The sequence below is a fragment of the Streptomyces sp. NPDC050704 genome (assembly GCF_040654355.1).
Classification (GTDB): Bacteria; Actinomycetota; Actinomycetes; order Streptomycetales; family Streptomycetaceae; genus Streptomyces.
In genome coordinates, this window is the sequence record NZ_JBFAHW010000079.1 from 1 (window position 1) to 48,671 (window position 48,671).

At 70.7% G+C, this 48,671-nt stretch carries 43 protein-coding genes and 1 pseudogene; 27 read left to right on the plus strand and 17 right to left on the minus strand.

The window, feature by feature from the left end; genetic code table 11:
• Positions 1–715 precede the first annotated feature (715 nt).
• A complete protein-coding gene (locus AB0I18_RS35165; protein ID WP_151477816.1) occupies positions 716–934 on the plus strand; it encodes a DUF397 domain-containing protein in 219 nt (72 codons plus the stop codon).
• Between the two features lie 132 nt (positions 935–1,066).
• Here the strand turns inward: AB0I18_RS35165 and AB0I18_RS35170 are convergent, their stop codons facing one another.
• On the minus strand, positions 1,067–1,543 hold the full coding sequence (locus tag AB0I18_RS35170; protein ID WP_363109732.1) for an ATP-binding protein: 477 nt from the start codon (positions 1,541–1,543) through the stop codon (positions 1,067–1,069).
• A 366-nt stretch (positions 1,544–1,909) separates the two neighbouring features.
• Between AB0I18_RS35170 and AB0I18_RS35175 the strand changes: the two genes are divergently transcribed.
• The 6 genes from AB0I18_RS35175 (at position 1,910) to AB0I18_RS35200 (ending at position 7,511) form a co-directional block, all read left to right on the plus strand.
• Positions 1,910–2,761: a helix-turn-helix transcriptional regulator gene (locus tag AB0I18_RS35175; protein WP_363109771.1), complete on the plus strand. Its 852-nt coding sequence runs from the start codon at positions 1,910–1,912 to the stop codon at positions 2,759–2,761.
• Positions 2,762–2,870: 109 nt separating this feature from the next.
• The gene (locus tag AB0I18_RS35180) at positions 2,871–4,331 is read left to right on the plus strand and encodes an aldehyde dehydrogenase family protein (protein WP_363109733.1); all 1,461 of its coding nucleotides are present in this window, start codon (positions 2,871–2,873) and stop codon (positions 4,329–4,331) included.
• Between the two features lie 124 nt (positions 4,332–4,455).
• A complete protein-coding gene (locus AB0I18_RS35185) occupies positions 4,456–5,007 on the plus strand; it encodes a DinB family protein (RefSeq protein ID WP_363109734.1) in 552 nt (183 codons plus the stop codon).
• Positions 5,008–5,049: 42 nt separating this feature from the next.
• On the plus strand, positions 5,050–5,691 hold the full coding sequence (locus AB0I18_RS35190; protein WP_363109735.1) for a PadR family transcriptional regulator: 642 nt from the start codon (positions 5,050–5,052) through the stop codon (positions 5,689–5,691).
• Positions 5,692–5,778: 87 nt separating this feature from the next.
• Entirely contained in the window at positions 5,779–6,723 is a 945-nt protein-coding gene (locus AB0I18_RS35195; RefSeq protein WP_363109737.1) for an ATP-binding cassette domain-containing protein, read from the plus strand.
• A 38-nt stretch (positions 6,724–6,761) separates the two neighbouring features.
• On the plus strand, positions 6,762–7,511 hold the full coding sequence (locus AB0I18_RS35200; RefSeq protein ID WP_363109772.1) for an ABC transporter permease: 750 nt from the start codon (positions 6,762–6,764) through the stop codon (positions 7,509–7,511).
• A gap of 48 nt (positions 7,512–7,559) precedes the next feature.
• Here AB0I18_RS35200 and AB0I18_RS35205 read toward each other — a convergent pair whose 3' ends face one another.
• The gene (locus AB0I18_RS35205) at positions 7,560–8,969 is read right to left on the minus strand and encodes a glutamate decarboxylase (protein ID WP_363109738.1); all 1,410 of its coding nucleotides are present in this window, start codon (positions 8,967–8,969) and stop codon (positions 7,560–7,562) included.
• Positions 8,970–9,165: 196 nt separating this feature from the next.
• On the opposite strand from AB0I18_RS35205, the gene AB0I18_RS35210 reads away from it, so the two are divergent.
• Both AB0I18_RS35210 and AB0I18_RS35215 read left to right on the plus strand, forming a co-directional pair.
• Positions 9,166–9,927: a MerR family transcriptional regulator gene (locus AB0I18_RS35210; protein WP_363109739.1), complete on the plus strand. Its 762-nt coding sequence runs from the start codon at positions 9,166–9,168 to the stop codon at positions 9,925–9,927.
• 220 nt (positions 9,928–10,147) lie between these two features.
• Complete coding sequence (locus AB0I18_RS35215) at positions 10,148–11,242, plus strand: VTT domain-containing protein (RefSeq protein WP_363109740.1); 1,095 nt, start codon at positions 10,148–10,150, stop codon at positions 11,240–11,242.
• A 76-nt stretch (positions 11,243–11,318) separates the two neighbouring features.
• Here AB0I18_RS35215 and AB0I18_RS35220 read toward each other — a convergent pair whose 3' ends face one another.
• Together AB0I18_RS35220 and AB0I18_RS35225 are read right to left on the minus strand one after the other, a co-directional pair.
• A complete protein-coding gene (locus AB0I18_RS35220; protein ID WP_363109741.1) occupies positions 11,319–12,956 on the minus strand; it encodes a threonine/serine exporter family protein in 1,638 nt (545 codons plus the stop codon).
• A gap of 168 nt (positions 12,957–13,124) precedes the next feature.
• Complete coding sequence (locus tag AB0I18_RS35225) at positions 13,125–13,616, minus strand: inorganic diphosphatase (RefSeq protein ID WP_033321679.1); 492 nt, start codon at positions 13,614–13,616, stop codon at positions 13,125–13,127.
• Between the two features lie 79 nt (positions 13,617–13,695).
• Here AB0I18_RS35225 and dacB point away from each other — a divergent pair, with 79 nt between their 5' ends.
• From dacB to folE, 6 genes are all read left to right on the plus strand, one after another.
• Positions 13,696–15,288 (plus strand): D-alanyl-D-alanine carboxypeptidase/D-alanyl-D-alanine-endopeptidase, encoded by a 1,593-nt coding sequence (gene dacB, locus AB0I18_RS35230; protein WP_363109742.1) that lies wholly within the window; start codon positions 13,696–13,698, stop codon positions 15,286–15,288.
• Positions 15,289–15,450: 162 nt separating this feature from the next.
• Positions 15,451–16,575, plus strand: coding sequence for a zinc-dependent metalloprotease (locus AB0I18_RS35235; protein WP_363109743.1), 1,125 nt, complete (start codon positions 15,451–15,453; stop codon positions 16,573–16,575).
• Positions 16,576–16,746: 171 nt separating this feature from the next.
• The gene (gene tilS / locus AB0I18_RS35240; RefSeq protein ID WP_363109744.1) at positions 16,747–17,781 is read left to right on the plus strand and encodes a tRNA lysidine(34) synthetase TilS; all 1,035 of its coding nucleotides are present in this window, start codon (positions 16,747–16,749) and stop codon (positions 17,779–17,781) included.
• 79 nt (positions 17,782–17,860) lie between these two features.
• Positions 17,861–18,421, plus strand: a complete 561-nt coding sequence (gene hpt / locus AB0I18_RS35245; protein ID WP_363109773.1) for a hypoxanthine phosphoribosyltransferase — start codon at positions 17,861–17,863, stop codon at positions 18,419–18,421.
• Between the two features lie 211 nt (positions 18,422–18,632).
• The gene (gene ftsH / locus AB0I18_RS35250; RefSeq protein ID WP_363109745.1) at positions 18,633–20,678 is read left to right on the plus strand and encodes an ATP-dependent zinc metalloprotease FtsH; all 2,046 of its coding nucleotides are present in this window, start codon (positions 18,633–18,635) and stop codon (positions 20,676–20,678) included.
• 133 nt (positions 20,679–20,811) lie between these two features.
• A complete protein-coding gene (gene folE, locus AB0I18_RS35255) occupies positions 20,812–21,417 on the plus strand; it encodes a GTP cyclohydrolase I FolE (RefSeq protein WP_363109746.1) in 606 nt (201 codons plus the stop codon).
• Between the two features lie 18 nt (positions 21,418–21,435).
• Here the strand turns inward: folE and AB0I18_RS35260 are convergent, their stop codons facing one another.
• The 8 genes from AB0I18_RS35260 to AB0I18_RS35295 form a co-directional block, all read right to left on the minus strand.
• Positions 21,436–21,924 (minus strand): DUF3180 domain-containing protein, encoded by a 489-nt coding sequence (locus tag AB0I18_RS35260; protein WP_363109747.1) that lies wholly within the window; start codon positions 21,922–21,924, stop codon positions 21,436–21,438.
• Positions 21,925–22,064: 140 nt separating this feature from the next.
• Positions 22,065–22,673, minus strand: a complete 609-nt coding sequence (gene folK / locus AB0I18_RS35265) for a 2-amino-4-hydroxy-6-hydroxymethyldihydropteridine diphosphokinase (protein WP_363109748.1) — start codon at positions 22,671–22,673, stop codon at positions 22,065–22,067.
• Positions 22,670–23,029 (minus strand): dihydroneopterin aldolase, encoded by a 360-nt coding sequence (gene folB, locus AB0I18_RS35270; protein WP_363109749.1) that lies wholly within the window; start codon positions 23,027–23,029, stop codon positions 22,670–22,672. Before folB ends, folK begins: the two co-directional genes overlap by 4 nt.
• Before the next feature lie 258 nt (positions 23,030–23,287).
• Positions 23,288–23,791 (minus strand): nuclear transport factor 2 family protein, encoded by a 504-nt coding sequence (locus AB0I18_RS35275; protein WP_363109750.1) that lies wholly within the window; start codon positions 23,789–23,791, stop codon positions 23,288–23,290.
• On the minus strand, positions 23,788–24,684 hold the full coding sequence (folP, locus tag AB0I18_RS35280; RefSeq protein ID WP_363109751.1) for a dihydropteroate synthase: 897 nt from the start codon (positions 24,682–24,684) through the stop codon (positions 23,788–23,790). Before folP ends, AB0I18_RS35275 begins: the two co-directional genes overlap by 4 nt.
• 79 nt (positions 24,685–24,763) lie before the next feature.
• On the minus strand, positions 24,764–26,155 hold the full coding sequence (locus AB0I18_RS35285) for a PQQ-binding-like beta-propeller repeat protein (protein ID WP_363109752.1): 1,392 nt from the start codon (positions 26,153–26,155) through the stop codon (positions 24,764–24,766).
• On the minus strand, positions 26,152–26,718 hold the full coding sequence (locus tag AB0I18_RS35290; RefSeq protein ID WP_363109753.1) for a SigE family RNA polymerase sigma factor: 567 nt from the start codon (positions 26,716–26,718) through the stop codon (positions 26,152–26,154). Before AB0I18_RS35290 ends, AB0I18_RS35285 begins: the two co-directional genes overlap by 4 nt.
• A gap of 356 nt (positions 26,719–27,074) precedes the next feature.
• On the minus strand, positions 27,075–28,880 hold the full coding sequence (locus AB0I18_RS35295) for a phosphatidylglycerol lysyltransferase domain-containing protein (protein WP_363109754.1): 1,806 nt from the start codon (positions 28,878–28,880) through the stop codon (positions 27,075–27,077).
• Positions 28,881–29,150: 270 nt separating this feature from the next.
• Between AB0I18_RS35295 and AB0I18_RS35300 the strand changes: the two genes are divergently transcribed.
• Entirely contained in the window at positions 29,151–30,275 is a 1,125-nt protein-coding gene (locus AB0I18_RS35300) for an alpha/beta hydrolase-fold protein (protein ID WP_363109755.1), read from the plus strand.
• Positions 30,276–30,568: 293 nt separating this feature from the next.
• Positions 30,569–31,048 (plus strand): annotated as a pseudogene (locus AB0I18_RS35305) (hypothetical protein); the annotation flags it as partial.
• A 1,641-nt stretch (positions 31,049–32,689) separates the two neighbouring features.
• Here AB0I18_RS35305 and AB0I18_RS35310 read toward each other — a convergent pair.
• Together AB0I18_RS35310 and AB0I18_RS35315 are read right to left on the minus strand one after the other, a co-directional pair.
• Positions 32,690–34,102: a PH domain-containing protein gene (locus tag AB0I18_RS35310; protein ID WP_363109756.1), complete on the minus strand. Its 1,413-nt coding sequence runs from the start codon at positions 34,100–34,102 to the stop codon at positions 32,690–32,692.
• Positions 34,103–34,149: 47 nt separating this feature from the next.
• Positions 34,150–34,653: a PH domain-containing protein gene (locus tag AB0I18_RS35315; protein ID WP_363109757.1), complete on the minus strand. Its 504-nt coding sequence runs from the start codon at positions 34,651–34,653 to the stop codon at positions 34,150–34,152.
• 31 nt (positions 34,654–34,684) lie between these two features.
• Between AB0I18_RS35315 and AB0I18_RS35320 the strand changes: the two genes are divergently transcribed.
• Positions 34,685–35,845 (plus strand): NADH-quinone oxidoreductase subunit D, encoded by a 1,161-nt coding sequence (locus AB0I18_RS35320; RefSeq protein WP_363109758.1) that lies wholly within the window; start codon positions 34,685–34,687, stop codon positions 35,843–35,845.
• Here AB0I18_RS35320 and AB0I18_RS35325 read toward each other — a convergent pair.
• Entirely contained in the window at positions 35,810–37,171 is a 1,362-nt protein-coding gene (locus tag AB0I18_RS35325; protein WP_363109759.1) for an SAM-dependent methyltransferase, read from the minus strand. The two genes, AB0I18_RS35320 and AB0I18_RS35325, sit on opposite strands and share 36 nt — an antisense overlap.
• Before the next feature lie 299 nt (positions 37,172–37,470).
• On the opposite strand from AB0I18_RS35325, the gene AB0I18_RS35330 reads away from it, so the two are divergent.
• The 3 genes from AB0I18_RS35330 to AB0I18_RS35340 all read left to right on the plus strand — a co-directional run bounded on the left by AB0I18_RS35330 (position 37,471) and on the right by AB0I18_RS35340 (position 40,106).
• Positions 37,471–38,673, plus strand: a complete 1,203-nt coding sequence (locus tag AB0I18_RS35330; protein ID WP_363109760.1) for a sensor histidine kinase — start codon at positions 37,471–37,473, stop codon at positions 38,671–38,673.
• A 38-nt stretch (positions 38,674–38,711) separates the two neighbouring features.
• Positions 38,712–39,383 carry a response regulator transcription factor gene (locus tag AB0I18_RS35335; protein WP_363109761.1) on the plus strand — a complete coding sequence of 224 codons (672 nt, stop codon included), beginning with the start codon at positions 38,712–38,714 and terminating at the stop codon, positions 39,381–39,383.
• Between the two features lie 90 nt (positions 39,384–39,473).
• Positions 39,474–40,106, plus strand: coding sequence for an AAA family ATPase (locus tag AB0I18_RS35340; RefSeq protein WP_363109762.1), 633 nt, complete (start codon positions 39,474–39,476; stop codon positions 40,104–40,106).
• Positions 40,107–40,167: 61 nt separating this feature from the next.
• Here the strand turns inward: AB0I18_RS35340 and AB0I18_RS35345 are convergent, their stop codons facing one another.
• A complete protein-coding gene (locus tag AB0I18_RS35345) occupies positions 40,168–41,271 on the minus strand; it encodes a DUF5937 family protein (RefSeq protein ID WP_363109763.1) in 1,104 nt (367 codons plus the stop codon).
• A 164-nt stretch (positions 41,272–41,435) separates the two neighbouring features.
• Between AB0I18_RS35345 and AB0I18_RS35350 the strand changes: the two genes are divergently transcribed.
• Positions 41,436–41,759 (plus strand): hypothetical protein, encoded by a 324-nt coding sequence (locus AB0I18_RS35350; RefSeq protein ID WP_363109764.1) that lies wholly within the window; start codon positions 41,436–41,438, stop codon positions 41,757–41,759.
• Here AB0I18_RS35350 and AB0I18_RS35355 read toward each other — a convergent pair.
• On the minus strand, positions 41,716–42,912 hold the full coding sequence (locus tag AB0I18_RS35355; RefSeq protein ID WP_363109765.1) for a beta-eliminating lyase-related protein: 1,197 nt from the start codon (positions 42,910–42,912) through the stop codon (positions 41,716–41,718). The genes AB0I18_RS35350 and AB0I18_RS35355 overlap by 44 nt on opposite strands.
• A 148-nt stretch (positions 42,913–43,060) precedes the next feature.
• On the opposite strand from AB0I18_RS35355, the gene AB0I18_RS35360 reads away from it, so the two are divergent.
• Genes AB0I18_RS35360 through AB0I18_RS35380 form a run of 5 tightly spaced genes read left to right on the plus strand, consistent with a single transcriptional unit; the run spans position 43,061 to position 48,561 of the window.
• A complete protein-coding gene (locus AB0I18_RS35360) occupies positions 43,061–43,999 on the plus strand; it encodes a DUF2520 domain-containing protein (RefSeq protein WP_363109766.1) in 939 nt (312 codons plus the stop codon).
• 31 nt (positions 44,000–44,030) lie between these two features.
• A complete protein-coding gene (gene panC, locus AB0I18_RS35365; protein ID WP_363109767.1) occupies positions 44,031–45,023 on the plus strand; it encodes a pantoate--beta-alanine ligase in 993 nt (330 codons plus the stop codon).
• Entirely contained in the window at positions 45,020–46,747 is a 1,728-nt protein-coding gene (locus tag AB0I18_RS35370) for an L-aspartate oxidase (protein ID WP_363109768.1), read from the plus strand. The genes panC and AB0I18_RS35370 overlap by 4 nt, the downstream gene beginning before the upstream one ends.
• Before the next feature lie 5 nt (positions 46,748–46,752).
• Complete coding sequence (nadC, locus tag AB0I18_RS35375; RefSeq protein ID WP_363109769.1) at positions 46,753–47,757, plus strand: carboxylating nicotinate-nucleotide diphosphorylase; 1,005 nt, start codon at positions 46,753–46,755, stop codon at positions 47,755–47,757.
• Between the two features lie 6 nt (positions 47,758–47,763).
• Positions 47,764–48,561, plus strand: a complete 798-nt coding sequence (locus AB0I18_RS35380) for a type III pantothenate kinase (protein WP_363109770.1) — start codon at positions 47,764–47,766, stop codon at positions 48,559–48,561.
• Positions 48,562–48,671: the final 110 nt, after the last annotated feature.

Genomic DNA, 48,671 nt, shown 5'->3' on the forward strand with positions numbered 1-48,671 from the left:
ACGGGATATCCGATCGCCGCTCTGGGATATCCAGTCATGGCACGTTGCCGCGGCGATCGGACACCCCGACACGACCCCTCACGCCGGAAGGCCGAGTGCGGCTGGGTGGGGCCTGCGCTGCAGACCCCGCCCGGCTCTTGGCTGTTGTCTTTTGTCTTTTAGGGGCGCGGGGAACTGCGCACCCAGCCCCCACCGGCCCGCAGTGATCACACCGTCCCAAGGCCCCCGGTCTTTGGTCTTTTCAGGGGCGCGGGGAACGGCGCGACCAGCCACAGCCGACCCGCACCCGACAAACCAACCCAGGGCACCCCAGATCTTTTAGGGGCGCGGGGAACTGCGCGACCGGCCCCCACCGGGCCCGCAGTCGTCAAACCACCTCAATCCCCCCGCCTTCATCCGGCCTCCCGTCACACCTCAAGGTGTGACGGGAGGCCGGACTCGTTTCAGGGCTCAGTCGGGCACCCCGCGGAGCGGACCGTCACGTGGACCCTGGAACATGAGGGACGCCGCAGCCGCCTGGTCAAGAGGAACCACTTCGGCTGTGAACCCGTCTGACCTGTAACCGCAGGACCACCCCCCGTGCACGTGCATCTGCCCATGCATCTGCATGTGAAGACAGCTATGATCCGGTGCAGTTGACCATCTGCACCACTGGCAACAGACACACCAATGCACCACCGGGGAGCGACCTGTGGACCACGACGTGTACAACGGCATGGCTGCCACGGAGCTGCGCGGAGCGGCCTGGCAGAAGAGCCGGCACAGCAACTCGCAGGGCTCCTGCGTGGAGTTCGCGCGGCTGCCCGGCGGCGAGGTCGCGGTGCGCAACTCGCGTTTCCCCGACGGACCCGCCCTCGTCTACACACGCGCCGAGATCGAGGCCATGCTCCTGGGCATCAAGGACGGCGAGTTCGACCACCTGATAGCGGGCTGACCGGCAGCGGGCCGAATCGCGGGGCCGGCCAGCGGTACGTGCGACGGTGACCGAGGGCGGTCACCCTCCGCTGCGATCACCGACGCACCGTAACGCGCGTAGAACCGCGGCCCGAAAAAGCGCCGCGGTCCCTCAGGCGGACGGCTGGAGCCGGAACAGCGCCCACACGACCTTGCCGTTGAGCGTGCCGGCGAGCGGGTGCCACCCCCAGCTGTCGGCGAACGAGTCGACCAGGAACAGACCGCGGCCCGACTCCGCCGAGAAGTCCTCGGAGTCGCCCGCCACCGGGCTGTCGTGACTGGGATCGCGCACCGCGCAGACCAGTCGCTCGGTCCACCGCATCAAGTGCAGCCGCACGGGCGGGTCCTGATCGGGCGAGCGCGGGGTGTCCGCGGGCAGCGCGTGCCGCAGTGCGTTGGTGACGAGTTCCGAGACCACCAGACAGACGTCGTCGAAGCGGTTGCCGATGTCCCACTGGTCCAGTGTGTGGCGGGTGAACTGCCGTGCGTCGCGCACCGCTTCGTAGCGGGGCGGCAGGGCGCAGGAGGCGGCGTTGGACACGGCCGCGGGGTCCAGCGGCGGAAGCCCCTGCCTTAACGGCTCGAGCATGGTCGATCCATTCGTCCCCATGCGAGGCACTCCCGGGGTTCGCGGTCGTGGCGATGCAGCGGTGGCGCGAGACCATCGTTCCGAATGCGTACGGCAGATGCAAGGGCAGATGCACGTGCACGCGCCCGAATTGGACCTTCCCATACCGCTTCTTGGTCATTTTTTCCGCCGTCTTTCTGCCGCCTTTCTGTCTCTGGCCGGTCTTCTCCTTGCCAGTTCCTGTGTGTCTTCCTCGAAACCTTGCCGTTTCTGTAACCGAACGAGTACTGCTTGGAGTGTTTTAGTGGCAGACTGCGGCCCTTGAAGAACGGGGCAGGGAGGCGGACGAACGTGAGCGCGCAGGAGTCGGGATCGGTGGTACGGCGCATGCTGCTCGGCTCGCACCTCAGGCGGCTACGGGAGTCGCGCGGCATCACCAGGGAGAAGGCCGGCTACTCGATCCGCGCCTCCGAATCGAAGATCAGCCGTATGGAGTTGGGCCGGGTGAGCTTCAAGACGAGGGATGTCGAGGATCTGCTGACCCTGTACGGGATCGCGGACGACGCGGAGCGCAACTCGCTGCTCTCACTCGCCAAGGAGGCCAACGTCGCGGGCTGGTGGCACAGTTACTCGGACGTCCTGCCCAGCTGGTTCCCGACGTACGTCGGCCTGGAAGGCGCCGCATCGCTGATCCGGTCGTACGAAGTCCAGTTCGTGCACGGCCTGTTGCAGACCGAGGCGTACGCGCACGCGGTCGTCGAGCGCGGCATGCGCAGCGCGAACCACGGCAAGGGTGCCAAGGCCGTGAGCGCCGCCGACATCGACCGGCGCGTGGCCCTGCGTCTGGAGCGCCAGAAGTACCTGGTGTCCGAGAACGCCCCCGACTTCCACGTCGTCCTCGACGAGGCCGCGCTGCGACGGCCGTACGGTGACCGGGAAGTGATGCGGGGTCAGCTCCAGCATCTGATCGACGTCTCCCAGCGTCCCAACGTACGGCTCCAGATCATGCCCTTCGGCTTCGGCGGGCACGCGGGCGAGAGCGGGGCCTTCACGGTGCTCAGCTTCCCCGAGTCCGATCTGTCCGACGTGGTCTATCTGGAGCAGCTCACCAGTGCGCTGTATCTGGACAAGCGCGAGGACGTCACCCAGTACGAGAAGGCGATGAAGCAGCTCCAGGACGACAGTCCAGGGCCGGACGAGAGCCGTGATCTGCTCCGGGGTCTGCTCCAACTCTCCTGAAACATCAGCACCTTCTCCAACTCCCTTTAAACACCAGTACGATGACGTGTGATCAGACCGTGAAGATGATCAGGCTGGCTGCTGCGGCAGCAAGGGATTGAGGGATCACATGTCGTCCTACTTCACCGACCTGGCTCAGCAGTACATCGACGGAGAGTGGCGTCCGGGCACGGGTTCCTGGGACATCATCGACTTCAATCCGTACGACGGTGAGAAGCTCGCGTCGATCACGATAGCCACGGTCGACGAGGTGGATCAGGCCTACCAGGCCGCCGCCCGCGCCCAGAAGGAATGGGCCGCGACGAACGCGTACGCGCGGCGCGCCGTGTTCGAGAAGGCCCTGCGCATCATCGAGGACCGCGAGCCGGAGATCACCGAGGCGATCATCGCGGAACTCGGCGGCACGCATCTGAAGGCCGGCTTCGAACTGCACCTCGCCAAGGAGTTCCTGCGCGAGTCGATCCACCTGTCGCTGCGGGCCGAGGGCCGGATCATCCCCTCGCCGGTCGTCGGCAAGGAGAACCGCGTCTACCGCGTCCCGGTCGGCGTCGTCGGTGTGATCAGCCCCTTCAACTTCCCCTTCCTGCTGTCGATCAAGTCCGTCGCCCCGGCGCTCGCGCTCGGCAACGGCGTGGTCCTCAAGCCGCACCAGAACACCCCGATCGTCGGTGGTTCGCTGGTCGCCAAGGTCTTCGAGGACGCGGGTCTGCCGGGCGGTCTGCTCAACGTCGTCATCACGGACATCGCGGAGATCGGCGACGCCTTCCTGGAGCACCCGGTCCCGAAGGTCATCTCCTTCACCGGCTCCGACAAGGTCGGCCGCCACGTCGGCACGGTCTGCGCCTCGCACTTCAAGCGCTCGATCCTCGAACTCGGCGGCAACAGCGCCCTGGTGGTCCTGGACGACGCGGACATCGACTACGCGGTCGACGCGGCGGTCTTCAGCCGGTACGTGCACCAGGGCCAGGTCTGCATGGCCGCGAACCGCATCCTCGTGGACCGCTCGGTCGAGACCGAGTTCACCGAGAAGTTCGTCGCCAAGGTGAAGACGCTGAAGACCGGCGACCCGAGCGACCCCCGGACCGTCATCGGCCCGGTCATCAACTCCTCGCAGGCGGACGCCATTTCGGGCACCGTGGAGCAGGCGATCGCCGAGGGCGCCACGGCCCTCGTGCGTGGCGCCACCACCGACAACCTCGTCGAGCCGTCCGTCCTGACCGGCCTGCCCGCCGACTCCGCCATCCTCCAGCAGGAGATCTTCGGCCCCGTCGCGCTCCTCGTCCCGTTCGACGGCGAGGAGGAGGCCGTACGGATCGTCAACGACACCCCGTACGGGCTGAGCGGCGCCGTGCACACCGCCGACGTCGAGCGCGGTGTCTCCTTCGCCAAGCAGATCGACACGGGCATGTTCCACGTGAACGACGGCACCGTGCACGACGAGCCGCCGGTCGCCTTCGGCGGCGAGAAGTCCTCCGGCATCGGCCGCCTGAACGGCGACGCGGTGGTCGACGCGTTCACCACCCAGAAGTGGATCTCGGTACAACACGGGCGCAGCTTCTTCCCGTTCTGAGCCGCTCGAAAGCGGATGGGGCATGGCTTGAATGTGGCGGGCCCTTGCGGACAGAAACTGACCGCAAGGGCCCGTAACTTCGTGGGTGTCGAGAAGGAAACGGCACCCACGAGAGGCGGCCCTCATGGTTATGCACGTGCACGCAGAGGCCCACGGCGACGAGCGCGGCGCATTGCTCGCCTTCCTGGACGAGCAGCGGGGCGGCATCCGCCGGACGTTGCTCGGCCTCACCGACGAGCAGGCGGCGACAAAGCCGAGCGCTAGCGAACTCTCGCTCTCCGGGCTGCTCAAGCACGTCGCCGAGACCGAGCAGGGCTGGCTGTCACGGGCCCGTCAGGTGGCGCCCGACACCCAGCGCTCCGAGGAGGACTGGGGCGACAGCTTCCGGCTGGTCGGCGACGAGACCGTCGAGTCCATGCTCGCCTACTGGGACAAGGTCACCCGGCAGACCGAGGACTTCATCCGGTCCGTGCCCAGCCTCAACGACACCTTCCCGCTGCCCGACCAGCCCTGGTTCCCGGACGACGAAGCCGTGTCGATGCGCTGGCTGATGCTCCGGCTGATCGCGGAGATGGCCCGGCACGCCGGCCACGCCGACGTCATCCGCGAGTCCCTGGACGGGAAGACGGCCTTCGAGCTGGTCGCACAGGCGCAGGGCGGCGGCGACTGGGGCTGAGTCGCCGTCGGAACCCGAGGAGGCGGGTCCTACGCTTGGCCCATGTCAGTGATCCGCCTCCTCGTCCTGAGTGCCGTACGTCAGCACGGCCGGGCCCACGGCTACCAGGTGCGCAACGACCTGGAGTTCTGGGGCGCGCACGAGTGGTCCAACGCCAAGCCCGGCTCGATCTACCACGCGCTCAAGCAGATGGCGAAGCAGGGCCTGCTGTACGCGCACGAGATCGCGCCCTCCACGGCCGGCGGCCCGCCGCGTACCGAGTACGAGATCACGGAGAAGGGCGCCAAGGAGTACTTCGCGATGGTCCGCGAATCCCTGACCTCGTACGACCAGAAGCCGGACGCGCTCTCGGCCGCGCTGGGTTCCATGGTCGACCTGGACCGCGAGGAGGTCGTCGAACTCCTGGAGGAGCGGGTGCGCGGCATCCAGGAGTGGCGCAAGGCGGTCACCGAGTACTACACGCCGGAGGAAGGCCCTGCCCAGCTCGGCCACATCGGCGAGATCATGAACTTCTGGGTCCACTCCGCCGACAGCGGCGCCGAGTGGACCCGCGGTCTGATCGCACGGATCAAGGGCGGCGCGTACACCTTCGCGGGCGAGGGTGAGCCGTTCGTGGGGGTGCTCGCGGAGGGCGAGAAGAACCCGTACGGGACAGGGCAGCCACATCCAGGAGATGCGAGCTAATAAAGTTTGACTAATCGCCTCGATGGGCATACCGTCTGCCGGCGAGCAAGTAGTCAAGTTTGACTACATTGAGTCGGAGGGAGTCGGATGACGGACGCGATCGTCGTCGAGGACGTACGGAAGCGGTACGGGGACAAGGCGGCCCTGGACGGGCTGGACCTGGTGGTGCGGCGCGGCACCGTGCACGGTCTGCTCGGCCCGAACGGCGCCGGCAAGACCACCGCGGTGCGCGTGCTGACCACGCTGCTGCGGCCGGACGAGGGGCGCGCGGAGGTTTTCGGGTGCGACGTGGTGCGGGAGGCGGGCCGGATACGGCGGCGCATCGGCCTGCTCGGCCAGCACGCGGCGCTCGACGAGGAACTCGGCGGACGGCAGAACCTGGAGATGTTCGGGCGCCTCTACCACCTGGGCGCCCGCCACGCGCGCGTGCGGGCCGACGAGCTCCTTGAGCGCTTCGGCCTCGCGGACACGGGCCGCAAAGTGGTGAAGCAGTACAGCGGCGGCATGCGCCGCCGCCTGGACCTCGCCGCCTCGCTCATCACCGAACCGGAGGTGCTCTTCCTGGACGAGCCGACGACAGGGCTCGACCCCCGGGGCCGCGCGGAGGTGTGGGGCGCGGTGCGCTCCCTGGTCGGTGGCGGCACGACCGTACTGCTCACCACGCAGTACCTGGAGGAGGCGGACCAGCTCGCCGACCGCATCGCGGTCGTCGATCACGGCCGGGTCATTGCGGACGGCACGGCGGACGAGCTCAAGGCGAAGACGGGTGGCGACCGGATCGACGTGGTGCTGCGGGACGAGGGCCAACTGGGCGCGGCCGTCGCCCTGTTGCCCTTCGACAAGGCCGACATCTCCGTGGACACCGACCGGCGCCTCCTCAGCGCTCCGGTCACCGACCGCATGGCGGCGCTCGCCGGGGCGGTACGCGCCCTGGAGGAGGCCGGCATCGAGGCGGAGGACATCGCCCTGCGGCGCCCGACACTGGACGAGGTCTTCCTGCACCTGACCGGCAAGCCCGAGGAGGCCGTGTGAGTACGTCGTTGAGCTGGGCCGTCACCGACTCCTGGACCATGACCCGGCGTGAACTCGCCCACTGGGCGCGGCAGCCCGTGCAGGTCGTCGTGGGCCTGGTGTTCCCGGTGATGCTGCTGCTGATGTTCGGCTACCTGATCGGCGGCGGCAGCGGCGTCGAAGGCGACTACCGCGAGTACCTGGTACCCGGCATGTTCGCGCTGACCATGACCTTCGGTCTGGACGCCACGATGGTCGCGGTCACGCAGGACCTGAACAAGGGGGTGATCGACCGGTTCCGGTCGATGCCGATGGCCAACGGCGCCGTGCTCGTGGGCCGTTCGGCGGCGGACATGCTGCAGTCGGCCGTCTCCCTGGTCGTGCTGGTCGGTGTCGGGCTCGCGGTCGGCTGGACCTGGCACGGTTCGTTCGCCGCCTTCCTGGGCGCGCTCGGCCTGCTGCTCCTGCTGCGGTTCGCGATGCTGTGGATAGGCATTTACCTGGCCATGGTCGCGGGCAGGCCGGAGCTGGTGGTGGCCGTGCAGATCCTGGTCTGGCCGGTGGGCTTCCTGTCCAACGCCTTCGCCACACCCGAATCCATGCCGGGCTGGCTGGGCGCGACCGTCGAGTGGAACCCCATGTCGGCGACGGCGACCGCGGTGCGTGACCTGTTCGGCAACAAGGGAGGTACGGCGAGCACGTCCTGGGCTGCCGAGCACGCCGAACTGCTGGCCGTCGGCTGGCCGCTCGCGCTGCTCGCCGTGTTCTTCCCGCTGGCGGTACGGAGGTTCGCGGCGCTCAGCAAGTAGGCGCGAGCCGGGCGGGCCCGGGCCGACAGCTCGGGCCCGCACAGACTCTCAGTGATGGAAGCCGGTCGCCGCCTCCTTGTCCCGCGTGATCGGATGCGGCTGCCGGCGCAGTTCGGGCAGCAGGCGGCCCAGGTCCTCCGCGAACAGCTCGGCGAGGTCGGACGAGAAGCCGTTGCGGCACACCACCCGGAGCACGGAGAGGTCCTCGCGGTTCGCGGGGAAGGTGTACGCGGGCACCAGCCAGCCATGCTCCCGCATCCGCCGGGACACGTCGAAGACGTCGTACGCCGTGACGTCCGGGCCGGTTGCGAAGGCGAATACGGGCAGCTGGTCGCCCCGGGTGAGGAGGCGGAAGTCGCCGAGCGCCTCGACCCGCTCGGCGAGCCGTCGGGCGACGTCCCGGGTCGTCTGCTGGACGGCCCGGTAGCCCTCGCGGCCCAGCCGCAGGAACGTGTAGTACTGCGCCACCACCTGCGCCCCGGGCCGGGAGAAGTTGAGCGCGAAGGTCGGCATGTCGCCGCCCAGGTAGTTGACGCGGAAGACCAGTTCGTCAGGCAGCTCGGCGGCCGACCGCCACAGCGCCCAGCCGACGCCCGGGTAGACCAGCCCGTACTTGTGTCCCGAGGTGTTGATTGAGGCGACGCGCGGCAGCCGGAAGTCCCAGACCAGGTCCTCGTCGAGGAAGGGGGCGACTATCGCGCCGGACGCCCCGTCGACGTGGACGGGGATGTCCAGACCTGTACGCGCCTGCAAAGCATCCAGTGCCGCGCAGAGTTCGGCGATCGGCTCGTACGACCCGTCGAAGGTGGAACCGAGGATGCCGACGACCCCGATGGTGTTCTCGTCGCACAGCTCGGCGGCGGCCTCCGGGTCGAGGTGGAAACGGTCGCCCTCCATGGGGACCTGGCGCGCCTCGACCTCCCAGAACGCGCAGAACTTCTCCCAGCAGACCTGCACGTTGACGCCCATGACGAGATTCGGGCGGGCGCTCGCCGGATAGCGGTCCGCGTTGCGCTTGGCCCAGCGGCGCTTGAGCGCCATCCCCGCGAGCATGCACGCCTCGCTTGACCCCGTCGTCGAACAGCCCACGGCGGCGGCCGGATCCGGCGCGTTCCACAGGTCGGCCAGCATCGCCACGCACCGCCGCTCCAGCTCGGCCGTGCGCGGGTACTCGTCCTTGTCGATCATGTTCTTGTCCCGGCACTCGTCCATCAGCACACCGGCCTGCGGTTCCATCCAGGTGGTGACGAAGGTGGCGAGGTTGAGGCGGGAGTTGCCGTCCAGCATCAGCTCGTCGTGCACGAGCTGATAGGCCGTGGACGGCGGCAGCGGCCCGTCCGGCAGCCGGTGCTTGGGCGGGGCCTCGGCCATGCCGCCGACCGGATTGGCCTCTCCGTAGAAGGGGTTGACGGTCAGCGGACGCTCGTCGGGCTTCTCGGGGCCGGTGTGGAGCGGCATGGTGCCTCCGGTCGGTGGGGGCCGATGGGGTCGGGGCCCGTGGTAGGGGGTTCCATCGTGGGCCCCACCTCGTCGTAAGCGGGTAAAACCGACACGGTGTCCGGCCGGTCGTGTCCGGTGGTGGATCCGGGCTTGCACCTCACGTGACGTGAGGACTCAGGCTGAGGTGCGTACCGAGAAGGAGGGAGCGGAGGCGATGAGCTACTCCGTTGGACAGGTCGCCGGATTTGCCGGAGTGACGGTGCGCACGCTGCACCACTACGACGAGATCGGGCTGCTCGTACCGAACGGGCGCAGCCACGCGGGCTATCGGCGCTACAGCGACGCCGACCTCGACCGGCTGCAGCAGATCCTGTTCTACCGGGAGCTGGGCTTTCCGCTCGACGAGGTCGCGGCCCTGCTCGACGACCCGAAGGCGGACCCGCGCGCACATCTGCGCCGGCAGCACGAGCTGCTGACCGCCCGGATCGAGAAGCTGCAGAAGATGGCCGCGGCCGTGGAGCACGCCATGGAGGCACGCAAGATGGGCATCAACCTCACACCCGAGGAGAAGTTCGAGGTCTTCGGCGACAAGGACCCCGAGGAACACGCCGAGGAGGCCGAGCGCCGCTGGGGAGGAACGGAGGCGTACGCCGAGTCGCAGCGCCGCGCCGCCGGCTACTCCAAGGAGGACTGGCAGCGGATGCAGGCCGAGGTGGCCTCCTGGGGCGAGCGCTACGACACCCTCATGGAGGCCGGTGAGCCCGCCACGGGCGAGCGGGCCATGGCCATGGCCATGGAGCACCGGCGGCACATCACCCAGTGGTTCTACGAATGCCCGTACGAGATGCACCGGGGGCTCGGCGAGATGTACGTGTCCGACGAACGGTTCAAGGAGTTCTACGACTCCATGCGCCCGGGCCTTGCCGAGCACCTGAGGGACGCGATCACGGCGAACGCCGCACGGCACGAAGCCTGACCGTAAGCGGGTGTCGGTAAAACGTGTCGGTAAGGGGCGTTCGCAATGGTGAGCGCCCCTTACAGGCCGCTCTGACGGTGGCTCACAGCCATGTCCCAGTCAGGGCACAGTCCGTTCCGTAGAACCTGGTGGAACCTGGCCATGCCATCCTGCGTTGGTAGTTTGGTCGGCGATACCTCGACCCCCCACCGTATCCACCAGCCCTCAGGAGCCCGGAACCGTGACGACGCTCGCCCTCGGCCCAAGCTGGTTGGATCCGGACTACCTGCTCGACTCGTTCGGCATCTGGGGCCTGCTCCTGATCGTCTTCGCCGAGTCGGGCCTGCTCATCGGCTTCTTCCTGCCCGGTGACTCCCTGCTGTTCACGGCGGGCATGCTGATCTCCGCCAACACGCTGGACTTCCCGCTGTGGGCGGCCGTCGTCCTGATCTGCGTCGCCGCGATCCTCGGCGACCAGGCGGGCTACATGTTCGGCAAGAAGGTCGGCCCGGCGCTCTTCACCCGCCCGGACTCCCGCCTCTTCAAACAGGAGAACGTGGCCAAGGCCCACGAGTTCTTCGAGAAGCACGGCCCGAAGTCCCTGGTGCTGGCCCGTTTCGTGCCCATCGTGCGCACGTTCACGCCGATCATCGCCGGTGTCAGCGGCATGAAGTACCGCTCGTTCCTCACGTTCAACGTCCTCGGCGGCATCCTCTGGGGCGCGGGCGTCACGCTGCTCGGTTCCTGGCTCGGCAAGATCGACTTCGTCAAGACGAACATCGAGCCGATCCTGCTCCTGATCGTCTTCCTCTCGGTGGTCCCGATCATCATCGAGTTCCTGCGCGCCCGTAAGGGCAAGAAGAACCAGCCCGAGGCCACGGCGGCCGAGGTCCCGTCGGCAGCCCCCGTGGCGAGCGACCAGACGACCCAGCTGCGCCGCGTGCCGCCGGTCCAGCAGTACGGCCAGGACCAGCAGCACGGCAACCAGGGCCAGAACCAGCAGTACGGCGACCAGGGCCAGCAGTACGGAAACCAAGGGCAGCAGTACGGAAACCAGGACCAGGGCTACTACCAGCAGCAGCCGTACGGCTCCGACCAGGGTTACGGGAACCAGGGCTACGGGAACCAGGCTCACGGCTACCCGCAGGGCCAGGACCAGTCCTACGCCCAGCAGCAGTACCCCCAGGGCTACCCACAGGGCCAGCAGGGTCAGCAGCAGTACTCACAAGGCCAGCAGGACCAGCAGTATCCGCAGGGCCAGCAGTACCCCGAGGACCAGCAGCAGCACCCGCAGCCCCAGGGCTACCCGTACGGCCAGGACTACCCGCGGAACTGAGCAGGCGCATACGCGACAGTGCGGCCCGAGTCGCGGGCCGCACCTCAGAACCCCGCCCAGGCCGTACCGCCGTACCTCAGAACCCGCGCGTCCGCTTGGCCGCGCGGCGCCCCGCCGAGCTGTCCGCTCCCGGCAGTCGCATGAACATGCGGGAGATCTCGGACCCCAGGTTCACGCCGATCGCGATCGCCATCGCGAGGGCGGCGGCCTTGGTGAGGGACACCAGCCCCGCGTCGACGTTGTTCTGGGCGATCGCGAGCAGCCCGAAGTACGTGGCCGAACCGGGCAGTAGCGGCCCGATCGCGGCGGTCGTGAACGGGAGCGCGGACGCGAACCGGTACCGCGACAGGAGCTGCCCGAACAGGCCCACCACACCGGCGGCGACGGCCGTGGAGGCGACCGGTGAGATCTCGCCCGCGTAGTGCATCGCCCCGTACACACTCCACGCCACCCCGCCGTTGAGGGTCACGATCAGCACGGTGGATCGTTCCTGCTGGAGCAGCACCGCGAAGGCGAGCGACAGCAGCATCGACGCGGCGATCTGCATCACCGGCCGGTCGGCGAACAGCAGCGCCGCGTCCGGATTCAGCTCGACGCCCAGCTTCACCCCGAAGTACAGGACCACGAGGACACCGATGACGACGCCCACGAAGAGGTACATGACCTCCAGGAGACGGGCCGACGCGGTGATGTAGTAACCGGTCAGTCCGTCCTGCACGCCCGCCACCAGGGCCCGTCCGGGCATCAGCGCGAAGAGACCGCCGGTGATCACCGCGGACGCGCGCACCTCGACATTCGCCAGCGTGAGCGCGATCGCGATCGCGGCGGGCGGCATCGCGGCCACCGTGAACTGGTAGAACTCCGGCAGCCCGCGCGCCGAGCACAGCCACGCCAGCCGGTCGCCGAGCAGCGCGCCGAGAGCGGCCGCCACGAAGACGACCAGGCCACCGCCGACCAGCATGGAGGCCGCGCCCGCGAGGAGGCCGGAGGCCCCGCTCAGCACCCAGCCGTTGTACGGGTGCCGGTTGCGGCGTATCTCCGCGAGGCGCCGGTAGGCCTCCTCCAGGGAGATCTCGGTCTCGTCGTCACTGATGTCGTCGACGAGCTGGAACACGGCCGCGAGCCGCGTGTAGTCGGTGCCCCGGCGGCGTACGGTCCGCGAGGCCGTCACCGGATCGTCCACCAGCGACGGCTGGTACGAGATGGACAGCAGGGTGAAGGTGACGTTCGGCTCGCAGCGGTCCAGGCCGTACGAGCGGCAGACGGCGAACATCGCCGCCTCCACGTCCTCGGCGCCCTCCCCGCCCGCGAGCAGCAACTCGCCGATGCGCAGCGTCAGGTCGAGCACGCGCGGGACGGCGGGGCCCTCGTCCTCCCCCTTGTGCGCGATCTCGGGCACGGGCCGCTCGGCGACCGGCATGCGCAGCATCGTGCGCATCCGGTCCTGCCAGGGGATGTCCTTGGTCAGGTCGACCCGCGGGATGCCCATGGGCGGCGTGAAGGCGGGCGCCCGGTACGTACGGGGAGTGTTGAACGCCGAGCCCCCGGCTTCGGTGCTCGGCGGCTCGGGCGGCGCGAGCCCCTCGGGCATCGCGAACTCCGACGTCGTCTGCGACTCGTCCTCGATCGTCGCCGCCACACCGGGCGGCTGCGTGAACGCACTCCTCGCCTCGTCCGACTGCGGCTTGCGGTCTTCCGCCTCCGGCTCTGTCACCCCACGACTCCCGACTCTCACCTCCGGTACGTCTCAGTATGCGCACAGGCAAACGAACGGGCCGCACGCACCCGGCGTACGGCCCGTAACGGCAGCCTTCTTTACAGAAGTCGGCGATTCATCAAGAACAAGAACCCGACGACCTGCCCGACGACCTGGAGGCGGCGATCAGTGACCGCCGGTCTCCTTGAAGCGCTTGTAGGACCGCTCGATCTCGGCCTCGGCGTCCGTGCGGCCCACCCAGTTGGCGCCCTCGACGGACTTGCCGGGCTCCAGGTCCTTGTAGACCTCGAAGAAGTGCTGGATCTCCAGACGGTCGAACTCCGACACGTGGTGGATGTCCCGCAGGTGCTCCACGCGCGGGTCGTGCGCGGGCACGCACAGCAGCTTGTCGTCGCCGCCGGCCTCGTCCGTCATCCGGAACATGCCGATGGTGCGGCACTGGATGAGGCAGCCGGGGAAGGTCGGCTCGTCCAGGATGACCAGCGCGTCCAGCGGGTCGCCGTCCTCGCCGAGGGTGTTCTCGACGAATCCGTAGTCGGCCGGGTAACTGGTCGAGGTGAAGAGGCGACGGTCCAAGCGGATCCGACCGGTCTCGTGGTCCACCTCGTACTTGTTCCGCGAACCCTTCGGAATCTCGATCGTGACGTCGAACTCCACCGGTGGCTCCTCCATGATCAGCACATAGTTCTGGTGGTTAAGTGTCCCTCACGCAGGTGTGTGATCGCGAAAGGGGCTGGTGGTCGTGCCGGAGCTGAGGGCTTGGCGGGCCGCGAGACCGCATGTGGTGCGGGTCGCGCGATCCGTGAGACCGCAACTCGTACGGGCCGTCGGAGCCGTCAAACCACCACTCGTCCGAGCAACGGGAGCTGTGAAGCCGCTGGTCACGCGGCCGTTTTCGACCGTGCAGTTCACGGCGGGCGCCGCCACACTCGGACTCGTCGTGGCGGCCACCGTGGTCACTGCGGCCGGGCCCTGGGACTCCACCGGTCAGCGTACGGCGGAGCGCGACTGGGCCGCATCGCGGGAGCTCGCAGGTGGCGCAGATCACGGCCATGTGTCCGGTACGTCCGGAAAGGAGCCACAGTCCGCGCCGAGCGCCCCGTCCGTACTCACCGGACTGGGAGGTTCCGTCGGCTCAGTGCCGTCACCCACGGAGAAGGCCCTCGCCGACGTCCTGGGGCCGCTCCTCGACGACCCCTCGCTGGGCTCCGAACGTTCGGCGGCCGTCGTCGACCTGACCACCGGCAAGCGCCTGTACGGCAAGGCCGCGGGAGAGGCGCTGACCCCGGCCTCCACCACGAAGATCGCCACAGCCGTCGCGGCCCTCACCGCGGCGGGCGCCGACCACCGCATCAAGACCCGCACGGTCCTGGAACCCGGCACCGAGAAGATCGTCCTCGTCGGCGGCGGCGACCCCACGCTGACCGCCCGCGAGGACGCCGAGGGCAACGCGAGCCTGCGCACCCTCGCCGACGACACGGCCCGCGCCCTCAAGGCCCGCAAGACCGGCAAGGTGACGCTCTCGTACGACACCTCCCTCTACGAGGGTCCCGTCACGCACCCCATCTGGGCCCACGACCATACGAACCTCGCCCCGGTCACCGCCCTGATGGCCGACGAGGGCCGCCTCGACGACTCCTCCAGCGGCGCCGCGGACCGGAGCCCGGAGCCGGCGGCCGACGCGGCCGGTAAGTTCGCGGACCTCCTCAAGGACCGCGGCATCAAGACCACGACTCCCGCCCCCGCCAAGGCGACCGGCAAGGCCGAGGCCCTCGCCACCGTCCAGTCGCCGCCCCTGTCCACCCTCGTCGAGCACATGCTGACCAGCAGCGACAACGACATCGCCGAGGCCCTGGCCCGCCAGACCGCGCTCGCCTCCGGCGAACCGGCGAGCTTCAAGGGCGGCTCCACGGCGATCCGTACGCAGCTGAAGAAGCTCGGCCTGCCCCTGAAGGGCGTCGAGTTCGCGGACGGCAGCGGCCTGGACCGCGCCGACAAGCTCACCGCGGACCTGCTCACCGCCCTGCTGGCCGAGGCGGCCGACCCGGCCCGTCCCGACCTCCGCCCGGTCCTCACCGGCCTCCCCGTGGCCGGCTTCACCGGCACCCTCGTCAAGCGCTACGCGGACCAGCCCGGCACCGGCGTCGTACGCGCCAAGACAGGCACCCTGACCGGCGTACACACCCTGGCAGGCACAGTCGTCGACACCGAGGGCCGCCTCCTGTCCTTCGCCTTCCTGACCGCCTCCGACCGCCCAACGGACCCAACAGCCACCCAGCGAACCCTCGACCGCCTGGCATCAACCTTGGCGACCTGCGGCTGCAACTGAGCATGCCGGGGGCGCGCCCCTTCAGGAGAGGCGCACCGCGCCCTCCTGAAGGGGCGCGGGGAACTGCGCGCCCAGCCACAGCCGACCCGCACGGTCCCCACAAGGACAGCCCCACAGCCCCACTCCCTGCCCCAAGCGGCAGCGCTCACGTACGGTTGACGCATGACGAGCATCGGTGGTGCGGAGATGGTCGACTGGAATCTCGCGGTGGCGACCGCGACCCGGCTCGTACGGCCGGGCCCAGAAGTGAGCCGCGACGACGCCCGGGCTGTCGTCGCCGAGCTGCGCAGGCACGCCAAGGCGTCGGAGGAACACGTCCGCGGCTTCACGCGGATGGGCGGCGACGACCTTCACGACACTCCCATCCTCGTCGTCGACCGACCGGGCTGGGTCCGGGCGAACGTCGCCGGGTTCAGGGAGATCCTCAAGCCGCTGCTGGACAAGATGCAGGAGCGGCGCGGCAGTACCCCGGGCGGCGCCGTCCTCGGCGCCGTCGGCGGCAAGGTCACCGGCGTCGAGCTGGGCATGCTGCTGTCCTTCCTGGCCTCCAGAGTCCTCGGACAGTACGAGACCTTCGCCCCGGCCACCCGGGACCTCCCGGCCGGCGCCAACGGCGGGGGCAGGCTCCTCCTCGTGGCGCCGAACATCGTGCACGTGGAGCGCGAACTCGACGTCCAGCCCCACGACTTCCGGCTCTGGGTCTGCCTCCACGAGGAGACCCACCGGACCCAGTTCACGGCCGTGCCCTGGCTGCGTGATCATCTTGAGGGTGAAATCCAGTCTTTCCTGGGAGAGACCGAGGTCGACCCCATGACCGTCCTGGAGCGCATCCGAGAGGCCGCCCAGTCGCTCGCCGGCGGCCGCCCCGAGGGCGAGGAGGGCGACGACGGCCGGTCCATCGTCGAGATCGTGCAGACCCCCGCCCAGCGCGAGATCCTCGGCAGACTGACCGCCGTGATGTCCCTCCTGGAGGGACACGCCGACTTCGTGATGGACGGCGTCGGCCCCGAGGTGGTCCCGTCCGTCGCCGAGATCCGCGAGAAATTCCAGCAGCGACGCGCCCGCGGGGCCTCCCGCCTCGACCTGGCGCTGCGCAAGCTGCTCGGCCTGGACGCCAAGCTGCGCCAGTACCGGGACGGGGAGCGGTTCGTGCGGGCGGTCGTGGACGAGGTCGGCATGGACGGGTTCAACCGGGTGTGGACTTCGCCGAACACGCTCCCGACCAAGACGGAGATCGCCAAACCGGCGGACTGGGTCGCGCGGGTGCACCGTAAGGCAGAGTCGTGAACTGAATCCGGCCGACGGCAGGTGAACGCCCCTCCAATCACCCGTCCGAGGGACCGTGAGCGATGGGTAGGCGTGCGATGCTCGGGGAACGGCCCGGTTCTGTCACCATCTACACACTCTGAGTGACTGATCCCGGGCTAACCCCCGACAATTTCATGAAGGGAACCGGACATGGGTCCCCATCCTGCGGTCGCGGCGATACGCCTGGCGGTCCGCCGCGTACTCCACGACGTTCTCACCGACCACGCCCCCGCCTCCGACAAGACCTCGCACGAGCTGCCGCCCCCGCCGCTCGTGCTCGTCGCGTGCTCCGGCGGCGCCGACTCCATGGCACTCGCCTCCGCCCTCGCCTTCGAAGCGCCCAAACTCGGCATCCGTGCCGGTGGCATCACCGTCGACCACGGCCTGCAGCCCGGCTCCGGCCAGCGTGCCGACGAGGTCGTGCTGCGCCTGACCGAACTCGGGCTGGCCCCGGCCGAGGCCGTCGCCGTCGCCGTCGGCCGTGACGGCGGCCCCGAGGCCGCCGCCCGCGACGCCCGGTACGGCGCGCTGGACGCCGCCGCGCAGCGCCACGGCGCGTGCGCGATCCTCCTCGGCCACACCCGCGACGACCAGGCCGAAACCGTCCTGCTCGGCCTCGCCCGCGGCTCCGGCATCCGCTCCCTCTCCGGAATGGCCGCTGTTTCCGGACGCCCGGGAGCCGCCCGCCGTTACCGTCGCCCTTTCCTGCACCTGGACCGGCAGACCGCCCGCAAGGCCTGCCTGGTCCAGTCTCTGCCCGTCTGGGACGACCCGCACAACGCCGACCCGGCGTACACACGTTCGCGCCTGCGCCACGAGGGCCTGCCCGCCCTGGAGAAGGCCCTCGGCAAGGGAGTCGTCGAAGCACTCGCCCGTACGGCACAGCTCTCGCGCGACGACGCCGACGCCCTCGACGCCTGGGCCGGCCAGGCCGAGGCCTCCGTACGCGACGCGGCCGGCCTCCTGGAGTGCGCCAAGCTCTACGCCCTGCCGCCCGCCGTGCGCCGCCGCATCCTGCGCCGCGTCGCCATCGAGGCCGGGGCGCCCGCCGGTTCGCTCTTCGCCCGGCACATCGAAGAGGTCGACCGGCTGATCACCGGCTGGCGTGGCCAGGGAGTCATCAATCTCCCGGGCAAAGTCGTCGCCCAGCGGCAGGGTGGCAGACTGGTGATTCGGCAAGGCTGAGAACACGCCCCTCCGGGGGACGTTCGGGTCTCCCCTTCGGGGAGGGGCCGGTCAGCTGGTGGCGGGACGACCGAAAGTGATGCGGGTGGACGCGAAAGACATGGGCACCGACCTCAAGTCGGTGCTCATCACCAAGGAAGAGATCGACGCGAAGCTGGTCGAGCTGGCCGCGAAGATCGACGCGGAGTACGCGGGCAAGGACCTGCTGATCGTCGGAGTCCTCAAGGGCGCCGTGATGGTCATGGCGGACCTGGCGCGTGCCCTGTCCACCCCGCTCACGATGGACTGGATGGCGGTGTCCTCGTACGGCGCGGGCACCCAGTCCTCCGGAGTGGTGCGGATTCTCAAGGACCTCGACACCGACATCAAGGGCAAGCACGTCCTGATCGTCGAGGACATCATCGACTCCGGGCTGACGCTGTCCTGGCTGATCTCCAACCTCGGCTCGCGCGAGCCCGCCTCCCTCAAGGTGTGCACGCTGCTGCGCAAGCCCGAGGCGGCGAAGGTCGCGATCGACGTGGAGTGGGTCGGCTTCGACATCCCGAACGAGTTCGTCATCGGGTACGGCCTCGACTACGCGGAGAAGTACCGGAACCTGCCGTTCGTCGGTACGCTCGCGCCCCACGTCTACGGCGGCTGAGGCACCCTGAGGGAGCAGCGGTTCGCCAATAGGTGACGCAGCCCTCTCGGGCGACGGGAACCCCAGCGGGTTTCGCGCCGTTGGAGCATGCGTAGACGGGTTTGTCAGCCGGGCCGTGCGGCTTCGGGTGGCAATGCTGGGGTACCGTCCGAAGAACAGTCTTATCAAACTCACTATGGCAGGAGGGACGGGGCGGCATCGCTCCGTATGGATGGACGTGAAGCGATACTTCCGTGGGCCGGTCATGTGGATCGTGCTGGCCGTCCTTGCCGTGGTCGTGTTGATGCAGGTCGTCGGCTCGTCCGGCGGCTACAAGACGGTGGACACCGGCCAGGTCGTCCAGGCGATCACTGACGACAAGGTCCAGCAAGCAAAGATCACCACCGGCGACGAGCACATCGTAAAGATCGAGCTCAAGGACGGCGAAAAGGTCGAGGGCAGCTCGAAGATCCAGGCGAGCTACATCGGCGACCAGGGTGTGGCCCTCGCCAACACCCTCCAGACCAAGTACCAGAACAAGCAGATCCCGGACGGCTACACGGTTTCGCCGACCAAGCAGAACGCTTTCGTCGGCATCCTGCTGTCCCTGCTTCCCTTCGTTCTCATCGTCGTCGTCTTCCTGTTCCTGATGAATCAGATGCAGGGCGGCGGCTCCCGGGTCATGAACTTCGGGAAGTCCAAGGCGAAGCTCATCACCAAGGACACCCCGAAGACGACGTTCTCGGACGTCGCGGGCTCGGACGAGGCCGTCGAGGAACTCCACGAGATCAAGGAGTTCCTCCAGGAGCCGGCGAAGTTCCAGGCCGTCGGCGCGAAGATCCCCAAGGGCGTGCTCCTGTACGGGCCTCCCGGTACGGGCAAGACGCTCCTCGCGCGTGCTGTCGCGGGCGAGGCCGGGGTTCCCTTCTACTCGATCTCCGGTTCCGACTTCGTCGAGATGTTCGTCGGTGTCGGTGCCTCCCGTGTCCGTGACCTGTTCGAGCAGGCCAAGGCGAACGCTCCGGCGATCGTCTTCGTCGACGAGATCGACGCCGTCGGCCGGCACCGCGGTGCCGGTATGGGCGGCGGTCACGACGAGCGCGAGCAGACGCTGAACCAGCTGCTCGTCGAGATGGACGGCTTCGACGTGAAGGGCGGCGTCATCCTGATCGCCGCCACGAACCGGCCCGACATCCTCGACCCGGCCCTCCTGCGCCCCGGCCGCTTCGACCGCCAGATCGCGGTCGACCGCCCGGACATGCAGGGCCGTCTGGAGATCCTCAAGGTTCACCAGAAGGGCAAGCCGGTCGCTCCGGACGTCGACCTGTCCGCGGTTGCGCGTCGTACGCCGGGCTTCACCGGCGCCGACCTGTCGAACGTGCTGAACGAAGCCGCGCTGCTCACCGCGCGCGGCAACCTGAAGCTCATCGACAACAACATGCTGGACGAGGCGATCGACCGGGTGGTCGCGGGCCCGCAGAAGCGGACCCGGATCATGTCGGACAAGGAGAAGAAGATCACCGCGTACCACGAGGGCGGACACGCCCTGGTCGCGGCGGCTTCACCGAACTCCGATCCGGTCCACAAGATCACGATCCTCTCCAGAGGGCGTGCTCTGGGCTACACGATGGTCCTGCCGGACGAGGACAGGTACTCCACGACCCGCAACGAGATGCTCGACCAGCTGGCGTACATGCTGGGCGGGCGCGCGGCCGAGGAGCTCGTCTTCCACGACCCGACCACGGGTGCCGCGAACGACATCGAGAAGGCCACCGCAACGGCCCGCTCGATGGTCACGCAGTACGGCATGACCGAGCGGCTCGGCGCGATCAAGTTCGGTGGCGACAACACCGAGCCGTTCCTGGGCCGTGAGATGGGTCACCCGCGCGACTACTCGGAAGAGGTCGCCGCGCTGGTGGACGAAGAGGTCAAGAAGCTCATCGAGAACGCGCACAACGAGGCCTGGGAGATCCTGGTCGAGAACCGCGACGTCCTCGACAACCTGGTGCTTCAGCTGTTGGAGAAGGAGACGCTGGGCAAGGAGCAGATCGCTGAGATCTTCGCTCCCATCGTCAAGCGCCCGGCCCGCCCCGCGTGGACCGGTTCCTCCCGGCGCACGCCGTCCACCCGCCCGCCGGTGCTCTCCCCCAAGGAGCTGTCACTGACGAACGGGGCGAACGGCGCGACCCCGGCGCTCACCGCGAACGCGAACGTCTCTGCCGAGGCGCTCCCGGTGACCGAGACGGCCCCGGCTCCCGAGGATCGCTCGGAGAGCTGACCCGGCCGCCTCACCAGGCCCGGAATGACTGCCGCGCCCCTCAGGTTTTAACCTGAGGGGCGCGGCATTTTTGTATGCCTGTATGCGATACGCGTGGTCCGTGCGCGTGAGCGGCACAGAAACGAGGCACCAGATGACCGACCCCGTGACGTTGGACGGCGAGGGCTCGATCGGCGAGTTCGACGAGAAGCGTGCCGAGAACGCCGTACGAGAGCTGCTGATCGCGGTGGGGGAGGATCCGGACCGGGAGGGGCTGCGGGAGACGCCGGGGCGGGTGGCGCGGGCGTACAAGGAGATCTTCGCGGGGCTGTGGCAGGCGCCCGAGGAGGTCCTGACGACGACGTTCGACCTCGGTCACGACGAGATGGTCCTGGTGAAGGACATCGAGGTGTTCTCGACCTGTGAACATCATCTGGTTCCGTTCAGGGGCGTCGCGCACGTCGGCTACATCCCGGCCACCAGTGGCAAGATCACAGGGCTGTCCAAGCTGGCCCGGCTCGTGGACGTGTACGCCCGCCGGCCGCAGGTGCAGGAACGGCTCACGACACAGATCGCCGACTCGCTGATGGACATTCTGGAGCCGCGCGGCGTGATCGTCGTGGTGGAGTGCGAGCACATGTGCATGTCCATGCGTGGTATTCGGAAGCCGGGAGCGAAGACCATAACGTCGGCTGTCCGGGGGCAGTTGCGGGATGCGGCCACCCGTAATGAGGCGATGAGCCTCATCATGGCTCGGTGACGCTCCGCCCGGGGCGCGTCAGGCCGCCGGAGCCGTCGTCCCGCCGTTCGTGTCGTCGTCCTCCGGGAGTTTGCAGACGCGCTCCAGGAAGAAGGCGGCCGCTATGACGGCGATGCCCGTCAGGACGGAGAAGCCGGCGTAGATGGCCTGGTCGCGGCGGGCGGGGATGTCGAGGGACTCCAGAAGGAAGGCGCCGGTGCCGCCGTACATGCCGGAGACGAGGGCGGCCACCAGAGCGCTGGCCTGGCCGAAGACGACCGCTCGGGCCGCCATCAGGGGGTCGACACCCTTGGCGCCGGGCCGGCGCTCCCGCTGGGCCTTCAGACGGGTTCGGAGAGAGAGTGCCGTGGCCAGCAGGACGACGGCGATCAGTGCCAGGACGATGGGGGCGGCCAGCGGGACCCGGGGGAGCGTGCCCACCGAGTTCCACAGGCGGGCGCCCGCCCAGGACAGCACCCCGGCGATGACGAACACCACGGCCAGTGGCCTGATGTGCAGCTCTTTCACTCAGATCCCCTCGTGATCGCATGTCCTGGCCCACGGCGGCCCGGCCCGCGGCACGGCCGCCGTCGGATGCAGCGTTCCCGGGGAAATGCAGCCACTTCGCCCCTTCGGTCGACCGCCTGTGTTCGTCTCGACCTTAACGACTAGTCGGGCAGCTGGAGTTCCAGGTCGGCGCGGGGCGCCACACCTTCCCGGGGGACGGCGGAGAGCAGCCGCGCCACGGGGCCGCGGCCGGGCAGCTGGGCCTCGGGCTCCACGTCGTACCAGGGAGCGAGGACGAAGGCGCGCTCGTGGGCGTGCGGGTGGGGGAGGGTCAGCGTCGGGTCGTCGGACACGACGTCCGCGTACGCCACGATGTCCACGTCGATCGTGCGTGCGCCCCAGCGCTCGTCCCGCACCCGGTGGAAGGCCTCCTCGACCGCGTGCGCCCGCTCCAGGAGCGAGGAGGGCGGCAGGGTCGTCCTGAGGACGATCACCGCGTTGAAGTACGTCGGCTGGCTGCCCGGCTCGACGCCCCACGGCTCCGTCTCGTACACCGGGGAGACCGCTTTGACGCGGACGCCCGGTGTGTCCTCCAGGGCGTCGATGGCTCCCTGGAGGGTCTCCAGGCGGTTGCCGAGGTTCGAACCCAGGGAGAGCACGGCACGCCTGGGGTTCTGCAGGGTCGTGTCGGCGGCGTCCACGCGCTCCACCACGGAGGCGGGCACCGGCTGGACGGTCGGGTCGCTCGGGCCCTCGGTGAACGCGGTCATACTCGGCTCCGGATGATGGTGACGGTCACGTCGTCGAAGGGGACGGTGATCGGGGCGTCCGGCTTGTGGACGCACACCTCGACCTCCTGGACCCCGTCGTGCTTGAGGCATGTCTGGGCGATGCGCTCGGCGAGTGTCTCGATGAGGTTCACCGGCTCGCCCTCGACCACGGCCACGACCTCCTCCGCCACGATGCCGTAGTGCACGGTCTTCGTGAGGTCGTCGTCGGCCGCGGCCGGCCGGGTGTCCAGGCCCAGCGTCAGGTCCACGATGAAGGTCTGGCCCTCTTCGCGTTCCCTGGGAAAGACACCGTGGTGCCCGCGGGCCTTCAGGCCGCGCAGCGCGACACGATCCACGCGAATCACTCCTGCAATCGTCGGTAACGGCCGGTCACTGCCGAGTGCGGTCGGCACTCCGGCCTCAGTCGAATCTACCTGCGGGCACCGACAGCGCTCGCCCGCAGAGGCCCCGGTCCGGGTGAGGGCCAGGAGGGTTCATCGAGTGTTTTCCTGCGGGGAACGCGGCGGCTCACGGGCTGGTAGCCGCCCATACCCAGGGCCCGATGATCTCAATCCCTGCTTGGCCCTACTCGGCCCTACCCGGCACCTACCCACTCAGGCGGGGGAGTCGTCGTCCTCTTCCTCGCCGGTTTCGGCCAGTACGGGAGAGGCGTGGTGCGACCAGAGTTTCCAGCCCTCGGATGTGCGGCGGAACACATTCGTGGCGACGACGAGCTGGCCCACGAGGGGTCCGAGTTCGTCGCTGTCCTCGGGCGGCGGGCCGCCGCTGAGGATGTTCTCCGTGCAGGTCACCAGGGCGGTGTCGCCGGTGACCGAAACGTGCACGTCGGTCAGGAAGAACTGGATGTACTCGGTGTTCGCCATGATCAGCGCGTACGACCGCAGGACCTCGCCGCGGCCGTTGAGGACCGGCCAGCCGGGGTGCACACAGGAGACCTCGCCGGCCTGTGCCGGGTCGTGGTACTCCTCGTCGTGGCCCAGGTCGGACGGGGTCAGCCAGAGCGAGGACAGTTCCTCGAAGTCGCCCCGCTCCAGTGCCTCGTAGAAGGCGGTGTTGGCGAGTTCGACCTGCTCGACGTCCGTCTTGGGCGCGCTCACCGGGCTCCCTCTGCGGTCCCGGGTCCCTCGGTGGTCCGGGCGCCTTCCACGGCCCGGGCGACCCGGACGGCGTCGGCGGTGGCCCGTACCTCGTGGACGCGGACGGCCCAGGCGCCCTGGTGGGCGGCGAGCGCGGAGACGGCGGCGGTGGCGGCGTCACGTTCCCTGGCGGGCGGCGGGGCGGCCTCCGGGCCCGCCAGTACGCGGCCGAGGAACCGCTTGCGGGAGGCCGCCACCAGCAAGGGGTGGCCGAGGTCCCGGAGGCGGTCGAGGTGGGCGAGCAGCGCCAGGTCGTGTTCGACCTGCTTGGAGAAGCCGAGGCCGGGGTCGAGGACGATGCGGTCCGCGGCGATGCCGCCCGCCAGAACGGCCTCCACGCGCGCGTGGAGCTCGTCGACGACTTCGGAGACGACGTCCTCGTACGTCCCCTGCACGTTGCCGCCCTGGAGGAAGCCGCGCCAGTGCATGACCACGAAGGGTGCGCCGGCCGCGGCGACGACCGGGATCATCGCCGGGTCGGCGAGGCCGCCGCTGACGTCGTTGACGAGGGCGGCCCCGGCGGCGAGCGACCGCTCGGCGACCGAGGCGCGCATGGTGTCCACGGAGACGGTGACGCCTTCGGAGGCGAGGCCGCGGACGACCGGGATGACGCGTTTGAGCTCTTCGGCCTCGTCGACGCGGGTGGCGCCGGGGCGGGTCGACTCGCCGCCGACGTCTATCAGGTCGGCGCCCTCCGAGACCAGGTCGAGGCCGTGTTTGACGGCGGCCGTCGTGTCGAACCAGCGGCCGCCGTCCGAGAAGGAATCGGGGGTCACGTTCACGACCCCCATGACCGCGCACCGGTCCCACGCCGGAAGCCCTGTCACTTGGCCTCGCCCGCTCTTCTTGCTCATGCGTCCAGCGTAGGCCCCCGGCGGTGGGCGGCCGGTCGCCCTGGGTGAGTGGGGTTCGTGGACTCCTCGCGGGGGCGGTTCAGCCGGTGGGCTCCGGCCGGAGGGCGAACAGGTGCTCGTTCGCCCGGCCCAGCAGGACGTCCCGGTAGGGGATCAGCTGCGGCACCCTCGGATCGGCGCCCTCCGGGAGCTTCGGCAGCTCGACGGAGCCCGACCACACCTGCTTGCCGTCGGCCAGGTCGACGCCGACGAGCTCGCCCCTGGAGCTGAGGACATAGGCGACCTGCCGTCCGTCGATCACCGCGGGATCCGAAAGCCGCTCAGGCATGGGGAATTCTCCCTTGCCCGGGTCCAGCTTCAGCGCGAGCTCGCGGCTCCACAGCTTCTCGCCGCTGTCCGCGTCGAGTGCGGTCAGGCGGGCCTGCCGGCTCACGAAGACCACGTCGCCGACGAGCGAGGTGCCACCGGCCGGGACATCGCGCACCGGCTTGGTGTCGACCTTGCCGGAATCGGCATCAACGGTGATCAGGGCACTGATGCCGGTGGCCTGGTAGAGCGGTTGATCACCCTCGTACTCGGCGAAGACCAGCGAGTCCGCGGTGTTGCCCGTGTGCGCGGTCGCGCCCGGGATGGACGCGACCTTCTTCGCCTCGCCGGTCCTGGGGTCCAGGCGGATGACGTCGAGTGTGACCTCCCACCGGTCCTTCTCCCTGCCGCAGATCACGTAGGGCACCCCGGCCACCGCCGTGCGCTCGCAGTGGATGCCCTTGCCCCACTTGTACTCCCACAGCTCCTTGCCGGTTCTGGCATCCAGCCCCTTCATCGTCTTGAACCGCGGGGTGTTGGCGAACACGCCGCCCTCGATGGGGATGGCCGCGGTGGTGTCTCGATGGTCATCGGCCAGTCCGTGCCGCCAGAGCTCCTTGCCGGTGTCGGCGTCGAGCGCTGTCAGGTCGGTGCGTTCGTAGCTGGTGCCGGGATAGCGGTCGGCGAAGGTGTAGACGATGCCGTCGCGGACACCGCCCATGGTGCCGCCGTACGAGTCCCCGCCCCCCTTGCCCTCCTTGACCGACCACAGGGTCTTCCCCGTGCGGGCGTCCACCTTGAGCGCGACGTACCCCTGGCCGTTGCAGTACAACGCGTCGCCGACCGGCAGACAGTCGTTGATGTGCACGGAGGGAAGCGCGGTCCCCCACGGCTTCCAGTCCGCGGGCAGCGGATCGGCGGTCGGCGAAGCCACGCCTCCCCGCTGCGGCCGGGCGTCGTCGCCGGGCTGGACGGCGATGAGCGAGCCGGCCGCGATCCCGACCACCGCGAGGCCCGACACCGCCGCACTCCGCAGGCGTGTTCGCCGCCTCCGCCGGGCGACGACCTGCTCGGCGAGATCGCCGGGCGCCCGTACGGCGTCCAGCGGCCAGTTGCGCAGTGCGTCCCGTACCTTGTCTTCCCGGTTCAGCTGATCGGCGTTCATGCCTCTACCCCCTTGGCTGAGTGCTTGAGGCGTGGCGCCCCGGCAGTTTCGTCGCCTTCCGCTCCGCCGAATTCGGGAGCGGTTCTTCGGAGCTTCTCCAGGGCGCGGTGGGTGGTGCTGCGCACGGTGCCTACGCTGCAGCCGAGCTGGTCGGCGACCTCGGTCTCCGAGAGGTCCTCGAAGTAGCGCAGTACGAGAACCGTGCGCTGACGCGGTGTGAGCCGGCCGAGCGCCTGGCGTACCACGAGCCGCTCGTCGGCCGGGACCATGGAATCCGCGGGGTCCGCGGCGCCCGGTGCCTCCGGTGGTGCCGCCACCGTCGTCTCGGCGCGCGGCATCCGCAGCCGCCAACGGCTGATCTGCTGGCGGTACATGACCTTCTTCACGTACGCCTCGGGCTCGTCGATGCGCCGCCAGCGTCCGTACGACTTCATCAGCGCGATCTGCAACAGGTCCTCCGCCGCATGCCGGTCGCCACCGGTCAGCAGCACGGCGAACCGCAGCAGTGCGGTCGAGCGCGACTCGACGAACGCGCTGAACTCCTCATGGCCCCGACTGTCCATGGACCCCTCCCGATCTCAGGCACTGCTACTGACGCGAGGAGGGCTCTGCGGCTATGCCTCTGCCGGGCACCGGGTCCGCACCGGGTCTCCCGAAAAGTACCGGGGGCGCGGGCACGCCGTCTCGCGGCGGCCCACGCCCCACCTCCCCCGTACCGTCCCCCGCAGTCCTAGACGCGAGGGCCGTGCCGTATCTATGCCGGTGCGGCCGACTTTCTTGCCCGGGCAGTCCTCGCCTCCCGGAACCCCGCCTCCCGGACCCCCGGAACAAGCCGACCGCCTCGCGGCGCGGGGGGTGCGTCGCGAGGCGGTCGGGGTCTTTGTGCGGCTCGGGAGCCGGTGGCGGGGAGCGGGGGCGGTTACGCCGCTCGTACGTCGCGTTCCGCCACCGCGTGCGGGCACGGGCGGGGGGCCTTTGGGCGGCGGCGCAGGAGGCGGGGGAGGGCGAGGCTGACGAAGCCCTCGGCCTGCATGGCGGCCAGGCCGATGCGGGGCAGGTCGCGGGAGGTGCGGTAGACGACGAAGCGGGGCTCCCAGCGGGGGCGGAACTTCGCGTTGAACTTGTAGAGCGACTCGATCTGGAACCAGCGGGAGAGGAAGACCAGCAGTCCGCGCCAGGCGCGGAGGACCGGGCCCGCGCCGATCTTCTCGCCGCGGGCCAGGGCCGCGCGGAACATCGCGAAGTTCAGGGAGACGCGGGTGATGCCCAGGCGGGGGGCGGCCTGGAGGGCTGCCACGATGAGGAGTTCGTTCATGCCGGGGTCCGCCGAGCGGTCGCGGCGCATGAGGTCCAGGGAGACGCCGTCCGTGCCCCACGGGACGAAGTGGAGTACGGCCTTCAGGTCGCCGTACGGGCCCGGCTGGGCGTCGGCCTTGTGGGCGGTGGCGATCAGGCAGTCGCCGTCCTCCGGGTCGCCGATGCGGCCGAGCGCCATGGAGAAGCCGCGCTCGGTGTCCGTGCCGCGCCAGTCCTCCGCGGCGCGCCGGATCCGGTCCAGCTCGCCCTCGCCGAGGTCACGGATGCGCCGTACCCGGGTCTCGTAACCGGCCCGTTCGATGCGTTTCACCATCTGGCGCACGTTCCGCATAGCGCGCCCCGCCAGGGAGAAATCCGCGACGTCCACCACCGCCTCGTCGCCCAGTTCGAGGGCGTCGAGGCCGGTCTCCCGCGTCCAGACCTCGCCGCCCGTCTCGGAGCAGCCCATGACGGCGGGCGTCCAGGAGTGGGCCTTCGCCTCGTCCATGAAGCGCTCGATCGCGCCGGGCCAGGCCTCGACGTCGCCGATCGGGTCGCCACTGGCGAGCATCACCCCGGAGACGACGCGGTACGTGACGGCGGCCTTGCCGCTGGGCGAGAAGACGACCGCCTTGTCGCGGCGGAGCGCGAAGTGGCCGAGCGAGTCGCGGCCGCCGTGCTTCTCCAGGAGGGCACGCAGCCGTGTCTCGTCGTCCGGCGTCAGGCGGGCGGCGGGGTGCTCGGGGCGGAAGGCCAGGTAGATCGTGGTCACGGCGGTCAGCAGGCCGAGGGCGCCGAGGGAGAAGGCGACCGTCCAGGACGTGGTGCCCCGGTAGTCGACAGGACCCTCGAAGCCGAACAGCCCGTACAGCACATGACTGATGCGGTCCGCGAGGCTCGGGCTGCCGACCATGCGGTCCGGGTGGACGCTCACGATGACCAGGCCCAGGGCCAGCGAACCGGCGCCCATGAGAACGAAGTTGGCGAGCGCGCGCCAACGGCTGCGCGGGTCGGGCAGCGCCGCGAACTCGTGCCGGTGGCGCAGCAGCGGGGCGAGCAGCGCCAGCGAGATGAGGACGCCGATGAGTGAGTGGCGGTACGTGAGCTGGGCGAGGGCGCCGAGCGGCAGCAGGACGACGGCGGCCCGCCACGCCCTCCGCTTGCGCCGGCGCAGACCGTGGGCGAGCAGGAGCAGCAGGACGCCCGTGCTGAGCGACAGGGCGGCGGCGAAGGGGCCGAGCGCTCCGGGCAGCACCTCGGCGACGGTGTGCATCCAGCTGTGGCGGAAGCGCGGGAAGACGCCCGCGGCGACGTCCAGCAGGCCTACGAGCGTGCAGGCTCTGGCGACCAGGGCGGGGACGGCCTCGGGGCGCGGACCGCGGAGTACGCCCCGCAGCCGGCCCGTTCGTTCCGGAACCTCACCCGACATTTCCCCATCTATCCTGACAGACATCGCATCCCGTGGTTCTGCGAGAGACCTTGAATCCGGTGCCAATCCGGCATCCGGTCACATTGCGCCCTCTAGGACGGTGTCTTGGGGAGTCAGGTTCACTCCCCTCCGGAAAACCGTTGCAAAAGGCCAGGCAAGACCGGGGCAAGGCGCCGTCAGGAAGCGGAGCCGGCACCGGCCGCAGCACACATCACGCACGCAGCACGCAAAAAAGCAGAACCCGGACGCAGAACGCAGACAGGAACACCCATGGGTCTCACGAGCAACAAGATGCTGGTAGTGGCAGTCCTCCTCGCGGTGCTGCTGTTCGTCGGCACGGTGTGGTTCTGGCCGCGGCTCGCACGTCCCAACTGGCGTGCCGTGTCAGGGCGGATCGGCCTGCTGCTGGCCACCCAGGTCGTGGTCTTCGCGTCGATCGGCCTCGGCGCCAACCAGGCCTTCGGGTTCTACGCCAGCTGGGCCGACCTCTTCGGCCAGGAATCCGGCCAGGGTGTGGTGGTCGACCACGACGCCGGCGGCACGGGCGGCCCGCTCCAGGTGGTCGACACCCAGCAGGTGGACGTCTCCGGCGGGGCCCGGCCGCGGACCGGCGGCCAGATACAGAAGGTCGACATCGTGGGCCGGCGGACCCACATCGCGACTCCCGCGTACGTCTATCTGCCGCCGGAGTACTTCCAGTCGCAGTACCGCACGCGCACCTTCCCGGCCGCCGCCGTGCTCACCGGCTATCCGGGCACCGCCGAGGCGCTCATCAAGGGCCTGCACTATCCGCAGACCGCCCATGAACTCGCCAAGGAGGGCAAGACGCAGCCGATGATCCTGGTCATGATGCGGCCGACCGTCGCGCCGCCGCGGGACACCGAGTGCGTGGACGTTCCCGGCGGCCCGCAGACCGAGTCGTTCTTCGCCAAGGACCTGCCCGAAGCCATTTCCGCCCACTACAGGGTGGGCAGAAAACCCGGGAGCTGGGGAATCGTCGGCGACTCCACCGGCGGTTACTGCGCGCTGAAACTCGCGATCCACCACCCGGAGACGTACGCCGCGGGGGCCGGCCTCTCCCCGTACTACAGGGCGCCGACCGACCCCACGACGGGCGATCTCTTCCACGGGGACAAGGAGTTGCGCAGCAGCGCCGACCTGATGTGGTACCTGAAGCACCGGCCAGGTCCGGACACGTCTCTGCTGGTCAGCAGCAGCAGGCAGGGCGAGACCAACTACAAGGAGACGCTGCGGTTCATCGACCTGGTGAAGGCGAAGAAGCCGACACGTATCTCGTCGATCATCCTCGACAGCGGCGGGCACAACTTCAACACCTGGCGGCGCGAGATCCCGGCGACCCTGCAGTGGCTCAGCGGACGGCTGAGCGACCGCTGATACGTCTGATACGTCGTACGCGAATACGCGGCGGCACTCGCGGAATTCCCCGGCGCGGCCGGTGAGGAATGTCGACGGGCAGAAGGCGGGCTCAGAAGGCGGGATCGGAAGGCGGCATCGGAATCGGGCAAGGTGAGTGACCGGTGCGATGGCCGGTGACAGGCCGGTGTGGTGGTCGGGGAGCGGCCGGAGCGGGGATTGCCGAGTGATGAGACGGCGGAAAGTCTTCGGTGTGGCTGCGTTTTTGCCGGGCGGGGCACCAAGATTCGCCTACGCGCGGTAAGTTTCTGGCCATGCCACGTGGACGTCACCGCCATTCCCCACCTCTGCACCGGCTGCTGCCCCCCTCGGCGATCGCGGGCGTCTCGCTCGTCTGCGCCGTCGGGCCATGGCTGTTCGCGGAACCGTTGGTGCTGCGCGGGCTGGCCGCCGGTGCCGCGGTGACGGCTGTCGTGGGCGCGGTCGTCATGCGCCGCTGGGACACGATGGCGGGCAAACGCGTCGCCGATCTCACGCGCGCGCGGGCGAGCGACGAGTGGCGCCACGAGGAGCGGGTCGCCGAGCTGGAGACCGACCTCGACGAGTCGCGCGAGCTGCGCACCAAGCTGGAGCAGAAACTCCGCGCCAAGCGTGCCGAGCTGGCGGGCCTGCGCAACGAGCACGCCGCGCTGCTGCGCCGGTACGCCACGGCGGAGACCGAGCGGGCCACCGCCCTGGAAGGGCGCCGGCTTCTCGCGATAGAGGCGACGACGACTCCCGCCCTGGCGTTGCCCGCGGCGGCTTCGGACACGTCCGAGGCTTCAACGCCGTCGGCGGCGTCGGCGGTTGAGGAGGCCGGGCCCGCCCGGTCCGCTGAGGCGTCGGCCGAGCCGGCGGTTCCGGAGGCGACCGCGGCGACCGTCCAGGCCGCCCTCGCGGCGTCGGCCGCGGCTTCGGTTGTCTACGTGAAGGCCAACGCGGCGTTGGACCGGCTCGCGGGTGCGAGGACCGGTACCGCCGGAGTGGTCGAGGACGCGGCTCCGGCCGACGACTCGGCCGGTGACTTGGTGGAGGACCCGTCCGAGGAGTCCGAGGAGAGTGTGTCCCAGGACGCCGAGTCCGCGAAGGATGCGGTAGAAGCGGTAGGGGTAGCAGAGGCAGCAGAGGCAGGGGATTCCGCGGCCGCGGAGGATCGCTCGGGCTCGGGCTCCGGCTCCGGCTCGGACTCGGGCTCGGCGAACAGCGGGTCCGCCGAGGACGGTTCGGCGCAGAGTGACGCCGCGGCAGGCCCTTCCGCGCAGAGCGAGCCGGCGACGGACGGCCCCGGCGAGGGCGAGGGCGAGGGGGAGGGCGAGGACGGCCCGGCGACCGCTGACTCCGCGCAGGCCGCGTCCGCGAAGGGCGGTTCCGCCAAGCGGGGCGCCGCGAAGAGCGGTACCCGGAAGGGCTGGCCTTCGCCCGGCGGGCCCGGGAAGGGAGCGCCCAGGCCGGGCGGTTCCCCGAAGGGTGCGCCGACGACGGGCGGGACCGTGACCGGTACCGCCGCGAACACCGCCGCTCCGACCGGAAGTCCGGCGAAGGGCGGCTCTCACGGGAGCGCCCCCGCCAAGGGCGAGACCGGGCCGGAGGGCGAGACGCGGGGGAAGGCCGAGGCGGTCGGCGGGCACGAGCGCACGGCCGCCGCCACCGCACCGGTGCGCCCGCAGTCCACGGAGACCGTACGGCCCCTCACACAGTCCACCACCGAGACCGTACGGCCGCCCGCGCAGGCAGCGCAGGCCGCCACGAGCGGCGCGATATCCACGCGGTCCACCGAGACCGGCACGGCCTCGGCTTCGACTTCGGCCCCGGCTTCGGCCACGGAGCCGTCGCAGCCGACCACCGCCCTCGCGCGGCCCGCCATGACCGAAACGGCCCTGGCCCGCCGCCCCGCCGCTCCCGGAGCGGCGGCCCCCGACCCCACGAGCGCGGCCGCGCTCACCCCCGCCGCGAGGCCCGCACAGCCGCCCAAGCCCCCGCAGACCTCCGGGCACTTCACCGTGCCGACGGCGGTGGCGGTCGTACCGGGTTCGCCCGTGCGGCGCCCCTCCGTGGAGGGCGGGTTCGACTTCTTCGGTACGCAGAAGGGCGCGGAAGCCCTGGAGGCCGTACAGAACGAGGACCTCGCCGACGTGGTGGGCCAGGAGGCGCTCGCGCTGCACAAGGCCGAGGCCGAGGCGGAGTTCAAGCCCGCGGGCGAGGAGTCCCGCGGCGTCGGCCAGGTCATCGACCTGACCGCACACGACGAGACGGAACAGATCGACGTGGCGGAACTGCGGAGCGCGGTTTCCTGAGCCTCCGTGGCCGTACGTTTTCGGCCGTACGTTTCGAGGGCAGTGGCAACCGCCACTGTCCTCAAGCCATTTCAGGCCCCATAAAGGCCCTCATTCAGCCCCTCAAGCCATCCAGCGGTCCGGCCGGGCCTCCCGCCGCCCGGTCCGTGACCGGTCCGCCTGCCCGTACAGCAGCTCCGCCGCCTCCGCGGCGTCCCGTAGACCGGCCGTCACCGTCTTGTTGGCGCCGGTGTGCACGTGGACGTGGGCGAGCCCCTTGACGCGCATCCACGGCCCCTGCTCCAGGCGCACACTCTGGACCTTGGCGTGCGGGACGAGCGCGAGGCTGCGGCGCAGCAGCCCGTGCCGGGACGCGAAGACGGTGTCCGTGACGGCGAGCCCGTAACTCCGCCACCAGAACGGCACGCACCACCCGGCCCGGCGCGGCGGCCGCGCCAGCGAGGCCGGCACCGTCACCCCGGGCAGCACGCGCGCGATGACCGATTCGGCGACCTCGCGCGGAGCGACCGGCACGAGCACGGAGTTGGACGACCCCGCCACGTCCAGTTCGACGCGGACCCAGCCGCGCCGCCGCCAGAGCAGGGGTTCGACGATGCGTACGGTCTGCACACGACCCGGAGGCACCGTCTCGTGTGTGCGGTCGAGCAGCCCGTGGTCGATGCGGAGCCCGTCCGGGGACTCGCCGACCGTCCAGTCGTACTCGCCGACGAACCGCCCCACACTGCTCGCGCCGGCCGCGCCGAGGAGCGGCAGCGCCGTCGCGAGGACGGTCCAGATGCTGTGGGTGGCGAACCACAGCATCGGCGGTACGACGAGTGCGGCGGCCAGCGTTCCCCAGGTGGCCCCGGTGAGTACGAGTGAGACCGCGAGGACGCCCGCGGGCACGTGCAGCAGCTGCCGCACGGGTGCCTCGCCCACCTCGTGGGCCGTCTCGGGCGCGAAACCGGCGGCCCGGGCCAGCAGTTCGGCCCGTAGTACCCGGGCCTCCTCCTGGCCCAGATAGGCCAGCTCGTCCTTCTTGTCGGTCCCGACGACGTCGAGTTTGAGCTTGGTGACCCCGGCCACCCGGGCCAGCAGCGGCTGGGTGACGTCGACGGCCTGGAGCCGGTCGAGCCGGATGTGCGCGGTGCGGCGGAAGACCAGGCCCGTACGGATGCGCAGTTCGGTGTCGGTCACCGCGAAGTGCGTGAACCACCAGCTGAGAAAGCCGTAGAGGGCGGCCGCCAGAACGGACACGGCGACCGCGATCAGCAGCGTGGTCGTCGTGACCCGGGTCAGCTGCCGCTGCGCCTGGTCGGGGTCGTGCACGGCCCATCCGGCGATCACGGCGACCGGAGCCCACGCGCGTCGCAGCGGCGTCACGGGATGCAGCCGCCGCTCCAGCGGCTCGGCCCTGTTCCTCCGTATGTCCCCGTTCTTCCGTATGTCCACGGCTGCCGCGTCCCGTACGTCCTCGGCCCGCTCGTGTACGTCCTCGGCCTCCTGTACGCCCTTGGGAGCGTCCGGTGGCGCCATGGAGCCCCGGGAGGCCGTGCCGGGCGGCGGAGTCCCTCCAGGCGTGGTCACAGGCCCGCCGATCGGGCCTCGCCGAGCTCGGTGAGGCGGTCGCGCAGCCGTTCGGCCTCCGCCGGGTCGAGCCCGGGAATGCGCGCGTCCGTCGCGGCGGCGGCCGTGTGGAGCTGCACGCTCGCCAGCCCGAAGTGACGCTCGACGGGACCGGAGGTGACCTCGACCAGCTGCATGCGCCCGTACGGCACGACGGTCTCCTCCTGCCACAGCACGCCCTTGCTGATCAGCAGGTCGTCCGCGCGCTCGGCGTACCGCCAGGACCGCCAGTTGCGCCCCAGCATCGGCCAGCCCCACAGCAGCACGCCGAGGGGAAGCAGCGCGAAGGCCGCCCAGCCGGGCCCGACGAGCAGGCCGAGCAGCAGGGCCGTGCCCACGGTCAACAGCCCGAGCCACACCACCAGCAGCAACCGCCGCATCCTCAGCAGCCCCGGCGGCAGCCCGATCCACACCGGCTCGTCCCCCGTGTGCCCCGCGTTGTCCAAGGTCCCCGTCTCCATGTCGCAAGCGTACGTACGAGACACTGTTCCCATGACTCCTACGACGGGTCCCACAGAGACCACAGTCGGGATCGGCGGCGCCGCGGAGAGCACCGACATGGTGCTCAACATCGGGCCCCAGCATCCGTCCACACACGGCGTGCTGCGCCTGAAGCTCGTACTGGACGGCGAGCGGATCCAGCACGCCGAGCCGGTCATCGGCTACATGCACCGCGGCGCGGAGAAGCTCTTCGAGGCGCGCGACTACCGCCAGATCATCATGCTCGCCAATCGCCACGACTGGCTCTCCGCCTTCTCGAACGAGCTGGGCGTCGTCCTCGGCGTGGAGCGCATGATCGGCATGGAGGTCCCCCCGCGCGCGGTGTGGACGCGCACGCTCCTCGCGGAGCTGAACCGCGTCCTCAACCACCTGATGTTCCTGGGGTCCTACCCCCTCGAACTGGGCGGGATCACCCCGATCTTCTACGCCTTCCGGGAGCGCGAGGACCTCCAGCACGTCATGGAGGAGCTCTCCGGCGGGCGGATGCACTACATGTTCAACCGGGTCGGGGGTCTGAAGGAGGACCTTCCGGCCGGCTGGACCACCCGCGCGCGTGAGGTCGTCGCGGCCGTCCGCTCGCGCATGGACGTGTACGACAACCTCGTGCTCGGCAACGAGATCTTCCGGGGGCGTACGCGCGACGTCGGAGTGCTCTCCCCGGAGGCGGTGCACGCCTACGGAGTGAGCGGTCCCATCGCCCGCGCCTCCGGAGTCGACTTCGACCTGCGCCGCGACGAGCCGTATCTGGCGTACGGGGAGCTGGGCGACGTCCTGAAGGTGGTCACCCGGCAGGAGGGCGACTGCCTCGCCCGCTTCGAGGTCCTCCTGGAACAGACGCACAACGCGCTGGCCCTCGCGGACGCCTGCCTTGACCGGTTGGCGGAGCTGCCGCCCGGGCCGATCAACCAACGCCTCCCGAAGGTCCTGAAGGCCCCCGAGGGCCACACGTACGCCTGGACCGAGAACCCCCTGGGCATCAACGGCTACTACCTCGTCAGCAAGGGCGAGAAGACCCCGTACCGGCTGAAGCTGCGCTCGGCCTCGTACAACAACATCCAGGCCCTCGCCGTGCTGCTGCCCGGCACGCTCGTCGCGGACATGGTGGCGATCCTGGGGTCACTGTTCTTCGTGGTCGGGGACATCGACAAGTAGGGCCCCGGGAGGTGCCCCAAGCGGTGCCCCACCCGGGAGCGGGTTCGCGATGCCGACCGGCTGCACGAGCCAGCCGAAGTCGCCGAGTCCGCCCGGCGCGGTGAGCTCGGCGGCCTCACCCGCGCCCGCGAGCGCCCGTACGTAGGCCGTCGGGTCCGTGGCGGCCAGGGACAGGGGCGGCCGCTCGCCGCTCACCCCCAGCGCGCGCAGCGCCTCCCGCTGGGTGAGCAGCCGCGCCCCGGGCAGCGCGCACGCGTCCAGCGCCACATGGGCGGTGATGTCGCAGGAGCCGTCCGGCACGGGCGCCGTCTCCCGGCCCTCCCTGAAGCCGGTGAGCGTCCCGAAGGGCGGCCGCGCGTCCGCGAAGTGCGCGTAGTCGACGGCCACGGCCAGGCCCCGGCCGAGCGCGGCCACGGCGGACGCCCAGGCGGCGTCCCTGGGGAGACCGATCTCGGCGCGGAGGCCTTCGGCGGGCGGCGGGTCGTGGTGGTCCGGGTCCCCTGGAGCGCCTGGAGCGCCCGGATCGCCCGGAGCGCCGGAGAACTCGCCGGCCGCCGGGGTGCCGGAGAACTCGACAGCCGCCGGACCGCCGGGAACCCCTCGCCGACCGTCCGGGTCCTGGTCCTGGTCCGAGTCGGGGTCGGGGTCGGGGTCGGGGTCGGGGGCGGGGTCGGATTCCCAGTCTGTGTCCGGCCGCGCGGTCCCGGGGCGTCCGCGCGTGTGGTTGGCCCTGGAGGGCCGGTCCGTGTCGTCGGCCCCGGGATGTCCGAGCGGCTCGGCAGCACGGCCTGCGCTTTCGCCGCCGGTCGGCCTGCCTCCTGGGACCTCGCTGCTCGCCCTCCTGCCGTCCGAACCCTCGCCGCCCAAACCCTCAGGGCCGGCGTGCACGCCACCGGACTCCGTTCCCCCGCCGGAGGCACCGGGAGCCCGCCCGAGCGGCCACCAGCGGGCCAGCCAGTCGGCCTCCGCACCGGTCACCGGCTCGCCGAGGGACTCCGTGCCGTCCTCCCGTACGAGAACCAGGCGGGGCACCCCGTCCGCGTCGGCCTCGGCCACGTCCAGGGGCACGTTGTCCAGCCATTCGTTGGCGAAGAGCAGCCCTGTGACCCCCGCCGGAGGCACCGGCAGCCACTCGATCCGGTGATCAAGATCTCGGGGCCGGCCGGCGCGTTCGACCGCGTACCCGCGCGCGCGGGAGGCCACTTCGGCGGGGAGCGCCTTCAGGACGCCGGTCAGCAGCTCGCCGCGGCCCGCGCCCATGTCGACGAAGGCGAGTTCGGCGGGGCGGCCGAGGGCCTCGTCGACGCGGCACAGAAGCCTGGCCACGGCCTGCGCGAAGAGTGGCGACGCATGCACTGACGTGCGGAAATGGCCCGCGGGACCCTCTGGTCGGCGATAGAACCCGCGGGGTCCGTAGAGCGCCTCCTCGGTCGCCGGGCGCCACCCGCGCCCCTCGCCCACCGCCTCACGCCCCACTGCGTTCACCCCTGCTCCCGACCGCCTTCACCGCGCCAGGCTAAGCGTCAGGTCCAGGGAGGCCTCCACCTTGGGGAGTACAAGCGCCGTTCACGGATCGACCCTCCGGTTGACCCCTGCACACTGCACGCGTCCCTACGCTGGGTTACGTGCAGCGCCTCTATGACTTTCTCCGCCGGTACCCGACGTGGGTCGACAGCTTCTGGGCCGTCGTCCTGTTCGGGTTCTCCGCAGTGAGCGGGACCGCCAGTCAGGAGGACCGGGGGAGCGACCTGCCGGCCGTGATGATCCCGATCGTGCTGATGCTCTGCCTGGTGGTCGCGCTGCGCCGCCGCATGCCCGAGAAGATGCTGCTGCTGGCCGTGGCGGCGGGCCTGGCGCAGCTGGCGTTCGACGTGTCGCAGATGCCGGCCGACTTCGCGATGCTGGTGATCATCTACACCGTGGCCGCGGACGGTGCCCCCTGGGCCTCCCGGATCGCACTGATCGGCGGCCTGAGCGCGGGCCTGCTCGCGCAACTGCGCTGGCAGGTGGAGTCCGAGAGCGCCGCGTCCAACATCCTGGTGGGGGTCTTCCAGACCGTCCCCTTCGCGCTCGCCTGGGTCCTCGGCGACTCCATCCGCACCCGGCGCGCCTACCTCGCCCAGCTGGAGGAGCGCGCCGCCCGACTGGAGAAGGAACGCGAGGCCCAGTCCAAGGTCGCCGTCGCCGCCGAGCGCGCCCGCATCGCCCGCGAGCTGCACGACGTGGTCGCGCACAACGTGTCGGTGATGGTGGTCCAGGCCGACGGCGCCGCCTACGTCCTGGACAGCGCCCCGGACCAGGCCAAGAAGGCCCTGGAGACCATCTCCGGGACCGGCCGGCAGGCCCTCGCCGAGATGCGCCGCCTGCTCGGCGTACTGCGCACCGGCGAGCACCAGGAGTCCGGCGAGTACGTGCCGCAGCCCGACGTCGAGCAGCTCGACGACCTCATCGAGCAGTGCCGCACCTCGGGCCTGCCCGTCGACTTCAAGATAGAGGGAACCCCGCGCCCGCTGCCCAGCGGCGTGGAACTGACCGCGTACCGCATCGTGCAGGAGGCGCTCACCAACACCCGCAAGCACGGGGGGCCCAACGCGGGCGCGAGCGTGCGGCTGGTGTACTTCGACGACGGCCTCGGCCTGCTCGTCGAGGACGACGGCAAGGGCGCCCCGCACGAGCTGTACGAAGAGGGCGGCACCGACGGCCAGGGCCACGGCCTGATCGGGATGCGCGAGCGCGTCGGTATGGTCGGCGGCACCCTGGACGCGGGGCCGCGCCCGGGCGGCGGCTTCCGCATCAGCGCCCTGCTTCCGCTCAAGTCCGCCCACTGACACGTGCCCGTCCCACGAACCGACCGGAGGACCTCCCCATGCCGATCCGCGTGATGCTCGTCGACGACCAGGTGCTGCTGCGCACCGGGTTCCGGATGGTGCTCGCCGCCCAGCCGGACATGGAGGTCGTGGCCGAGGCGGGGGACGGTGTCGAGGCCCTCCAGGTGCTGCGCGCGTCCGAGGTCGACGTCGTCCTCATGGACGTCCGCATGCCGAAACTGGACGGCGTCGAGACGACCCGCCGCATCTGCTCGGAGCCCGACCCGCCGAAGGTGCTGATCCTGACCACCTTCGACCTCGACGAGTACGCCTTCTCCGGGCTCAAGGCGGGCGCCTCCGGCTTCATGCTCAAGGACGTGCCGCCCGGCGAACTCCTCGCCGCGATCCGCTCCGTGCACAGCGGCGACGCCGTGGTCGCGCCGTCCACGACCCGGCGCCTGCTCGACCGGTTCGCGCCGCTGCTGCCCAACGCGGGCAAGGATCCCCAGCACAAGGAGCTGGAGCGGCTCACCGGCCGCGAGCGCGAGGTGATGATCCTGGTCGCGCAGGGGCTGTCGAACGGCGAGATCGCGGCGCGGCTGGTCCTCTCGGAGGCGACGGTCAAGACCCACGTGGGCCGCATCCTCACCAAGCTGGGGCTCCGGGACCGCGTACAGGTCGTCGTTCTGGCGTACGAGACGGGGCTTGTACGGGCCGGAGGGCAGGGCTGATCCCCGCTCGGACTGGTCGGCCGGCCAGGCGTGCGGGCCTGGCGGCCGGAGCGTGACCCGGGCGTAATCGGCGAGCACTAGGGTCTGCGCATGCTTCTGTGGATCAACGGGCCCTTCGGCGGCGGCAAGACGCAGACCGCACACGAGATCCAGCGGCGGCTGCCCGGCAGCGTCATCTGCGATCCGGAACACCCCGGCTTCGGGCTGCGCCGCATGCTGCCGCCCGAACTGCGCGGAAACTTCCAGGATCTGGCGTCCTGGCGGCAGGGCGTGGTCGAGGTGCTCGACCTCGCCCTCACCAAGCACGACGGCGTGGTGATCGCGCCCATGACCGTCACGGACTTCGGCTACTTCGACGAGACCGTCGGGATACTGCGCGAAAAGGGCCACGACGTACGGCACTTCACGCTCCTCGCCGAACGCGAGACCGTTCTGAAGCGGCTGCGCGAGCGCGGCCTCGGACACCTCGTCCAGCGCGTCACCGGCAAAGGCGCTCCCTTGCGCGGGGACAGCTGGGCCGTCGAGCAGCTCGACCACTGCCTGGAGCGGCTGCGCGAACCGGAGTTCGCCGAGCATCTGTGGACGGACCAGTCGACGGTGCCGAAGACGGCGGACCGGATCGCGGTGCTGGCCGGGCTGACGCTCGCCCCCAACAACGAGGGCGCCCTGCGGACACGGCTGCGGCAGGTACGGGTCGGGGTGCGGCACATCCGGTTCGACTGACTCGTTTGGCTGACCAGCCTCCGGAAGCTCTCTTCCCGAAGTCCCGAAGTCCCGAAGGGGATCAGCGCAGAATCCCCTCCAGGAAGTCGCTGCCCAGCCGGGCCACCATCGTGACGTCCAGCTGGTGCAGGACGTACCGGCCGCGGCGCCGCGTGGTGATCAGGCCAGCCTTCTTCAGCACGGCGACGTGCCGGGATATCTCCGGTGCCGTCATCCCGTGAGTCTGCGCCAGCTCACTCGTGGTGAACGCGCTGCGGGCCAGACTCCGGCACAGCCGCATCCGCACGGGATGCGACAGCGCGGTCATCCGCAGGGTCAGCTGCTCGACCGAGGGCGGTGCCACCGGCTGCTGGGAGCCCACCGGGTAGTGCAGGACCGGCTGCCAGCCGTACCGGTGCAGGACCATCAGGTGGGGCCAGCCGAGGCTCGTCGGCACGAGCAGGAGGCCGCCCGAGGCCGTGGTGCGGCCCTGGCCCATCTTGTCGACGGTGATCCTGCCGACGGCCTCGTCGAGCACCACCGCCGGTGACACGGAGGCCAGCGCATCGGCCAGTCCCTTGTGCCGGAGCAGCTCCGTCTTGTGACGGGCGTCGGCTGCCAGCTGGTGACGCAGCCGGGACCAGGTATCGGCGAAGAAGGCCTCGTCGCAGTCCTCCAGGAACTGCCGCAGCCAGGACCGGATCCTCGGCGGGTCGTCCAGCAGCCGCGTCGTGAACCGCACCTGCCGCGGGCCGCGCGCGGCGGCCAGCTCCAGGGCGCGCCCACGCGCTCCGCCGTCGCCCAGCGCCCCGGCGCCCTGGGCGTCGTACGGAAGCGCGCAGGTGAACTCCAGCGCCGCGTCCACGAACTGCTCGTCGGTCAGCTTGTCCAGCAGGTCCAGCTCCTCGGCGAAGGTGGCGCCCGGGAGCGCTGCCCCGCCCGGTATCCCCGCGTACGGCAGGAACAGGTCCGAGAACGTCGACCGCCACAGGAAGTCGGCCTCGCACATCCGGTCGGCCAGATGCGGGTCGAGCCGGGCGGTCACCCCGGTCGCCCAGCCCTGCAGCCCGGGGTGGTGCCCCGGTTCGGCCAGCGCGTGCAGCGCCATGCCGAGCTCGGCCAGGGGCGAGGGCACGACGGCGATCCTCTCCCGCCGCAGCCCGGTGATGTCGATGTCCACGCTCATGACCTCATGGTGCACCCCGCCACTGACAACGCGGCCGTCGATTGACGACCGCCGTCAATCGACGCGACGCCCCGGCCGGGGCGGACGCACGCTCGGGGCACCGGGGCAATCCGCGGGGCCCACGGCGTTCGTGTCCGTACCCAGTCCCGAGAAGGCGATCAGGCATGAGCATCACCGAGCAGTACCTCCTGGACACCTACCGCGCCCTGCGGCACGGCGACCCGACCCCGCCCGCGCCGGGCGCCAACGACTGGCAGGTCGTGCGCGAGCTGTGCGACCACCGGCGGTTCAGGGCGGTTCCGGCCGGCCGCCCAGTCCGTAGACGAGTACGGCGAGTACGGCGGGTACGGGCGGCACTGGGCCGGCTGTTCGGCTTCGGCAAGGGGAGCAGGGAAGCAACGGAGCCGCTCGGTGAGTCGGTCGGGCAGGGCCGGCCGGGCGGAGTCAGCCGGGCAGCCGCTCCACGAAGTCCGCGACCGCAGACCTGACGTCCTGTGCCGTCCACTCCAATCCCGGCGCGCCCACGGTGACCTCGGTGAACGCCAGGCCTGGTCCGCCCGGTCGCCAGGCCTGCGCGAACAGGGAGGTCTTCGTCTCCTCGGCCTGGAGCACCCCCGTGTCGGTCAGGACGTCGCCCTCGTACGGCAGCCAGACCTGGAACTGGTGGGTGTGCGGCTCCTCGGGGTGGATCCGTGCCCAGGGGACTCGGGACTCGGCGAACCCCTCGTGCAGCGCCGCGGCGACCACGCGCGCGTGGGTCACGTACTCCGGCAGCCGCGGCAGCTCCTTCTCCAGGCCGATCAGCGCGGACAGGGCGGTGGGGAACTGCTGGAGGATCTGACCGCCGTACCGGTGACGCCAGGCCTTCGCCTCGTCGACCAGCGTCCGCGGGCCCGCCAGTGCGGCGCCGCCGAGTCCGTCGAGGGACTTGTAGAACGACACGTAGACGCTGTCCGCGAGGTCCGCGATCTCGTCCAGGGGGTGGCCGAAGTGGGTGGCGCACTCCCACAGGCGGGCCCCGTCGAGGTGCACGACGGCGTCCCGTTCGCGTGCCGCGTCCGTCACCGCGACCAGCTCCTCCCAGGAGGGCAGGACGAAACCGGCCTCCCGGAGGGGCAGTTCGATGAGCAGCGCCCCGAAGGGCTCGTCCAGGTCCCGTACTTCTTCGGCGGACGGCATCCGCGGCTCGCGCGTCGGATGCACGGTCCGCAGGCCGCTGACCGCGCTGAACGCGTCCCGTTCGTGCACTACCGGGTGGGAGAGCGGATGCATCGCCACCGTCGCGCTGCCCGTACGGCCCGCCCAGCAGCGCAGGGCGACCTGCTGGGCCATGGTGCCGGTCGGGAAGAAGGCGGCGGCCTCCTTGCCGAGCAGGCCGGCGACCCGCTCCTCCAGGGTCTCGACGATCCGGTCGCCGTACATGTCCACCGGCTGGTCCAGGTCGTACACGTCCGGCGCCGCGGCCGTCAGCCGCGCAAGACGCTCGCCGACGGTGGCACGCATACCGGGCCGCCACAGCACCCGCCGCGCCCCTCGCCAGGCGGCCTGCCGCCGCTCACGCCGCTGGTCCGCCGCCTGCCCGGCCGCTTCTTCGGTCTCTTCCGCGGATCCGTCCGCCGTCCGCTCCGCCGTATCGCTCATCCCCGGATCATGCAGGACACCACGGCGGCCGGGCACGCGAATTCCTCCACAGCCTGTGGACAGGAAAACGGCCCTCGGGCCAATCGCGTTAACATGACGAGAAATCGTCCGGTACCCGGAGCGGACTGGAACGGAAGGCCTCCGTCGAGTGAGTACATTCCCACAGCCAGACCCCAAGGACCGCCCCGCGCGGCTCACCGTCGGCGTCGTCGGCGCCGGCCGCGTGGGCCCCGCGCTGGCCGCGTCGCTGCAGCTCGCCGGGCACCGCCCGGTGGCCGTCTCCGGAGTCTCCGACGCCTCCGTACGACGCGCCGCGCAGCTGCTTCCCGACGTGCCGCTGGTGACGCCCGCCCAGGTCATGGAGCGGGCGGACCTGGTGCTTCTCACGGTCCCGGACGACGCCCTGCCGGGGCTGGTGGAGGGTCTCGCCGAGACCGGGGCCGTGCGGCCCGGACAGTTGATCGTGCACACCTCGGGCAGGTACGGCACCAAGGTCCTGGACCCCGCGCTGCGCGCCGGGGCGCTGCCGCTCGCGCTGCACCCCGCGATGACGTTCAGCGGCTCTCCTGTGGACGTACAGCGCCTCGCCGGATGCTCCTTCGGGATCACCGCTCCGGAGGAGCTGCGGCTGGCCGCCGAGGCCCTGGTGATCGAGATGGGCGGGGAGCCCGAATGGGTCGCCGAGGAGGCCAGGCCGCTCTACCACGCGGCCCTCGCCCTCGGCGCCAACCACCTGGTGACACTGGTCGCCGAGTCCATGGAGCTGCTGCGGATCGCCGGCGTCGAGTCCCCGGACCGGATGCTGGGCCCGCTGCTGGGCGCCGCCCTGGACAACGCCCTCAGGTCGGGCGACGGAGCCCTCACCGGACCGGTGGCGCGCGGTGACGCGGGCACGGTCGCCGCGCACGTCGCCGAGTTGCGCAAGCACGCGCCGGGGACCGTCGCCGGCTATCTGGCGATGGCCCGCGCGACCGCCGACCGGGCCCTCGCGCACGGGCTGCTCAAGCCGGAGCTCGCCGAGGACCTCCTCGGGGTACTCGCCAACGGGACCGCCGGGACCAACGGGACCGAAGGAGACGCCCGATGACGCGCGCAGGTACCGAGAACGGGGCCGCCCGATGACCACCTCCGCCCTGCTGCGCACCGCCGACGAGCTCCACGCGCGCGTGCGCACCGGCCGCCGTGCCGTCGTGATGACCATGGGCGCCCTGCACGAGGGCCACGCCACGCTGATCCGCACCGCCCGTGAGATCGCGGCGGACGGCGAGGTCGTCGTCACCGTCTTCGTGAACCCCCTCCAGTTCGGCGCGGGCGAGGACCTCGACCGCTACCCGCGCACCCTGGACGCCGACGTGAAGATCGCCGAACAGGCGGGCGCGGACGTCGTGTTCGCCCCTGCCGTGGACGAGGTCTACCCGGGAGGCGAGCCCCAGGTCCGCATCAGCGCCGGACCCATGGGCGAGCGGCTGGAGGGCGCGGTGCGGCCCGGGCACTTCGACGGCATGCTCACCGTCGTCGCCAAGCTGCTGCACCTCACCCGGCCCGACGTGGCGCTGTACGGGCAGAAGGACGCCCAGCAGCTCGCCCTGATCCGCCGCATGGTGCGCGACCTGAACTTCGGCGTGGAGATCGTCGGCGTTCCCACGGTGCGCGAGGAGGACGGCCTGGCCCTGTCCAGCCGCAACCGCTACCTGTCGGCCACCGAGCGCCGCACCGCGCTCGCCCTCTCCCAGGCGCTGTTCGCGGGCAGCGACCGGCACGCCGCCCAGGAGGCCCTTCGCGCGCGTGCCCGCGAAGTGCCCGCCACGCGCGCGCGTGCCGAGGCGCTCAGCGCCATCGGCGAGTCCCGCGCCGCGGCCGACACGCACGCCGTCGCCAAAGCCGTCCCCGGAGGCCCCGCCGCGGTCCGCGCCGCCGCCCGCCTCGTCCTCGACGACGCGGCCCGCCTCCAACCCCCGCTCGCCCTGGACTACTTGGCGCTGGTCGATCCGTCCGACTTCACCGAGATCCCGGACGACCACACCGGCGAGGCGGTACTCGCCGTCGCCGCCCGGGTCGGGACGACCCGGCTGATCGACAACATTCCTCTCACCTTCGGAGCCGCCTCGTGACCACCACAGGCATACGTCTGCACGCACCCGCACCCGGCTGGTCCCTCACCGCCGACGTCGTGGTCGTCGGCTCCGGAGTCGCCGGACTCACCGCGGCCCTGCGCTGCGACGCCGCCGGCCTGCGCACCGTCGTGGTCACCAAGGCGCGCCTCGACGACGGCTCCACCCGCTGGGCGCAGGGCGGCATCGCCGCGGCGCTCGGCGAGGGCGACACCCCCGAGCAGCACCTCGACGACACGCTGGTGGCGGGCGCGGGCCTGTGCGACGAGGAGGCCGTCCGCATCCTCGTCACCGAGGGCCCCGACGCCGTACGCCGCCTCATCGCGACCGGCGCCCACTTCGACGAGTCCGAAGAGGGCGACCTGGAACTCACCCGGGAGGGCGGCCACCACCGCCGCCGCATCGCCCACGCGGGCGGCGACGCGACCGGCGCGGAGATATCCCGGGCCCTCGTCGAGGCGGTACGCGCGCGCGGCATGCGTACGGTCGAGAACGCGCTCGTCCTGGACCTCCTCACGGACGCCGACGGACGCACCGCGGGCGTGACTCTGCACGTCATGGGGGAGGGCCAGCACGACGGCGTGGGAGCCGTCCACGCGCCCGCCGTGGTCCTCGCGACCGGCGGCATGGGCCAGGTCTTCTCGGCGACCACCAACCCGTCCGTGTCCACCGGCGACGGCGTCGCGCTCGCCCTGCGCGCGGGCGCCGAGGTCAGCGACCTCGAATTCGTCCAGTTCCACCCGACCGTGCTCTTCCTGGGCGCGGACGCCGAGGGCCAGCAGCCGCTGGTCTCCGAGGCGGTACGCGGCGAGGGCGCCCACCTCGTCGACGCGGACGGCGTGCGCTTCATGGCCGGCCAGCACGAGCTCGCCGAGCTCGCGCCCCGGGACATCGTCGCCAAGGGCATCATGCGGCGCATGCAGGAGCAGGACGCCGAGCACATGTACCTGGACGCCCGGCACTTCGGCGCCCACATGTGGGAGCACCGCTTCCCGACGATCCTGGCCGCCTGCCGCGCCCACGGCATCGACCCGGTCACCGAGCCGATCCCGGTCGCCCCGGCGGCCCACTACGCCTCCGGAGGCGTCCGCACGGACTCCCAGGGCCGCACCACGGTCCCCGGCCTCTACGCGTGCGGTGAGGTCGCCTGCACGGGCGTCCACGGCGCCAACCGGCTCGCCTCGAACTCCCTCCTCGAAGGCCTCGTCTACGCCGAGCGCATCGCGGCCGACATCGCGCACCGCCACGAGGAGAACCGCCTCCACGCGCGCGTGCCGGTCCCGGTCGCCCACCCGGAGAAGCCCGCCCACCCGCTGCTCGCCCCGGAGGCCCGTTTCTCGATCCAGCGGATCATGACGGACGGCGCCGGAGTCCTCCGCTCGGCCATCTCGCTTCAGACCGCGGCCGACCGCCTCCAGCAACTGCACACCGCCGCCCGCGACGCCCTCGACGAGAACGGCAAGACGGCCGAGCCCGGCGTCGACACCTGGGAGGCCACCAACCTCCTGTGCGTGGCCCGTGTCCTCGTCGCCGCAGCCGGACTGCGCGAGGAGACCCGCGGCTGCCACTGGCGCGAGGACCGGGGCGAACGGGACGACACGGACTGGCGGCGCCACATCGTCGTACGGCTGAATCCCGACCGGACCCTCGCCGTACACACCACCGACACAGCAGACTTCCCCCCGACCCGGCAGCAGCCCCAGCCCCATCCCCAGGAGCAGTGACAGAAGTGAGCACCCCCGACCTCCCCCTCCTCACCGGCGGTGGCTGCGGCGACGGCTGTGGCTGCGGTGCCGAAGGGGATCACGACGTCGATCCCCTCGAGTGCGGCCTCGACCCCTCCCTCGCGCAACTCCTCGCCGACGCCGGGCTCGACCCCGTCGAGGTCGAGGACATCGCGCACCTGGCCATCGAGGAGGACCTCGACCACGGCGTCGACGTGACCACGGTCGCGACCATCCCCGAAGAGGCCGTCTCCACCGCCGACTTCACCGCCCGCGAGGCGGGCGTCGTGGCGGGCCTGCGGATCGCCGAAGCCGTGATCTCGGTGGCCTGCACGGACGACTTCGAGGTCGAGCGGCACGTCGACGACGGCGACCGCGTGGCAGCCGGCCAGAAGCTCCTCACCATCACCACCCGCACCCGTGACCTCCTCACGGCCGAGCGCAGCGCGCTGAACCTGCTCTGCCGTCTCTCCGGCATCGCGACGGCCACGCGCGCGTGGGCGGACGTCCTGGAGCACACCGACACGCGCGTGCGGGACACCCGCAAGACGACGCCGGGCCTGCGGTCCCTGGAGAAGTTCGCGGTCCGGATGGGCGGCGGCATCAACCACCGCATGTCCCTCTCCGACGCGGCCCTGGTCAAGGACAACCACGTAGTGGCGGCGGGCGGTGTCTCGCAGGCCTTCGAGGCGGTCCGCGAGACCTTCCCGGACGTACCGATCGAGGTCGAGGTCGACACCCTGCACCAGTTGCGCGAGGTGGTGGACGCGGGCGCCGACCTGATCCTCCTGGACAACTTCACGCCCGCCGAGTGCGAGGAGGCCGTGGCCATTGTCGGCGGCCGGGCACTCCTGGAGGCCTCGGGCCGACTCACCCTGGAGACCGCCGAGGCGTACGCCAAGACCGGCGTCCACTTCCTCGCGGTGGGCGCTCTCACGCACTCCTCTCCCATCCTGGACATCGGCCTCGACCTGCGCGAAGCGTCGACGACGAGCGATGAGCGAGGCTGAGTAGGCATGCTGCTCACCATCGACGTCGGTAACACGCACACCGTCCTCGGCCTCTTCGACGGCGAGGACATCGTCGAGCACTGGCGCATCTCCACGGACGCGCGCCGCACGGCCGACGAACTCGCCGTACTCCTCCAGGGGCTGATGGGCATGCACCCGCTGCTCGGCGACGAACTGGGGGACGGCATCGACGGGATCGCGATCTGCTCGACCGTGCCGTCGGTTCTGCACGAGCTCCGGGAGGTCACGCGGCGGTACTACGGCGATGTGCCGGCCGTGCTCGTCGAACCGGGGATCAAGACGGGTGTCCCGATCCTCACGGACAACCCCAAGGAGGTCGGCGCGGACCGGATCATCAACGCGGTCGCGGCGGTTGAGCTCTTCGGGGGGCCGGCCATCGTCGTGGACTTCGGGACGGCGACGACGTTCGATGCGGTGTCCGCTCGCGGGGAGTATGCCGGGGGTGCCATCGCGCCCGGTATCGAGATCTCCGTCGAGGCGCTCGGGGTCAAGGGGGCTCAGCTTCGCAAGATCGAACTTGTTCGGCCGCGCAGTGTTATCGGGCGTAACACCGTTGAAGCGATGCAGGCGGGCATTCTGTACGGCTTCGCGGGGCAGGTCGATGGTGTCGTCAACCGGATGGCTCGTGAGCTGGCCGAGGATCCTGAGGAGGTGACGGTCATCGCTACGGGTGGGTTGGCGCCGATGGTTCTGGGTGAGTCTTCGGTGATCGACGAGCATGAGCCGTGGTTGACGCTTATTGGGTTGCGGCTGGTGTACGAGCGGAACGTGTCCCGCACCTGAGCCTCCGGCGGTTGGGCGGTTGTTTGTCTGCGGGTGGGTGGGGGCTGGTCGCGCAGTTCCCCGCGCCCCTGGGGTGGTGGGTGGTGGGGTCGGTGCCGCGACGGGGTATC

Excerpts from the sequence above, each read along its gene's own strand:
- AB0I18_RS35165 (WP_151477816.1), top strand. The coding sequence starts at position 716 with ATGGCTGCCACGGAGCTGCGCGGAGCGGCCTGGCAGAAGAGCCGGCAC.
- AB0I18_RS35170 (WP_363109732.1), bottom strand. The coding sequence starts at position 1,543 with ATGCTCGAGCCGTTAAGGCAGGGGCTTCCGCCGCTGGACCCCGCGGCC.
- AB0I18_RS35175 (WP_363109771.1), top strand. The coding sequence starts at position 1,910 with ATGCTGCTCGGCTCGCACCTCAGGCGGCTACGGGAGTCGCGCGGCATC.
- AB0I18_RS35180 (WP_363109733.1), top strand. The coding sequence starts at position 2,871 with ATGTCGTCCTACTTCACCGACCTGGCTCAGCAGTACATCGACGGAGAG.
- AB0I18_RS35185 (WP_363109734.1), top strand. The coding sequence starts at position 4,456 with ATGGTTATGCACGTGCACGCAGAGGCCCACGGCGACGAGCGCGGCGCA.
- AB0I18_RS35190 (WP_363109735.1), top strand. The coding sequence starts at position 5,050 with ATGTCAGTGATCCGCCTCCTCGTCCTGAGTGCCGTACGTCAGCACGGC.
- AB0I18_RS35195 (WP_363109737.1), top strand. The coding sequence starts at position 5,779 with ATGACGGACGCGATCGTCGTCGAGGACGTACGGAAGCGGTACGGGGAC.
- AB0I18_RS35200 (WP_363109772.1), top strand. The coding sequence starts at position 6,762 with ATGACCCGGCGTGAACTCGCCCACTGGGCGCGGCAGCCCGTGCAGGTC.
- AB0I18_RS35205 (WP_363109738.1), bottom strand. The coding sequence starts at position 8,969 with ATGCCGCTCCACACCGGCCCCGAGAAGCCCGACGAGCGTCCGCTGACC.
- AB0I18_RS35210 (WP_363109739.1), top strand. The coding sequence starts at position 9,166 with ATGAGCTACTCCGTTGGACAGGTCGCCGGATTTGCCGGAGTGACGGTG.
- AB0I18_RS35235 (WP_363109743.1), top strand. The coding sequence starts at position 15,451 with ATGACGAGCATCGGTGGTGCGGAGATGGTCGACTGGAATCTCGCGGTG.
- tilS (WP_363109744.1), top strand. The coding sequence starts at position 16,747 with ATGGGTCCCCATCCTGCGGTCGCGGCGATACGCCTGGCGGTCCGCCGC.
- hpt (WP_363109773.1), top strand. The coding sequence starts at position 17,861 with ATGCGGGTGGACGCGAAAGACATGGGCACCGACCTCAAGTCGGTGCTC.
- ftsH (WP_363109745.1), top strand. The coding sequence starts at position 18,633 with ATGGACGTGAAGCGATACTTCCGTGGGCCGGTCATGTGGATCGTGCTG.
- folE (WP_363109746.1), top strand. The coding sequence starts at position 20,812 with ATGACCGACCCCGTGACGTTGGACGGCGAGGGCTCGATCGGCGAGTTC.
- folK (WP_363109748.1), bottom strand. The coding sequence starts at position 22,673 with ATGACCGCGTTCACCGAGGGCCCGAGCGACCCGACCGTCCAGCCGGTG.
- folP (WP_363109751.1), bottom strand. The coding sequence starts at position 24,684 with ATGAGCAAGAAGAGCGGGCGAGGCCAAGTGACAGGGCTTCCGGCGTGG.
- AB0I18_RS35285 (WP_363109752.1), bottom strand. The coding sequence starts at position 26,155 with ATGAACGCCGATCAGCTGAACCGGGAAGACAAGGTACGGGACGCACTG.
- AB0I18_RS35290 (WP_363109753.1), bottom strand. The coding sequence starts at position 26,718 with ATGGACAGTCGGGGCCATGAGGAGTTCAGCGCGTTCGTCGAGTCGCGC.
- AB0I18_RS35295 (WP_363109754.1), bottom strand. The coding sequence starts at position 28,880 with ATGTCGGGTGAGGTTCCGGAACGAACGGGCCGGCTGCGGGGCGTACTC.
- AB0I18_RS35300 (WP_363109755.1), top strand. The coding sequence starts at position 29,151 with ATGGGTCTCACGAGCAACAAGATGCTGGTAGTGGCAGTCCTCCTCGCG.
- AB0I18_RS35310 (WP_363109756.1), bottom strand. The coding sequence starts at position 34,102 with ATGGCGCCACCGGACGCTCCCAAGGGCGTACAGGAGGCCGAGGACGTA.
- AB0I18_RS35315 (WP_363109757.1), bottom strand. The coding sequence starts at position 34,653 with ATGGAGACGGGGACCTTGGACAACGCGGGGCACACGGGGGACGAGCCG.
- AB0I18_RS35320 (WP_363109758.1), top strand. The coding sequence starts at position 34,685 with ATGACTCCTACGACGGGTCCCACAGAGACCACAGTCGGGATCGGCGGC.
- AB0I18_RS35335 (WP_363109761.1), top strand. The coding sequence starts at position 38,712 with ATGCCGATCCGCGTGATGCTCGTCGACGACCAGGTGCTGCTGCGCACC.
- AB0I18_RS35340 (WP_363109762.1), top strand. The coding sequence starts at position 39,474 with ATGCTTCTGTGGATCAACGGGCCCTTCGGCGGCGGCAAGACGCAGACC.
- AB0I18_RS35345 (WP_363109763.1), bottom strand. The coding sequence starts at position 41,271 with ATGAGCGTGGACATCGACATCACCGGGCTGCGGCGGGAGAGGATCGCC.
- AB0I18_RS35350 (WP_363109764.1), top strand. The coding sequence starts at position 41,436 with ATGAGCATCACCGAGCAGTACCTCCTGGACACCTACCGCGCCCTGCGG.
- AB0I18_RS35355 (WP_363109765.1), bottom strand. The coding sequence starts at position 42,912 with ATGAGCGATACGGCGGAGCGGACGGCGGACGGATCCGCGGAAGAGACC.
- panC (WP_363109767.1), top strand. The coding sequence starts at position 44,031 with ATGACCACCTCCGCCCTGCTGCGCACCGCCGACGAGCTCCACGCGCGC.
- AB0I18_RS35380 (WP_363109770.1), top strand. The coding sequence starts at position 47,764 with ATGCTGCTCACCATCGACGTCGGTAACACGCACACCGTCCTCGGCCTC.